The sequence below is a fragment of the Arthrobacter sp. P1_B3 genome (assembly GCF_056406615.1).
Genome location: NZ_JBFTZV010000029.1, coordinates 1 through 49,113, shown reverse-complemented (window position 1 = coordinate 49,113; position 49,113 = coordinate 1). Strand labels below are relative to the sequence as shown.

Genomic DNA, 49,113 nt, shown 5'->3' with positions numbered 1-49,113 from the left:
GCCCTCGACACCGAGCAGCGCGTCCGCGCGAGTGCACCAGCGGCCATCGGAACAAGACATAGAGTTATTCATGTCAGGGTCTCTTTTGGTATTGGTTTGCTTGGTCGCTACCAATTCAAAGAGGCCCTGACCTCTTTCCCCCTGCACCACGCCGCGCCGGAAACGCCCTACCCCGCGGCGTCAGTCTCAGACCGCCTAACCACGCTCATCTGCGAAGGGCCGGATAACCACGAGCATGTCGGTTACTGCAGCTAGTGGGGAATCTATGTTGGCAGTGAACGCGGCCACCTTTGCACCGGCCTTTGCCGCAGTTTCTGCCGCCTTCACCACGCTTGAGGTCGTTCCGGATCCAGAGGCCACCACCAGCAGATCCTCTGCGCGGATCGCAGGAGTGGTGGTGTCCCCTGCGATGTGGACCGTGAGGCCAAGATGCATCAGCCGCATGGCGGCCATCCTGAGAACCAGGCCGCTGCGGCCTGCCCCGGCGACAAACACCCGGTTAACGGTGGTGAGATGGGCGGCCAGGAGAGCAAGTTCCTGTTCATTGATGCGGTCTGCCGTCTCTCCAACCTCGCCCCGGATCAGAGAGATGCTGTGCCCGATGGCGTCGGCCGTTTCTTGACTGGCAGGTGTTGCTAGTGGCGTGGTTCCCAATGTCTCTCCTTTGAGGGGTGAGCCGTATTCAGCGATCCGTGGAGTCGTCTGATGTTCTATCCTCGATACTTCCCGGCGCCCATCGCCCATTACGGCGGCCTGAACCTGTCGGAAGCCGGTAGCGGTGCCACTTAGGGTGAGGTCGTCTGCCGTTCAAGGGCAAACCGGGCATATTCTTCCAACAGCACGGGATCATCCACCGACCCTAGATCCGCGACCGTTTCCAGGCGCGCCCCTTGCAGAAGCCGCTTGACCGGAACCTCCAGCTTCTTTCCGGTGCGGGTATGCGGAATTCCAGGCATGAAGACAATCTCGTCTGGCAGGTATCGGACCGACAGGTTCTCACGGATGGATCTGGTGATCGCCTCTTGGGCCACGCCCGGCTTGGTGCCTCCGGCCAGGTGGACGAACAGCGGCATGTAGTAGTCAGTGCCCAGCTCCGCGCCGACAACCAGTGCCTCGGCGACTTCCGGCAGCGATTCAACCACCGCGTAGATATCTGCCGAACCGAGCCGGAGCCCGTTGCGGTTGAGGGTCGAGTCGGAACGGCCGTGGATGAGGATGCCCCAGTGCGTGAACTCGATGTAGTCCCCGTGCCGCCACACCCCCGGATACATGCCGAAGTAGCTCTCGTGGTAACGGCTGCCGTCATCCCCCCAGAAGCTCAGCGGCATCGAGGGCATTGACTTGGTTACCACCAGTTCACCCTTGCCCGTCGTGGGATTGCCGGCTTCATCCCACGACTCCACGCGCACTCCGAGGGCCGGAGCCTGGATGTAGCCGACACGGACCGGCAGTGTCGGGGATCCTCCTACGAAGATAGAGGCGATGTCGGTTCCACCGCTCATCGAACTCAACCAGATGTCACCCACATTGCCGTAGACCCAGCGGTAGCCGTCGGCCGAGAGCGGCGATCCGGTGACCTGAAGGGATTTCAGGGCACCCAGGTCGTGGTCGCGCATCGGCACCAGGGAGGCCTTCGAGCAGGAATGGACAAATCCCGCACCCACACCGAGGACCGCGACCTGCTCGGCCGCGGCAATTTGCCACACCCGGTCGATCGACGGGAAGGTGGGGTTTCCGTCGACGAGCACCGCCGTCGCCCCCACGCCCAGTGCGGAGACGAGTGCGTTCCACAGCACCCAGCTCGTCGAGGCCACATTGAGGTAGCGGTCCCCGGGCCGCAGGTCGGAGTGGATGAGGAGCATTTTCATTTCCTCAAGCAGCGCCCCGCCGTGGCCATGCACGATGCCCTTGGGAATGCCTGTTGTCCCGGAGGAGAACAGGACCCACAGGGGGTGGCTGAACTCGACGTCTTCGAAGGCGAGCTCCGCCGGTTCGGCCACGGCCTGTGCCCAGTCCACGGCGGGAACCCGGGTTGGGATACTCGGGAYGGACGTGTGCCGCCCCACCCAGATGATGTGCTCGAGGGTGGGGAGTTGGGCGAAGATCTCCCCCAGCTCCGCCTGTCGGTCCCGGTCCTTCCCGCCGAGCCGGTAGCCGGGCGCGGCGATGACGACCTTTGGACCGAGCTGGGCGAACCTTGAAACGATCGCGCCGGGGCCGAACTCCGGGGCGCAGACGGACCAGATCGCGCCGATCGAGGCAGCGGCGAGCAGCCCGACGACGGCCTCAGCGACATTCGGAAGGATTCCGACGACCCGGTCCCCGTGGCTCACACCGCGGGCACGAAGGTGCGCGGCGAGGGAGGCCACCTCGCGCCTCAGCGCATCCCAGGTGACCTCCTCGCGTGTCCCGTCCTCGGCGATGCCGATAAGTGCGGTCCCCTCGTGGCCCTGCAGCACGTGCCGGGCGAAATTAAGGGTGCGTCCCGGAAACCACCGCGTGTGCGGCATGGGGTCAGTGGTGCAGACCGGCCCTGCCGCCCCGCCGAACTCGACTCCCGCAAACCGGGCAAAGAGTTCCCAGAACTGTTCGGGCTCATCAACCGACCAATGCCACAGCTCCTCATAGCCAGCACCGATCTCGATGCCCTGGCCGCCCAGGAAGGCGGCGAAACGGGCGACGCCGGTCTCGGCGCTGTGTTCGAGGTCAGGTTCCCAGATCACCTCCCCGTCTGCAGCCTGGGCGTCGGTGATCATGCCCTCTCCAGCGTCTGCGAGGCTTCCTTGCGCCGCTCGGCAATCTGGGCCGCTGTGAGGGGCTCGGTCCCGATCAGCACGAAAAGGACGCGGGCCGTTGTCTCCGTGCGGTTGGACCACGCGTGGCTGGTGGCACGTTGCACTGCCACGTCGCCGGCGCGCATGGTCGCCTCACCTTCATCGACCAGCAGGGTGATTTCACCTTCAAGGACGACGGCGTAGTCCAGGGAGTCGGTGCGGTGGAACCAGAAGTGCCTGGAGCCGCTGTGCTCGGCTCCCGCTTCGGCTTCGTCGTGTCCGTCGAGCTCGCTGAAGATCACCGAACCCGCCTCGTCCGGATACGCGGAGTCCGGCGGAAAGTCGGCGATGCGCATGATCGTCTGGCCCGGGGCCGGGAAGCTGGGGATTTCCGCATCGGCGCTTGCCGGATCCGAGTCACTAACGTGGTCGATTATCCCAGCTTGGGTCAGCCAGGGCACGGTGGCACCGAATCCAGGGATCATGTCCGAGGACCAGTGGTTGGGTGCGGCCCCGTCCGAGAGGATGATGGCGCGTCCCTGGTCGTCGTGTCCGGTGACGATGCGGCGAACTGGGGGCCGGGTCATCACGCCACCCATTCTTCGTGCGGGTAGGTGCGGGGCTCGGGCCACCAGGGGGCCTTGTGGCGTTCGGTCGAAATCGGCGTGCGCAAAGTGCCCACGCCTTCCAATTCCAACTCGATGACGTCGCCGGGGTTCAGAAACTTCCCGATTTCGACGCCGGCGCCGAAGCCCATTGTGCCGGAACCGATGATGTCCCCGGGCTGCAGGCGGTCGGAGATGGAGACGTAGGCCAGCAGTTCTGCGGGGGTGTAGACGAAGTCCTCGACCTTGGTGTCGGAGAGGACTTCCCCGTTGACACGGACTTGGCCGCGCAACCCCTCGATCGACGTGATTTCATCCATCGTGGTGACCCAGGGGCCGATGCCGTAGCCGAAGTCCTTGCACTTTTGCGGGCCCATGCCGATGGCCATTTCGGCGCCCTGGATATCGCGTGCGCTGAAGTCGTTGAAGATGGTGATGCCAAAGAGGTGGTCCAGCGCCGTGTCCGGGGTCAGGTCGCTGCCGGACTTGCCTACCACGTACCCGACCTCAAGTTCCCAGTCCAGGGCCTCGGTGAAGTCGGGATAGGGCAGCTCCTGGTTGTGTCCGTAGGACATGGCAGTGGTGCCCTTGAAATAGCCCGGACGATCGTAGATCGAGCGTGCCGGCTGGGCCTTGGCAACAATGCGGTGGAAGTTCTGGATGTGCTTCTCGAACGTCAGCCCGTCGCGTATGACCGGGGAGTCGACAGCCGCGCGCCATGAGACCTCGTCGATGCCGTACGAAGCGTCGTCGGCCGCGGCAAGCGCATCGTGTGCGGCGTCCAGGAATACGGCGCCTCCGCCGATTCCCGCTGCCAGGCTTCCGGGAAGAACCGCCAGGGCGAGTGCCCGGGCGCGTTCGGGCTCGGCAGCCTTGCGCTGCAGGGTCAAGGCATAGGCGCGGGCAAGGTCAATAACCCGGCTCTGCTCCGGCTGGGCCGCGACGAGTCGAATCTGTTCGCCGTCGGGCGTGGGCACTGCTATACGTCCCAGTTTCATGGTGCTCCTTTGAATGAATAATACGATACGTACAGTATCGTATTGCGTTAGTGGAGTTGCAATAGGCAACTACGTGGGGGTGAAGCTCAGCTACCGATAGTGGCGGACCTAGTGGCCCTCAGGAGAGGTCCCGCGTCGCAGAGTTCCTCCAGGCCGATGTCGGGCGGAAGCATGCCCAGGCTTCGACGAATCTCCGTCAGTAGCTCCAGGCCGTGGTGATCAACGGTGAGCGTGCAGGCGCGTGTGCCCCAGGCCGTCGCGGCCGCCGCTTGGTAACCGCGCCGTTCAAGGAACTCGATGCCCTGCGCCTCGGCCATCGACGCTCCGGCCTCCACCCCCCGCACCAGTGCTCGCAGGTAGTCTTCCAGCTCCGCGGAACCAAGAAGATCGGCGCGGGCCACCAAGCCCTGGCCCGGCAGTCCGGGCAGCAGGGCGTTGACATCTGCAAGGGCCCGGAACCCGGCCCGCTCAGCATGCTTGTCGAAGGGGGGCCCGAGCAGGGTCGCGTCCACGCGCCCCTCGACCAGCGCCTCCAGGCGTTCACGCACGCCACCCACCAGCACGTAGTCGACCTCGACGCCGGCGTCCCGCAACAGGCGTTTGGCGATCAGCGCGAAACCGTTGTCGGGCGCGTCCACCGCGAACCGGCAACCGGCCAGGTCCGCGATGGATTCCACGTCACCGCCTGCATGGATGCCCAGCGGCGTGGTCGCCTCGACTTGGGCCACCAGGCGCAGGTCGGCCCCAGCCCGGGTCCATTCGAACAGGTTGTCAATTGCTGTGACCACCATGTCCTGTTCCGCGGCGAGCAGGGCACGCAACTGCTCCGCGCTCGAGGTGGTTCGGCTTGGCACCACATCCACTGAGCGCAGGAATCCCAGCTCGTCCGCCAGCAGATAGGAAACCGGCGGCACGAAGTGGCTTTGGCGCAGGCTCATGAGGAGGCCCCGCCGGCCGCGGCGACGGCGACCGGGCGGTCAACATACCAGGGAGGCAACTGCCCGCTGGGCCCGCGGACCGTTGAACGCTGGGTACCGAGACCAGAGATTTCCGCCTCCATCACGTCGCCGTCCCTCAGGAAACGGCCCCAATGCGAACCGTTCCCCGCCGGCGAGCCGGTGATGAGGACATCCCCGGGCAGCAGTACGGCCATCGAGGACGCGTAGGCGATCAGGCTCGGGATGTCGAAAAGTAGGTCATCTGCCAGAGCATCCTGCATCAGCGTACCGTTGAGGCTCAAACGGATCCGGAGCTTCGCCGGATCCGGGATGAACCGCCTTGGCACCACGTAGGGGCCGGTGGGGAAGAACGTCGGCTGGTTCTTCGCCCGGAACCAGTCGGTGCCCATCATCGCGATGTCGTTGCGCGGGACGAGCGTGCGCGCGGTGACATCGTTGACAATCGTGTATCCGGCCACGTAGTCGAAGGCGTCGTCGGCCGAGACTCGGTGCGCCCTGCGGCCGATGACCACGCCGAGTTCCAGTTCCCAGTCGACGTTGCCGCCGACATCCGGCAACTGCACGTCGTCGTAGGCGCCGCAGACCGCCGAGGGGATCCCGGTCCAGACGTAGGGGTCGCCCGAGCGGCCGCGCTCATCGATTTCAGCGGCGGCGTCGGCGGCCAGTTGCGTCGCATCGGCGCCTTCTTTGCCGAGCTTGTGGGCCACGCTCATCTGCAGGACGTGCTCACGGTAGTTCGCCCCCGCGGMGATGATGGTGCCCACCGGCTGCACTGGAGGCAGCACTTTCAGCCCCTCGAGCGGGCGCGCGCCGGCCGCTGCCGGGTCGACGGACTCGAGCGTATCCAGGTGCGCGTCCCAGCCGGCGAACAGATCCCCAATCCGCGCGATTCCCGGCACCACTGTGCGCAGGTCAACGACAGTGTCCCCGAAGACCACACCGGGAAATTGCTCCCCGCCGTCCTCGAAGGTGCCCAGCATGAATCCGCGCACGCGTGCTTCTTCCATGAATCCTCCATTAGTCATTGTCTGCTGCCGCTATACCGGTGGCGGGACAAACAGGCCCTTGTCGCGGTCGTTGAACATTTCGCGGGCGATAAATTCGTCCATGTCGCCTCCGGTTCCCCATTGGTCGGAGGTCTCGGGGTCGCGCGTGTCAAAGATGCTTGGATGCCATGTATCCTCATCCACCGAATCCAGCTCGGTGGTGTACTCCATGGTGTTCCCGTTGGGATCGTGGAAGTAGGTGAAGGTGTTGTCCCCGGCCTTGTGGCGGCCAGGGCCCCAGATTTTCTTGAACCCGGACCGCAGCAGCTTGCCGCTGCCGCGCATGTACTCGTCGATGCCGCGCAGCTCGAAGGACGCGTGCTGCAGCGAGGCATGCGGGCCGCGGGAGATCGCTATGGAGTGGTGCTGCGCATTGCAGCGCATGAAGTAGAAGAGGTCGCCCATGTGCGGGTGGTTGAGGGTGTCGGAGAGACGGAAGCCCAGATGCTGTTCATACCAGGCGCGCATCTTTTCCGGTTCCGGGGAGTTGAGCACCACGTGGGAGAGCCGCACCGGGATCGCCTCGCGTTCCTCGATCTTGCGGTGCTTGCGCACCTCGACGTCTGACGAGACCTCGATGGTGCGTCCCTCCAGGTCGAAGAAGCGGAAGCCGTATCCCCCGCCGAGGGTCTTGACGTCATCGGGTTCGCCAATGAGCTTCACGCCCTTGGCAATGAGGTCCGAGGCGAGCTGGTCCACGGAGGCCTTGTCCGCAGCGCCGAACGCGACCATGTCAAGGCGCTTCTCCTCGGCCTCGCGCACGCGGACCGAATACTGCTCCGGGGAGCCCTCGGCGGCGAAGTAGGTGACGCCGCCGTCGTTCTCCATTTCGGTGAGTCCCCAGTGGTTCTTGTAGAACTCAACCTGCTTTTGATAGTCGGGCACCGCGATGTCGAAGTGCCTCAGGTGTGTGATCGGGCTGAATGCCATGATGGTCTCCTGTGTTCTGTCCGTTTGACGCGGATGTGGGTTTAGATGCGTGCCGGCACGTTGTGGCCGACCTGCGGAATGCTGCCGATGAGGCGCTCCAGGGCCTCGGGTGTGTCGCCGAGGCCCAGGATGTAGCGGTCCGGGCGCACGACGACAGCCTGGGCGCCGGCGGCTGCAAGGATCTGGCCGACCTTGGCCGGATCGAACAGGACCACGACGTCGGTATGTTCCTCGAGTTGTTCCCGCAGCGGGGCGGGGACCGCGGCATAGAGCTCGCGGGTTGTTGCCACCAGGAAACGGCTTCCCACCATGTCATCCAGGCGCACCCCGTCGGCGAGGATCGGCTGCATGCCGAGCCGGCCGGCGCGTTCGTCGGTGCTGCCTTCGTGCAGGCCTGGACCCAGCGCGGGGGCGACCGGTGCCGATGCCGCGGGGTTTGCACGGATGAAGGCATCACGCTGCTTGGCAATGTCGGCGTCCGTGGTTTGCATGAAGCCGGCGGCGCGGGTTGCCTGCTCGACCCAGAACCGTGCGTGCGGCATACGCTCGCTCTCGTAGGTGTCAAGCAGGCCGTCGTCGGCGGCACCGCGCTTGACGGCATCGAGCTTCCACACCAGGTTGGCCACATCGCGCATTCCGGCGCACAGGCCCTGCCCAAACAACGGCGGGGCCTGGTGCGCGGCATCCCCGGCCAGGAAGATGTTCCCGGCGCGCCACTGATGCGCGATGCGCCCCCGGAACGTATATATCGCCAGCCGGTCCGCAGCGAACTTGTCTGCCGGCAGCACGCCATGGCTGATCCGTTCCACGCCCGCGGGAGTCGCAATTTCCTCGGGATCGTCCCCCGGCATCAGCATGAACTCCATCCGCACCCGCGGGCCGGGGAGGCGGATCCACAGGGCGGGCCGCGTGTGGTGGCCCAGGAAGATCATGTCGGAAGACAGGCCTGGACCTTCTTCAAGGATCCCGTCCGCGACCAGCCACTGCGCATCCTCGCCCAGCTGCTCGCACTCGATGCCCAGTGCCTGGCGGCTCTGCGAGCGCGCCCCGTCCGCCGCGATGGCCCAGCGGGCGCGGATGAGGAAATCGTCGCCGTCCGCGTCACGCACGGCGACCTCGACGCCCTGCCCGACATTGCGCACCGAGACCACGGTCATGCCGCGGCGGAGCTCGACACCGGGAAGCTCATGGACGACCTCCTGAAGCAGGACTTCGATGTCCGGCTGGTGGAAGGTGAGGTCATCGTGCCAACCCTGGGTGCCGAGCTGACCGGTCGGCACCGACACCAGGACTTCGCGCTCCTCGTTCTCGATGTGGAACGAGGCCATCGGCAACGTGGCCTCGGCAAAGCGTTCGGCCACGCCCAGCGACTGGAGCGTGCGGAAGGTCTCGCCATCGAAGTGCACGGCACGCGCGGTGGGCCATGCCTGGACCTCACGTTCGACGCCTACGGCGCTCAGGCCGGCGCGGCCCAGCAACGCCAGGGCAGTGACCCCCACGGGTCCTCCCCCGACCACCACCACGTCAACATTGACGATGTTTGCCATCTCACTCCTTTGTGTTCAGTACGTATCGTTTCGTAAAAAAGGTAACACCCATCACTCGCCCACACAAGAGCTAACGGCTCCCGGCGTGCGTCGAGCCCTGCCGCTCAGGCCTTCCAAACAGTCTTGAGGTTGCAGAACTCCCGGATGCCGTCAGCGGCGAGCTCACGCCCGAACCCGGAGCGCTTGATCCCGCCGAACGGCAGCTCCTGGTACGAGACGGTCATGCCGTTGATGAACACCGCGCCCGCGTCGAGGTTGGCCGTGAACCATTCCTCCTCGTGGGCGTCGGCGGTCCACACCGCGCTGGAAAGCCCGAAGGTGGTCTGATTGGCGATCCGCAGGGCGTCCTCGCGGTCCTGGGCGCGGTAGAGCGAAGCGACGGGCCCAAAGGTCTCCTCTTGGATGATCCGCATCTCTTCGCTGAGTCCGGCGAGCACCGTGGGGGCATAGAAGAAGCCGGGGCCCTTGGGAACGACCCCGCCGGTCAGCACCTGGGCACCCAGGGCGCGGGCGTCCTCAACGAGCCCGGCCAGTTCGTCGCGTCCGGCGCGGGTGGCCAAGGGCCCTACCTGGGTCGCGGGATCCAGCGGGTCCCCGACGGCAAGCTCCGACATCAGCTTCACGAATTCGGCGGCGAACGTGTCATAGACCTCGGTGTGCACGATGAAGCGCTTGCCGGCGATGCACGACTGGCCGTTGTTGCTGATCCGTGCACGCACGGCGGTCGCCGCCGCGGCCGAGACGTCCGCCGAGGGCATGACAATGAAAGGGTCCGACCCGCCCAGTTCCAGCACGGCCTTCTTCACGTGGTCCCCGGCAATGGAGGCGACCGAGCGCCCCGCCGGCTCGGAACCCGTCAGGGTCACCGCCTTGACCCTCGCATCGGCCAGGACGCCGGCAACCTTGGAGCCGCCGATCAGCAGGGTGCGGAAGGAGCCGCGCGGGAACCCTGCCCGCTCAAAGAGTGTGTCGAGGAAGAGTGCGGCCTGGGGTACGTTCGAGGCATGCTTGAGCAGGCCGGAGTTGCCCGCCATAAGCGCCGGGGCCGCAAAGCGGATGACCTGCCAGAGCGGGTAGTTCCAGGGCATGACCGCCAGGATCGTCCCCAACGGCTCGTAGCGGGTCCAGGCGCGGCTCGCGCCGACCGACGACGGGTCCGCCAGCGGGGCGTCGGCCAGGAATTCCTCGGCATGCTCGGCGTAGAAACGCATGGCCTTGACGCACTTGTGCACCTCGGCAATCGATTGCGCAATCGGCTTGCCCATCTCGACGGTGATCAATTCGCCCAGGCCCTCCGCCTGACCCTCCAAGATGTCCGCCGCGGCGAGCATCCACTGCGCTCGCTGGGCAAAGGTTGTGCCGCGCAGCAGCCGCGCCGCTTCGGCGGCCTCCGCGATGCGGGCTTGGACTTCCTCGGCCGAGTGCGGCTCGATGATCATTTCGGTCGAACCGGTGGTCGGATTGACGGTTGCGATTGCCATGGGTGGGGTCCTTTTCCTGGAGACGTGTTCTCGATCACAACTATATAGGATACGATTCGTATCGGATACTATTTTAGTTTCCATGATGTATCCACCCACGCCCGCAGCCCGTGGAACGGCTGCCCGACATCCAAGGAGTGCCCACGTGAGCACCAATGGCGAGTTGCCGAACAATCTTCCGCTCTTTCTCACCGACGCTGATGTGGCCAGCCTTGCGGACTGGCCGGGGGCGATCGAGGCCATCCGCACCGCGTACAAGGCCCCCGACGACGAGGGCGGCACACCGGGAAGGATTTTCGCCCAGACATCTCGCGAATGGTTGCGGATCATGCCCTCGGTGCCGCCCAGCGGCAGTCTGTTCGGGGCAAAGTCAATCGCCGGGTCCTTCGCGGACGGCCTGCGCGTCAGCTATCTGATTTCACTCTTCGACAAGGACACCGCGGATCTGGTGGCTCTCGTGGACGGAAATCGCGTCACCGGCCTGCGCACCGCCGCGACCACCGCCGTGGGCACCTCCACGATCGTGCCGCAGCGGCCGCTGATCGTCGGTGTGATCGGCTCCGGCTTTGAGGCGCGTTCTCACCTGACGGCCTTTTCCCACCTGCTTGAGTTCGCCGACATCCGTGTGTTCAGTCCGACCCCTGCCAACCGCGAGGCCTTTGCGGCCGAGTTCGACGGCGCGTTCGGCGCGCCCGCACGTGCTGTCGGCTCGGCCCGCGAGGCCGCGGAAGGCGCGGATCTCATCCTGTGCGCTGCACGCTCCCGCGACGAGTCCCCGACGCTGCTGGCCGAATGGGTCGGCCCGAACGCCGCGGTGGTCTCGATCGGTTCCACGACCCCTGCCCAACGCGAGCTGCCTGCGGAGCTGATCGCCCGGGCCGCGGTGGTCGTGGTGGATAGCCGTGACGAGGTCGTGCACGGAAGCGGGGACATGATTGCGGCCCGGGCACACGGCGTCGATGTGGATTCGCTCATTGTCACACTCAATGCCGCCCTGACCGGCGAAACCGCCATCGACGCGGCGCACGGGATCCGTATCTACAAGTCGACCGGTTCCGGCCTGCAGGACATCGTTGTTGCCGAGATGCTCGTCAACCGCGCCCGCGCCGAGGGCATTGGCACCGTCCTTCCCGTGGGCATCGTCACCAGCCGCAAATAGACCCCACTGACAATAAAGGAGAACAACATGGTGGAATACACCAAATCCGAAGCCCGCTCCTGGGCCCGGGAGAACTTCGTCGGCACCGTCGCGGTGACGCACCCGTCCTTCACCCCGGACTTTTCTGCCATCAACGAAGACGCGATCCGCCACGACATCCTCTTGCTCAAGGAACGTGGCTACAAGGGTTCCCTGCTGATCGCCGAAGCGAATATCACCCCGGAGGAGAACGCCCGGATCACAGCCATCGCCCGCGAGGCGGCAGGACCGGACTTCGCACTCTTCTTCCACGCAATCTTCGGCACCCTGGAAGAAAACATCCATGCAGCAAACCTGGCTTCCAAGGCCGGCGCGGACCGCGCGCTGCTGGCCTACCCTTCATCGTTCTGGCCGACCTCGTACGACGAGGTGTTCGACTACACCAAGCGTTTCACCGATGAAACCGATCTGGCCACCATGCTGTTCCCGCTCCCCGCCTGGGGCTTCGAGCGCATCCACCCCGCAGGCATGAGCGTGGACTTCGTGCGCCGCGTCCTCGACGCGATGCCGAGCATCGTCGCCATCAAAGCCGAACAGGGCTACCCGGGCATCCCCGGCGTCATGGAGATGTACCACCACTTCCGCGATGAAGTAGTGATTTCCTGCCCCATCGAGGCCGAAATAATCCCCCTCATGTCGGTCTTGGACGTCCAGTTCTCCGGCACCGCGAACACGAACTGGATGGGAGACTACTACCCCAAGGCCTTCGAACTGGCGCGCAACGGCAAGTGGGAAGAAGCCATGAAGCGCTACTGGGAGGTCCAGCCGGCCCGGGCCGCCAATATGGCTGTATCGTCCACTTCCACCCCGGGCACCAGCTCCATTAACCGCACCCAGTGGAAGTACCAGGAGTGGCTCTCCGGCTTCAACGGCGGCGCCCTGCGCCCGCCGGCAGTCAGACTTCCCGACCGTTTCATGAAGCAGCTGCGCGCAAGCCTGGAAGCCTCGGGACTGCCCGTCACCGATTCCCCGGACTCCGAATTTTTGCGCGGACGCGTCAGCGCCTAAGCCATGCCCGGCCGCGTGCCGGCACTGCAAAGCCCCTTGGACCACTGAACCGGCTGGCTGGTTCGGTGGTCCAAGGGGCTTCTTTGCGTGTGAAAGACGGTGCCGGAGAAGATGCAGCACCTGACCCGCGGCCGGCAAAACGACGGCGGCTTGCCGGACTGGCAGCCCAAGCCTCTGGCAGGATTGCTGAATCCTGGCTTCCGTGCCGGCCGCCGCGTTCACCGTGCAGCCCAGCAGCAGGCGAGGGCCCCTTCCCGGGTGGATGTCGATTCGACATCCACCCGGTGGAAGAGGCCCCCCGTTCCGGTTCAAGACCGGTGATGAGTGTGCTCCCGCGTCGGCGTCAGGCTCCGGGATTTTCCGAAGAACGCATGGAATCGCTCACCGGCCCGGCGTTCGTCCCGGAACCCGGCCATCGGCAGGCCGTGTGGCGGATTCATCTCTCCTGCTCATGGCACGCGCCATCCCTATGCGCCGGGGTTTGAGAAGAATGCATTGAGCCGGTCGGTGGGAAGGTAGTCCTCAGGGGCGCCGGCCAGGTCGGTCAGGTCATTGCGGTCCCACGAGGGGTCCGCGACCTTGGCGAGGTTCTCCCGGGAGACGATCACCGAGGGCTCAACGATCTGGTTGATCTTCGGGCCCTCGCCCTTCAGGATGCGCAGGGCCACATCGACCACCGCCTCACCGGTGCGCACAGACGGGGTCGTGGTGCCGAAGTAGGGGTAGTCGGAGTTTGCCAGCGCCCAGGAGGAGAATCCGTGGCTGGACCCGTCGTCCGCGATCGGCGGCACCTCCAGGCCCGATTCCACAAAGGCGTTGCGGATGCCTACGCCCATCGTTCCGGCCTGCAAGACGGCGTCAACCCCGGCAGGGTGGGTCGCAAGGAACTTCTGGACCTCCGCCTGGGCCGTGGCCGGCTGGAAGAAGCCCGTGACCGACCCGGCGACCTTGACCTCCGGGCAGTTTTTCAGGATGGCGTCGATGCCCATGCCCGCGAAGGTCGAGACCGGGATGCCCGGGATGCCGTCGACGCGCAGGACGTTGCCCTTGCCCCCGATTGCCGCCACCGTGCCGGCGGTGACCTGGGCGATCGCGAGGGGGGTATTCCTCGTGACGCTCACGGCGTATTCGGAATCGATAGGCACCTGGGCGGCGACCAGCGGGATGCCGGCGTCATGGGCGGCCTTGGCCAGCTTCACGGAAGGCTCCGGTGCGATGGCGGTGTAGATGATCACGTCCGGCTTGAGCGAGAGCGCTTCGTTGAACTGCTGGATCTGCAGGGGCACGTTCGACGGGTCATCCGGGGCGAAGTCGCCGACAATCTTGACTCCATTGGCCTTCAGGCTCGTGCGGATGGCCGCCGACATGGAGGCAATGAAGGGACTGGCAGGTGGCATGCCCACGATCGCGGCCGTGAAACCGTCAGTCTTCTTCGACTTGTAGTCGGCCCATGCCGACTTCCGGATCTCGTACGGGTAGAGGTTGTAGCCCGCGGCGATCTCCTTGGGTAAACCGGACAGCAGGACGTTCGGATCGTTCGCTGCATCCGTTGGCAGCGACCCGCAGGTCCCGGCTGCCGCGGGCGACACCTTGGCGGGGGTTGCCCCTCCGGAGGAGCCCGGGGCCGCCGGCGCCGATGCCGAACAGCCCGTCAGGACGAGGGCGCCGGCCCCCAGGATCGCGGCGCCGACCGTCGGGAAGCTGGGGAAAAAGGTCGTCTTCTTCATGGATTATCTCCTGCCGTATAAAACGATTCGTATCGTATGGCATCAGGGTAGGCGTATGCGGTACGATTCGTCTAGTTTCGAATATGACCTGCGACACATTTATCGGCCATTCAAAGGAGATTCGCCGTGAACAACCAACCATCCGGCCTGATGCTCGCCGGGGTGAGCAAGCGGTTCGGTGCCACGCGCGCTGTTATCGACGGTGACCTCCATCTCCGGCCGGGCGAGATCCACACGCTCTTGGGCGAAAACGGCTCAGGGAAGAGCACGCTGGTAAAGATCCTGGGTGGGGTTCACCGTCCTGACACCGGCTCCATCACATTGGACGGCGTCCCCGTCAACAGCCGATCGCCCCGCGAGGCCATGGATCTGGGGATTGCGGCGGTGTTCCAAGAGGTCCTCACCGCGGGGAACCAGTCGGTCCTCGAGAATGTCTGGCTCGGGTCCCACGGGACGTTCCGTCGCCGGCTGGGCCGCGCCGAGCAGCAATCGATCGCGCAGGATGTCCTCTCGCGTATCGCCGGCGAGGTGCCCCTCGATCTTCCCGCCGGCCAATTCTCACTCTCCGAGCGACAGTCCATCTGCATTGCGCGGGCGCTCGTGCGAAAGCCCAAGGTGCTCATCCTTGATGAGTCAACGGCTTCCCTGGACGTCAGGTCCCGTGATCGGCTCTTCGTCGAGCTGCGCCGGCTCGCGGCCGGGGGAACCGCCATCCTGTTTATCTCGCACCGGATGGACGAGGTCGCGGAGATCTCGGCCCGGGTCACCGTTCTGCGGTCCGGCCGGAGCGTGTCCACCGTCGAACGTTCGGACCTGTCCGTCGACCGGTTGATCGCGGACATGACCGGAAACTCCGGCCACAACGAGACCCGGCGGCAACCGCACGACCCCGGGGACGTCAGCCTTCGGGGATCCGCCGTCCGCCTGGCGTCGGCCTCGGCACCCATCGACTTCGAGCTGCGCGCCGGCGAAGTCGTGGGCCTTGCCGGGCTAGAAGGCCACGGACAGGACCACTTCATCAAACGCCTGGCCGGCGTGGCTGCCGGGCCCGGCAGTGTTGTTCGCATCCGTCCCGAGGGCGCCGCAGAGCTTACCGAGCGCAACGGGGATGCCCTGGGGGTCGCCTACCTGCCGCGCGAACGTCGTGGCGAGTCGCTGTTCGAGTCCATGTCGATCCGCGAAAACTTCGCGCTCCCGACCCTGGCCAAGGACCGCCGCGGCGGGTTGCTGGACACCCGCAGCATTGCCCGCCGTTTCGATGCGTTCGCTCGGACCTTGTCCCTGCGCTTCGGTGCAGCGCAGGATGCAATTTCAACATTGTCCGGCGGTAACCAACAGAAGGTGCTGCTGGCCCGCTGGCTTGCCACGGACCCCAAGGTCCTGCTGCTTAACGACCCCACACGAGGGGTCGACATCGGGACCAAGCGGGAGATCTACGCAATCCTGCACCGACTCAGTGCCGAAGGCATGAGCGTCGTGGTCCTCTCCAGCGAGGTCGACGAACTCGTTGACCTCGCAGACCGCGTCTTGGTCTTCCGCGACCAATCAGTGTTTGCCGAGATCCCCCATTCCGAGCTTTCCACCGAGTCCATCGTCGCCGCATACTTCGGCCAGAAATCAGAGGTGCATACATGAACCGCGTCCTCCCCCTGTTCCAGCGCTGGCCTTTCGCCTTTGCCTTCCTGCTCGCACTGGTGCTGCTGGTGTTGAACCTGATCGTCTCACCGTCCTTCCTCTCCCCCGCGCGTCTCCCCGGCACCCTGGCCACGCTGGCGCCGTTCGTGCTGGTGGGATTCGCCTCCACGCCCTCGATCCTCGCCGGTGGCATTGACATTTCGGTCGGTCCCCTGGCCACCTTCATCAACTGCCTGTTCGTCGCCATCCTCATTCCCGCAGGGCTGGGCAACTGGGATCTCGCGGCACCCATCATCTTGGCGGTGGCTGCCGGAATCGGAGCCCTGAACGGAATCCTGGTCGCCGTCTTGCGCCTGCATCCGGTGGTCGCAACCACCGGGATGCTGTTCCTGCTCGTTGGCCTGTCGCTGACCATCGCCCAGAATCCGGTGGCCGCCCCGAATAATTGGACGGAGGTCTTCGCCGGGGGCATCGGCGTCGTCCCGGGCGCTCTCTTGACCATCGGCGTCGCCGGGCTGATCTGGTTCGCCCTGCGCCGAACGGCCTTCGTCAGCAATCTCCTCGCGACCGGCGAGAGTGATGTTTCAGCCTACGGTTCCGGCGTGAACATCAAGGCAATCCGGATCCTGGCCTATACCCTCGGCGGCCTGTTCGCCGGAATCGCGGGAATCGCCCTGACGGCTATCGTGCAGTCATCGCAGTCTTCGCTCGCCTCCACCTATGCCCTGCTGGGGCTCGCCGCGGCCGTGCTGGGCGGGACGAGCCTGGCCGGCGGCCGCGGCGGGCTGTTGGGTGCCCTCTTCGGGGCGGTCTCCATCTATCTGCTGCAGCAGTTGCTCACGGCCTCGGGCGTGGCCCCCAGCCTCATCCAATTTGCCTACGGCGCCGTCCTCGTCGTTGGCGTCGTGCTGGGCGCGACGCTGCTGGCCCCCCGTTTGAAGAGGAACGCATCATGACTGGTGACACCCTGTCCCCCGCACCAAGAACCCAGGCACCGACGGTCCGGCCCAGGCCCTGGACCACGTTCAGGGCCTGGGCCTTCGAGGTACCGGCACTCCAGGTACTCGTCGTGGCGGCCTTGGCAGCCTGGCTGGTGATCACCATACCGGCCGTCGCGAACCCCAGGTCAATCACGTCGATACTGGTCATCACGTCCCTGCTGGCCCTGGCAGCCATGGGCCAGACGCTTGTGGTGATCCTGGGCGGACTTGACCTGGCGGCACCGGGCTACATCCTTTTCGGTGCCTTCATGGCGGCGAACGTCGCGGGCAAGCTCGGGGTCCCTCCGGTCGTAGCCCTGCTGATCACAGTTCTGGCCTGCGGCGGCATCGGCGCCCTGATCGGCTGGATCTGCCACCGCTTCGCGGTCCAGCCACTAGTCGTCACGCTGGGCACCGGCGCGGCCATCACGGGCGCGACCCTGTTCCTCGCCGACGGCGACTATTCCTCCGCCCCGCCGGAGGCGCTGCGTTCCCTGGCCAGCCTAAGGGGGACCACCCTCGGCCTGCCGTTCCCCCCGATCATCCTGATCGTGCTTCTCTGCGGGGCGGGAATGTGGCTTTTCCTCAATCGCACCGCGGCGGGACGTCGCTTCTACGCGACGGGAATCAATTTCCGGGCCGCGCGATTGGCCAGGGTCCGGACCGCTGCCGTGTGGACCATGGTCTTTGCGGCCTCCGGAGCCCTGGCCGGGGTTGCCGGCATCTTCATCGCATCCTTCGGCGCGGGATGGTCGCAAACCATCGGGGAACCCTACCTGTTCTCCGGCCTGGCCGCGGTCCTCGTCGGCGGCTCGATCTTCGGCTCGATTCGCGGCAGCTACACCCGCACGCTGTTGGGCGCACTCACTCTCACCCTCTTGTCAACGATCATCGTCAGCAATGGGCTGACGGAAGCCCAGAGCCGCATCGTCTTCGGCGTCATCATCCTTGCCGTGGTCTCGCTCTACGGTCGGGAACGCCACGTCCGAGACAGGTTCTGAGGCCTGGTCCGGGTCCCCTACTTCCGGCGGTCCACTGCGACGCGCGGTCACGATACGAGCCGAGTCGGATGCCAATTTTGGATGAGTCATTTCATCCTGGTCCAACTGAAAACCAAGGAGAATAAATGTCCCCCGAGACAGCAACTGTCGCCGAAGTGCTTTCCAGCCCCTGGAAAATCGACGGCCTGACGATCAAGAACCGCTATGTGCTTAGCCCCATGGCCGTCCTCCAGCCGACAAAGGACGGCCATCCCAGCGATCAGACAATCGCGTTCCTCACCACGCGGGCACGCGGCGGCGCTGGGCTGCTGATCATCGGTGGCGGCGTGGCCACCGAGCGCGGGAACCAGGAGGCGCCGTTCCAGCCCTTGATGCGCTTCGACCGGGACGAGTTCATTCCGGGGCTGCGGCGCATGGTCGATGCCGTGCACGAGCAGGATGTACCCATCTTCGCCCAGATCTTCCCGAGCTTCGGCGCCATGGGCGTGCCGGGCGACGGCCGGCCCACAAGGGCCGCGAGCCCGAAGCCCGTCCGCATGGCCGCACCCCGCCTGCCTCACGGTTTCTACATTCCCGGCGGTCGAACGAACCCGACGCCGGAGGAGATCACCAAGGAGGAAATCCTCGAGGTCCAGGAGCAGTCCGTCGCCGCCGTACGGCGTGCAAAGGCGGCCGGCTTCGACGGCATCGAGCTGGGCGCGCACATGCGCTACCTCTATTCCTCCTTCCTCTCACCGCGCACCAACTGGAGGACGGACGAATACGGCGGGAGTGCCGAAAACCGCGCCCGCATCCTCACGGACACGATTCGGGCGATCCGGGCCGAAGTCGGAACCGACTATCCGGTGGGCCTCAGAATGAGCACCAACGATCACCTTCCCGATGGTCAGGGACCTGAGGGGTTCGCCGAAGTTGCGTCGATCATTGAAAAGGAAGGGGTTGGATATATCGCCCTGAGCGATGCGAACTACGAGTCGATGGACAATAACGTCACCTCCTTTTCGGGCGCCATCCTGGAGCACGGAGAGCCGCAAGCATTCCGCGCCGCCATGCCCGAGGTCCCGTTGCTCCTCAGCAGCACTTTCGACCCGCAACAGTGTGCAGACGCCATCACCGCCGGGTTCGCGGACGGAATCATGCTGGCCCGGCAAATGCTGGCCGATCCGGAATTCCCCAACAAGGTCCTCGAGGGACGACAGGATGAGATCGTGTGGTGCGACCACGGCAATTCATGCCTGCGCCGCCTGATATTCAATGTGCCGGTCCGGTGCCACAAGAACCCGGCCATGGGACGCGAAGCGGTCCTTGCGGGGGCCAAGGAACCTGTATCGGTAATGCTTAAGCGTCCAGTCCAGGGCCTACTGATTGCCGCGACGGGGTCACCGGTCCTCATGGGCATCGCCGACAAACTGGCGACCGCCGGCTCGAAGGCATCCAAGAGCTGACACCTGCGCCGCGCCGGCCCCACCCGTGGCGGGAGCCGGCGCGGCAACCTTGTTACAAATACTTGTGTGCCCGGACTCCGACTTGGAGCCCGGGCACACACGCATGTCTTGCCGCCCCATATCGGCAGCTGTTCAAGAAGCCTCAGTCCGCCGGGCGCAGCGCCCTGCCCGTTCCGCGGTAGATGGCGACAGTCCGCTCCCCCGCCCGCACCACCACATCCACTATCATCCGGCGGCCCTCGTGAAAGGTCACTTCAGCGGAGGCGACTAGCTCCTCCGAGATGCAGGCCGGGGAAATGTAGGAGATGGAAGCCTCGGCGGTCGCGATTCCGGCGCCGAATGTGTTTGCGGCCATAGCGAACGCGGTGTCTGCCAGCGCGAAGACCAATCCACCGTGGGCAATCCCGTGCCCGTTAGCCATTTCGGGCGTGACCCGGAGGACGGCCGTGGCACGGCCCTCGCTGGCGCGCAACACCTGGATGCCGAGCCCTTCCAGGCTCCGGTCGGCGGCCAGCATCGAGCGGGCCGGGTCGGCAATGATCGCTGGCTGGTTCACGACAACCTCTCCACTACCATCGCCATGCCCTGGCCGCCGCCCACGCAGAGCGTCGCCAGGCCGAGCGATCCGTCCTTGGTTTGCAGTCCGTTGATGAGCGTTCCGACCAGCCGCACGCCGGTCGCACCGAATGGGTGGCCCAAGGCGATCGCCCCGCCAAACGGGTTGACCCGCTCGGGATCTACCCCCAGCTTCCGCACCACGGGAACCACTTGGGCGGCAAAGGCCTCGTTCAGCTCGACGATGTCGATGTCACCGATCGACAGGCCCAAACGATCCAGCAGGCGGCGGGATGCGTCCACCGGACCCAGCCCCATGATTTCCGGCGAGAGGCCGCTTGCGGCACTGCCCAGAATGCGGGCCAGCGGCTTCAGCCCGAGTTCGCCCGCGCGCCGGGCGCTCATCACCACCAAGGCCGACGCGCCGTCGTTGAGCGGGCTGGCGTTGCCCGCGGTGACGGTACCGGACTCGTGGAACACGGGATTGAGGCCCGAGAGGGCCTCCAGCGTGGTGCCAGGACGCGGGCCGTCATCGGCCCGCACCACCGTGCCGGCAGCCGTGGCCACCGGCACGATCTCGCGCGCGAAGTAGCCGGACTCCATCGCCCGTTCCGCCCGGAGCTGGGACTCCAGAGCCCATTCGTCCTGGTCGCGGCGCGTGGTGCCGGTTTGACGGGCCACGAACTCGGCGGTCTTGCCCATAGAGAGGTACACATCGGGCAGCTCCCCGTGATCCCGGGGGTCGGACCAAGGCTGGCCGGATTCGAAGATGCCATCGGCACGCCGTGCTGCGTCCGCGAAGGCGGGGTGGAATGATTCAACTACGGGCGGTGTCGAGGTGGTCGATTCGACGCCCGCAACCAGGAACGCGTCCCCGTCGCCCGCCCGCACGGCCTGGGCCGCCATCGCGGTGGCCTGCAACGAGGACGCGCAGAAGCGGTTCACAGTAACCGCGGGGACGCTGTCCATCCCTGCAAGAACCATGATGCGGCGGCCAATGTTGTCGCCCTGCGCGCCCTGCGGTACCGCGCACCCCACGTAGGCGTCCGCAAACTCGGCGGAGTCAACCTGCGGAACCGCAGCGAGCGCTCCCCGGATGGCTGCCAGCGCGAGGTCTTCGGGGCGCTCACCGGCCAGAGACCCCTTGCGGGCCCGGCCGATCGGTGTCCTGCGATAGGCGACGACGACCGCATCATTCGGCGCGATGGCGGTTTTCACGATGATGTTTCCTCTCAGTGTGGACGGCTTCCCTAACGGGCTGGCTCCACGGGCAGGGACAGATCAGGGTCAGTTTCCTACATCTAACGTCACATCCAATATATACGAACCGTATCGTATTGCACAGACTCGAGGCCTCCCACGCCCACACCGGACACGTGGAAGGGAAATCGGGAGGCAAAGGGCGCCACGGGCATGTCGCAAAGAAGTCACGGTGGGAGCAGGCGATGACAGGGCGTCGCCGCCTACCGGACCGCCGCCGAAAACTTCTTGCGCACCCTCAAATGGGTGCACGCCACTCAACGCGGGCGCCGGGCTGCGCCCCGGCTAAAGCCAGCACCGGCATGCTATTCGCCCAACATGCCGCGGCAACCCAAGGTTATAGGGTCCATTCTTCAGTCACGGAGCCGATCGGGCCCATGGGCCCGGACGGAACACAAGTAATACTTGGGGCCGCTACCCTGCAGCAAGCCCTTCAAGTGCCGTCTGCATGATGGCATCGGTGGCTTTGGCGTCGAGGGGGCCCGATTGGAACAACAGGCGGAAGTACACGGGGGCATAGAGCAGCTCCGTGACGAGCTGGGCGTCGAGATTTTTGCGCATCGACCCCTCGTTGATGGCCCGTTCAACCAGGGACGTAACGACCAGCGCGCGCGGGGTCCAGAAATGTTTCTTGAATTCAGCCATCGCTGCCTCGTCGCCCTGGCACTCACCGATGAGTTGCGCCACGAGCCGGCCCTCATTGCCCGCGTAGACCTCCGCAAGTGAGGCCATGTGCTCACGAAGCGCGTCGATCGCAGGGACATCCTGGCGCACCGGAGTACGCGCGACATGGTTGTCCAGGAATGTATCGATAACCACGGCAACCTTGCTCGACCACCACCTGTAGATAGTGGTCTTGCTGACTCCGGCCTCACGGGCAATGCGCTCGATCGAGAGCTTTTGCACCGTAAATCCGTCAGGCCCCGAATCTTCGAGCAACTTCATGGTTGCTTCCAAAATGGCCCGACGACTTTCTTCGCTTCTGATTGCCATGGGTCAACCATACGTGCTTAGCCATCCAATACGAAACGTACACGATCACACTTTGATGCTTCAATCTTCCGGGTATCGCGAGGTACTGGCGATGGGGCCCGGCAAAAAGCGTCAGCCTGTGTATATAGGAACAACAACGCCCCAAGTGGCCTGGCAACAAAGGGTCTTCTGGGGCCACGAAATGGATTGCCACGGATTCCCACTCAGGCCCGCGACCTTCGGGCATTCTTCAGTAACCCGCCGACGAGGTGACGTGGCATCTTTGCATGGAATTGTGACTCACCTTACACTCAGTACGAAACGGATCGAATCTTTAAGGGAGGTGCCGTGACTGAGTCTTCTGCCACGGAGGTCATGGAAGCCGGAGGTTCAGCCCAGGCGAGGGACTTGACGGTGAGCTCGGTTGTCGTGGGCTGTCGGACTCACAAATCGCCGGCAGCATCGGCGACGCCCGGAATCGACCCGGCGCCCACGAAGCCGATCCAGCCCCGGGCCCACGGCAACGCCCGCCCTCCCCTACTCGGCATGTGCTTAGCTGCACCGCAGATCTACGACGGATCCTCATCTGAGGTGGACCAATGACTTCCGTCCTGGATACTCGGTCGGTTCCTCCGGCCGAGCGCCGGGACTACTGGTCGGCGGGGATCGCCGAACGCTTCTTCCCGATGCACGTCGAATCGGTCGGAGCGCCCACCTTCGACGCCCGCTTGGCCGGTGGCCAGGTCGGGCCGGTCGGGGTCCGGTCCATCCAGGGGCTTGCCCACCGGGTGGCACGCACGCAGCGGATGATCGCGACCGCCGATCCGGAGTGCATCTTGCTGTATCTGATGACCAGGGGCACGATCCATATCGAACAGGACGATCGCAGCTGCCTTCTTCGCCCCGGTGACATTGCGTGCCACGATACGTCGCGGCCTTCCACCTTTGAGGGCCGCAAGGGTTTCGAGGTGCTCGTATTCAGCATTCCCAAATGGTTCATCGGGGCGCAGGCCGAGGGCATCGCCCGGCGTTCCGCGACACGGGTGGATTCGGGCCAGGGACGGCTCGCTGGGCCGGGAACCCCGTTCCTCGTACAGCTAGCCCGAACCACAACGAGCGGCGGCGGGCTCTCAAGCCCTGACGGGGAAGGCGCTGCAGAGATGCTGCTGCCCTTGCTTCGCAGCATGTACGGCGCGCAGGAGATTTCCGATCCGCGTTCCCGGCCCGAGGTACTGCTTGCGCGGATGCAGCGGTTCGTGATGGACCACCTGCACGACCCGGAACTCGGGCCAGAGCGGATCGCTCGGGCCCACTACGTGTCCACGCGCTACGTCCACAAGCTCTTTTCGGCCTCCGGCACCGGAGTGTCGGCCTGGATCCGCGAACGCCGGTTCGAGGGTGCCGTGGGCGAGCTGCGGCGGTCCCCGGAATCGACGATCGCGACGGTCGCGACGAGGTGGGGATACCGCCATCCGGCAAGCTTCAGCAGAGCCTTCCGCGAGGTCCACGGCTGCGCCCCACGGGAAGCCAGGCATCTGCCGGAGCCTGTGGGGAAGACCCCTCCCGTTTGTTAGGGCGGGATCTTCCCCAGCACCCGCCCGTTGGGCGGGGCGGGGGGCTCCCCAAAGATGCGCGATCAGGCCTGGGGGAAGCCGGCCTCCCGCAGTCGGGTGCCCCAGATCCCTGACTTGCCCGGAGCGATGATTCCGTTCGGGTCGAGCGTGTCCTTGATCGTCTCGTTGAAGCGCCGCAGCGCGTGGTCGTTGAAGCCGAACTGGTCGGCCGCGAGATCCATGAAGGACAGGTGCGCCCGGTATTCGCCGTAGCCGCGCTTGCCGGCCTCGGCGACCATGCGCTTGGCCACGGCGTACGCCTTGGCGACCTGCTCCGGGTTTTTCGTGTCGAAGGGGATGACGTTGATAAACGTGGTTGCGCGCGCGTTGATGGGGAGCATGCCACCAAGGAAATCAAGGCCCGCTTCGGCGCACATCTCGGCCATCAGCTTCTGCGCGGCCATCGCGTGCTGGGACGTGAGCGGGATTACCGGCGAGAAATCGACGTGGCCTCCCTCCTCGCCGCCAGACCATCCTGCCATCTTGTAGAGATCCTGGCTCGGCACGCCGATCTGCACGCGCTCGTGCGGATTGGGCAGCGTCTCCCACGCATCGGCCCCGTGCTTCTCGCCCATGAGCTCTACGCTCGGGATCTGCAAGAAGCGCGTCTTGAGCTTCTCGAAGTTGTGATCGACCACCGCTTCGTCTCCGTAGAGCGCGAACCGCATCATCCAGCGTCCCAGTCCCAACTCCTTGGCGATTTTGTCGATGATTTCCTCGGGCATCGGCCCCTCGCCGTCGAACCACTCGGCGCGCGTGGTGAGCATCGATGCCATGCACAGCGTGTTCGACAGCTGCGGGCGCATGTCGATGGCGCCGGCGAGCATGAGTTCGCGCAGCGCATCGACCACGGCGGGCATCTGCGCGTCATCCCAGACGCGCAGCCAGAGCGGCATGTACACCTCGGGCTTCGGCATGAGCCAGTAGCCCATCTTCGTGACGATTCCGTAGTTCGACTGCATGAACATCTCGGTCGAGGTCGGCCCCAGGCCTCGCTTGTACAGCGGCCAGGTCGGGTTGTTGTCCATCGCGCCCGAGCCGGTTCGCATGAGGTCTCCGTTCGGGAGCACGACCTCGAACCCGCAGTGCGAGGCCTGGTCGATCGAGTACGGCATGTAGGTGAGCCCATGCTCGAGCGTGTTCGAGACGACGCCTCCCCAACCTATGTCGACGATGGACGCGACAAGGTTGTGCCCGCCGGCCTTGATCGCTTCGTGCAGGTCGTACCAGCTCACGCCGGGCTCAACAATCGCGTAGCCGAGCTCTTCGTTAATCTCCAGAACGCGGTTCATGCTCCGGAACGACACCATTACTGAGCCACGCACCTGAGGTGCGGCACCGCCGTAGCCGTTGTTCTTGCCGCGGCTAATGGGCCACAACGGGATGCGGTGCTCGTTGGCGATCCGAACGATCGCCTGGACGTCCTCGGTGCTCGTCGGGCTGACGACGGCGGAGGGGAGATTCGTGGCGGAGCCGGGAACCTGAAAGGGATCCTGGAAGTCCTGCAGGGACTCGGCATCGCTTGCGACATTGTCTTCGCCGATCGCGACGGCGAACGCGGCCAGTGCCTCTTCGAGGTCGGATTCGGTAACGCCGGGCGGGAGCGGGCGAGTCGACGTCATGGGGGTGTTGCTCATCTGGATCTCCTTTGATGCAGTGTGTCGTGTCTAACACGTGCCGTTCATCCTGTGCCATCTGGCACCGGAGTGGGGAGATTCCGGCCCCATGGTGCAGTTCGTGCACAGAAGTGTGCACAAACTGCACCATCACACCGCTCCGGCCTCTGGCCCCCTCCTCGMCGTGGTTGCATGGGGCCCAATACATATGACGAGTTGAACGGAGAAGGAACCATGGCCGGTGGTCGTCTGGAAGGAAAAGTCGTCCTGTTGACAGGAATCGGGGGCGGAATGGGCCGGGTGACCGCCCGGCTGTTCACACGTGAGGGTGCCACGGTCGTCGGTTGCGACCTCGATGCCGACGGAGCTGCAGAGACGGTCCGCCTGGTGGAGGCCGACGGAGGCGCGATCGAATCAAGCGCCCCCTTGGACCTGGGCAACCGGGAAAACATCGATCGCTGGGTCGCCGGCGCGATCGAACGCCACGGCCGCATCGACGTGCTCTACAACAACGCCAGCATGCCGAAATTCGCGCCGTTCGCCCAGATGAGCGGCGAGGAATACCGGTTCACCATCCAGAACGAGCTGGACCTGGTGTGGCATGCCTGCCAAAGCGCCTGGCCGCATCTGGCCGCCGTCGGCGGTGCAATCGTCAACATCGGTTCGGGCGCCGGAATCCAGGGTGCCCGAGCCCTGCCGCAGGCCGCCCATGCCGCCGCGAAAGGGGCCGTTATCGCCCTGACTCGGCAGCTCGCCGCCRAAGGTGTCGCCGTCGGGATTCGCGTCAATTGCGTGAGTCCTGGTGTCATGGCGACTCCGCCGGTACTCGCGATGTTCGAGGAATTTGGCGAGAACGCACCGGTCGCCCCGATCGTCGAGCGCACGATTGACGGCAAACCCGGGGACCCGATCGCCGTCGCGYATGCCGGCCTCTACCTGGCCTCCGAAGAAGCGAAATGGGTCACGGGATCCCACCTGGTTGTAGACGGCGGAGCCAGCGCGATGATGTAGGTCCGAGCGAGACCGGGCCTCAATCGGTGAAACCTGTATGGACCACCGAACAGGACCTCAGCGAGACGGGCAGTCGATCCCTTCATGTCAGTTCTGGGACGGTTTTCCGCTGGCTGATCCCTGCAGTCGCTGTAGGTTTTGTTCGTCGGCGTCTGCGACCCGCAAGCCACTGGCCGAAGCCGGGCCCAAAGCTGGCGGCAAAGCGGGGCCCTGCCGTTGCATCCGCCCACCGCTTCTGGTGAGCACCGCCGTCGCCACTCCTCCCAGCAGGAGCAGTCCGCCAGCCACTTCCGTGGCCGAGGGCACCTCCTGCAGGGCCAGCCACGCGGCGCTCATCCCCACGACCGGCACTAGCAGCGTGAACGGGACCACGGCCGACGGCGAGTATTTCGCGAGCAGCCGGTTCCAGATCCCGTAGCCCACCATCGAAGCGAAAACCGCGGTGTAGAGCGCGCTCAGGACAGTGGCGGGCTGGAAGTCTCCGATCGTTGCGGTGATGGCATCGGGACCATCGATGATCAGTGAAAGTCCGGCGAGCGGGAGCGGGACCACCGCACCCGACCAGACCACCAGCCCCAGCCCCGAGGCCGCCTTGGCTTTGCGTGCAACCACGTTGCCCACAGCCCAGGAAAGCGCCGCGGCCAGCACAATGAGGAACGGAAGTAGCGGGGCAACGGCACTGCGGCCCACCGCCACTACCGTCAGGCCGGCGACGCCAAGTACGACGCCGGCCAACTGACGCCCGCTGGGCCGCTCGCCAAGGAACACGGCGGCCAACAGAACCGTAAGCAGAACCTGCGCCTGGAGTACCAGTGAGGCCAGACCAGCCGGCATGCCCAGCGCCATGGCCAGGTACAGCAGCCCGAACTGGCCGGCGCTCATAAAGAGTCCGACGCCGATTATTGCTGCCCAGCTGACCTCAGGTTTGCGCACGAAGAAAATCCAGGGGAAGACCACCAGGACAAACCGCATGGCCACGAACAGCAACGGCGGAACGTCGCGTCCGTTGGTGTGGAGGCCCAAGTCGATGGCCACGAAGTTTAGGCCCCACAAGACAGCGACGAGGGTGGCAAGCAAGGAATGGCGAAGGTTCACGCTCCTCACCTTGACAGAGAGGAGAATGAAGCACCAGCATTGATTCATACCGAATAACATGTACGTTTGCTTCATGATAGACATCGGAGCGCTCCGTGCGCTGGCAGCGATTGAGCACCATGGTTCCGTCATTGCAGCATCAGGGGTGATGGGCTTCAACCCGTCGGCGGTATCGCAGCAGATCAAGAAGCTGGAAAAGCAGACTGGTTTCTCGGTCCTGGAGCGGCATGGCCGAGGGGTGCTGCTGACTGAACGCGGACTTGCCTTGGCCGCTTATGGGCGCCGCATTCTCGCCGAACTGGAAGAACTCCAGTCCACGCTCCTGGCCGATCCCGCCAAACCGTATGGCCGCTTGAAGGTGGTGTCCTTCTCCACCGCGTGCCGGGGGCTGGTGGGGCCGATGCTGGGCATGCTCGCTTCCTCCGAAACTGATCTGGACGTCACCGTGCTGGCCGAGGACCCACGTGAAGCCGTGGCACGTGTAGCCGGCGGGGAAGCCGACCTCGGCATCGTCCACGACTGGAACTCCGTCCCGCTTGTGATTCCAGAGCACGTGAAGCTCGAGTGGCTTTGCGATGACATCGCGGATCTCCTGGTTCACCGCAACCATCCCCTGGCAGGAAGGGCGGAGGTGGAAGCTGCCGATATGCTTGATGAGCGCTGGATCAGCACCCCGCACGGCGCCATCTGCAACGAGGCCCTATTGCGGATTTTTGCCGATCTGGGCCGCGTCCCGGATATCCAGGTCTACGATCCGGACTTCGCAACCCACATCGCGCTGGTGGAGCAAGGGGCCGTGGTGGCCCTCGTGCCTCGTCTCGGCAGGCCCGCGCTGCCCGCGGATGTGGTCGCTGTACCGGTGGTCCGTCCCGTGCCGGCCCGTCGTGTGGGGATGGTGCACCGCAGGACCATGACCGAAAGCCCGGGCATTCAGCACCTTGCCGGCCTCCTGCGCAAGATTGCAGGCCCAGCTGCGAGCTAGTGGCGCCCTCGGCGCGAAGTACCAAGCGCCCTCTCCGCAGCACCACCGGAGACTCTGACGGCCGAGTATCAGAAAGCCCAGAAGCCCGGCTCCGGGCGTGCCCTGACGGCTTGTGCAGCCGACTACGGATCAAGATGCAGACCGTACAGGCAACTTTGAACACTCAGATGTTCTAAATCGCCTGCACAGCCCCGTACTTCCGCATGAAGTGGTGCAGACGACTTCGAAAAATGACACTTCCGAGTAGTCTCCCAAAGGGTCGTCCCAGTCATGCACGGCTTGGTCCTGATTGGCGGCATGAGGTGCGACGTCGAAGCTCAAGAGGGTCTTTTGGCCACTCGTTGACGGCGGCCGAACGACGGGCAGTAGTCGAGTGCACTAAAAGTGCAGTATGATGCACTTATGGATGAGAGTACAACGAGCCTGGCGCTGGCAATCGGCGCCCGGGTTAAGCAGGAGAGGCAGTCGCGGGGCTGGACGCTTGATCAGCTGGCGGAGTCTGCGGGGGTAAGCCGCAGGATGGTCGTCAACGTGGAGCAGGGTGCCGCGAATCCCAGCGTGGGAACTCTGCTGAGGATCAGCGACGCGCTGGGTGTGGGGCTGCCGGCGTTGGTCGAGCCACCTCGCCCGAAGCCGGTGAAGGTCACGCGCAGTGGTGAGGGCGCTGCGTTGTGGAGCGGTGAGTCCGGCGGCCGCGGGGTGTTGGTGACCGGCACCGAACCGCCGGACGTGGTTGAACTGTGGGATTGGACGCTGGGTCCTGGCGACCGTCATGTGAGCGAGGCCCACACGTCGGGCACCAAGGAGCTTTTGCAGGTCCAGCAGGGCACGGTCATGGTGGAGGTCGCAGGTCAATCGGTCACCCTCGATGAGGGCGATGCGGTGACGTTCCCGGGCGACGTGGCACACTCTTACGCCAATCCGGGCACGGAGCCGGCGAGGTTCTCCCTGGCCGTCTTCGAGCCTGGCGTGGGGACAGGACACCGGCCGGAGGTCTCCGATGCTTGAGTCGGGCATGCTTCAGGAATTTCTCGACGGCGGCCGGGTTGACGCCGCCGTGTTCGCGCTGCGGCCCGACTACCGGGCGTTGCTGCTGGCCGTTGACGGACTCGTCCCTGGCCCGAGTGACCAGGCCGGTGAGGAGCTGCTCCTGGCGGCGGAGACCGCAGCCCGGAAGCTGCTCGGTGGCCGGCCGGTTGAGCAGCTCCCGCACGTGGCTGCGTGGCGCGAGGCTTACCAGGGCTTCGGCGCCAAACCGAACCGCACGCGCAACAGCCTGGAGGCGCTCCTGCGCCGGGCGGTGTCCGGGTTGCCCCGTGTGAACCGTCTCACTGACCTCTATAACGCGGTTTCGGTGCTCCACCAGGTCCCGCTGGGTGGGGAGGATCTGACCCGCTACAGCGGTGCGCCGCGGCTGGTTCGCGCCACCGGCACGGAAGCCTTTGATACCGCCGCCGGCGGCGCCGCGGTGATCGAGCACCCGGAGCCTGGCGAGGTGGTGTGGTGCGACGACGGCGGAGTGACCTGCCGGCGCTGGAACTGGCGCCAGGCCCGCCGCACCCAGCTCGGCGAGGAGACCACCTCCGCGCTGTTCATCCTCGACGCGCTCGAACCCATGACCGACGAGGCGCTCCACGCCGCAGCCGAGGACCTGATCGCCCGGCTGACCCTACTCGGTCCCGACGTCAGGGCCGCCCGCCGCCTGATTGCCGCCGGCACGATATTCAATGAAGGAAACTGACATGCTCGTCCACCCCCGGATACGCGCGATCGGTGACCGGCAGGCCCGAAGGGGCCGGCCGTGAGCCAGCGCGTCCCCAAGAATATCCCCGTTCCGCCGTGGGGGCTGGCCGTGGCGGCCATGCTCTCGGTCCAGCTGAGTTCGGCCCTGTCAGTGGATCTGATCGCGGCGGTGGGGCCGGCCGGAACTGCCTGGCTCAGACTCAGTGTGGGGGCGCTCGTCTTCCTGGCCGTTGCCCGACCCCCATTGCGCGCGCTCCGCCGCCCCGACGTCCCCGTGCTTCTGGGGCTGGGTGTCGCCACCGGACTGATGACCATCTCGTTTCTCGCCTCCATCGAACGTATCCCGCTCGGCACCGCCGTCGCGATCGAGTTCCTCGGTCCGCTGACCGTCGCCGCGGTGCGCAGCCACAGCGCACGGGCGCTTATCTGGCCAGCCCTGGCGCTGCTGGGCGTCGTCCTGCTGACCGAACCCTGGGCTGGTGAGATCAACCTCGCCGGTATCGGGTTGGCAGGGCTCGCGGCCGTCGGGTGGGCCGTCTACATTGTGCTCACCCAACGGATCGGCGACCGCTTCACGGGCATCGGCGCGCTTTCACTCACCGTTCCCGTCGCCGCTGCCACGGCAGCGGTCGTCGGCATCCCGCAGTCCGCCGGACATCTCAACCTCGGTGTCCTCTCCGTCGCTTTCGGACTGGCCGTCCTGATGCCGGTGCTGCCAATGGCGCTCGAGATGCTCGCCCTGCGCCGGATGACGCCCACCGCGTTCGGTACCCTGATGGCCCTCGAACCCGCCTTCGGGGTGCTCCTCGGGCTGCTCGTGCTGCACCAGCAGCCCTCGCTCACCCAATTCGGTGGCATCACGCTCGTCGTCCTTGCCGGCGCCGCCGCGCAACGCGGTGGCCGACKGCAACCGCGCTCCCGCGAACACGCCGCCGCCCGCACCGACCCCGGCCTCATCAGCCAAGGACCGAAGTAGACGACAGTCCTCCAAATAGGCGCGTCCGCCAGAACTGTCGCTGCGGGAGAATTCCCCTGCTTACAGGGCCCCGCAGCTCAGCCCGCCTAGGCACCGGCAGCTGCCTCAGATTTTTGCTTCCCTGTGATTCAAACAAAGGAGTTATACCCATGTTCACCGGCTTGAGCGCCTTCCCCCTGACCCCTCTGGCCAACGATGCTGTCGACGAGCACGCCTTCGTCCGCCTGATCGAACGGCTCGCCGAGGCGAAGGTCGACTCCATTACCGCACTCGGATCCACCGGCTCCTACGCCTACCTGAGCAGCGAGGAACGAAACCGCGTCGCCCGTCTCGCCGTCGAACACGCCGGCAAAACACCCGTGTTCATTGGTATCGGGGCCTTGCGGACCTCACACGTCCTGGCCAACGCTGAAAAGGCAGAACAGGCGGGGGCTTCCGGTCTCCTGCTGGCCCCCATGACCTATCAACCCCTCACCGACGATGACGTGTTCGAACTCTTCCGAACCGTCACCGCGAACTCGTCGCTGCCCGTCATCGTCTATGACAACCCAGGCACCACCCACTTCACGTTCACCACCGAACTCTACGGACGCATCGCGGAACTGCCCGGTATCGCCTCCATCAAAATCCCGGGCGTGCCAGTCGATCCGGAGCAGGCACAGGCGCGGGTTCAGGAAATCCGGGCGTCCGTCCCGGCGCACGTGACCATCGGAGTTTCCGGTGACGCAAAAGCCTCCGCCGGACTGGCCGCCGGGTGCGATGCCTGGTACTCCGTCATCGGCGGCACCTTGCCCGCCCTGGCGATGCGGATCACCCGGGCCGTCCTGGAAGGGCGGGCCTCAGACGCGACCGCTGAATCCGAACGGCTTGCACCGTTGTGGGAGTCGTTTGCTGAGTTTGGCGGGAGTATCCGGGTCGTTGCGGCAATAGCGGAACAGCTGGGACTGGCATCAACATCGTGCCTGCCTCTTCCCCTCCAGGGATTGACCGCGAAGCAGCGCGCCCATGTTGGCAGGATTGTCGATGAGCTCGGGCTTAACTCGTAGCGCCGGCCTCGGCGTTCCACGCAGGAAGGACCGCCGGGTCGGGGCGCTGGCCCGATACGTCTTCGCCGCGACCCTGGTTCGCAGCGCCGACGGCGGCGCAGTAGTCGCCATCGTGCTGCTAGCCCACGCCTGCGGGATGCCTGGCTGGCTGGCCGGGCTCCTGGGAGCATCAATCACCGCACCCCACCTGCTCGGCCCGTTCATCGCACGACGCCTCGATACAGCCCGCGACGGACGCAAAGTGATCGCATCCGCTGCCGTCCTCCACGGCGTGCTGCTCGGTGCTGCTGCACTGCTCCTGCCCGTCGCCTGGGCGATCTGGCCAGCCATGCTGCTCTTTGCCTCGGGCATCTTCGGGCCGATGCTCACCGGCGGGATCAGCAGCCGCCTGCCCTGCATCGCCGGCCCCGGGCAGCGCAGCCAACGCAGAGCACAAAGCTGGGACGTCGCAAGCTACGGACTCAGCGGCACCCTCGGCCCCGCAGCGGTCGCGTGGATCGCGGCAGCATCTGACGCACTCACCGCGACACTGGTTCTGGCCGGAGCCGCCGTCGTTGGTGCGGGAGCCGTCCTCGCACTCCCCAGGCAAGAGCCACCCAACAAGGCCGTTGACGTGCCGTCCCCCGGTCGAACACTGAGCCTCATCTGGGCACGTGGTCCGCTTCGCCGCACCCTCGGACTCACCGTGACCGTCGCATTCTCTGTCGCCGCGCTACCGATCTACGCCGTTGCGACAGCTCCCGCGTACGGCGGGGCCTCAGCCGCCGGAACACTGGTCGCAGCCTACGGGATAGGAAATCTCCTCGGATCAGCAGGGCTCATGCTCCGACCGCTTCGCCGCGACGCAGACCCTCTCATGAGCTCCCTCGCCGCACTCGTCGCGGCAACGCTGATACTGGTGATGCTCACTCCGACACTCCCCACCTCCCTCATTGCCTTCGGCCTGGCAGGGATCGCCAACGCGATGTTCTTCGCCTCAACACTCGCCGCGCGCAGCGAATACGCCCCCATCGAAGCTCGCGGCCAAGTCTTCATCTGGGTAGGCGCACTCAAGATCGCTGCAGGATCAGCCGGAACAGCCGTCGCGGGTGCAACCATCACACAAACGGTCTGGGCACCGCTTCTGCTGGCGACCGCCCTCACAGCAGCAACTGCCACGTCCAGCATCATCGAGCGCTCCCGTCCACGCTTGTCCAAGCACTAGCCCGCCTGCAGTCAACAGCACCCTCGCCCGGGCCGGCAGCACGCCGCGGCGAGTGCACCAGAGGCACGCCAAAACAACGCCAAATAGCTCTGCGATTCACACGGTTATTTTGTGGATCGCAGCGCTATTTGGCAGTAAATTCGCAGGCCTTAGTTGCCGATGGGTAGGGCTTCTCTGGCTGTGTCGACGATCTCGGGAGTGAGCGAATCGAGGTGCTCGTGCGTTTGGATCACCCCACTCGGCGCATCGCCTGCAGTTCGATCTCGACGCGCGCCCTGAGCGGGAGCCCGGCGACGGCGACCGTCGTGCGCGCGGGGTACTGGCCGTCGAAGTACCTCGCGTACACGGCGTTCATCGCTGCGAAGTCGTCCATGTCGACGAGGAAGACGCTGACTTTGACGACATCGCGCCAGCTGCTGCCGGCCGCCTCGAGGACGAGGCCAAGGTTGTCGAAGACGCGTGCGGTCTGCTCCTCGATGCCACCGCCGACCAGCTGCCCGGTCGCCGGGTCGGTGGGCGTCTGCCCCGAAAGGAACAGCAGACCATTCGGTATACCGCACGCTTGGGAGTAGGGGCCCACGGGCGCCGGGGCGCTCTCGGCCATCACATAGGTCAGCTCCATCGCTGAGGTCCTCTCCGTCGGACGACGCGCGCTGCCGGAGCGTACCGGCCGGCGACCGGGTACCACGGCAGTCCGCTCGCTGATGTTCAGTCTACTGCCGGCACGGCTGCGGTGAGCTCTCAGCCGTCCGGCACCTGCTCGGGACTTCTTGCGGCAGGTCCCGTTCCACAGTTACTCCGTAGGGAACATCAGCGCTGAGGTTCACTGTGTAATTGTCAGGTCCGTGGCGGGTGACGAGAATGCCCTGCCATCCTTCACTCACCGAGTGGTCACGGGCCATCTCGACAGCCGTGTTGATACTGTCTTCGATTTCCGTCGGGGATAGGCCTGTGATGTGGAAGTAGCGGTCGGCCTCGATCGTGATAATCATTGGACTCCTGCTTTGCTCTTAATATCGCCTTTGATTTGATGCTCATGATGTGGGCACGCACGTAGCGAATCGGCTCTTTGGGACGAAGAAATGGCTTTCAGCGATGGCAGACTCGCCCGATCGGATTTCTCTTGACCGGAGGTTTGCCCCCGAACTTGCACTGCATCCCGGGTTGCGGTTCCGCAGCCCGGGATGCAGTGGGTTGTCACTCGGAACGGTACGGACTTTGGAGAGCGCCCATCGTGATACGGGAACGGTGGCAAATGAAACTGACAAGGTCCCGCTTCTTGAGATCGCGTACGCCACACACAGGGACGGGCCTGGAGGCTGGCGCCTGGCCCGTCCTTATGGCTCCTCGGGGTTTTAGATTTCGGTGGGCTGCGCTTGGGTGGCAGTCTGCTTGGTTGACTGTGTGTCGTCAGTGTTTGGTTGCTGAACCTCCTTGGTGGGTTCGCCCGGCTGGCTCTCACGGTCGTGGAGGTCCATCTCTGGTGGTTCCTTGCGGAATCCTTTGGTGAGGAAGACGAGGTAGAGAACGCCCAGACCGATCCAGCAGCAGCCGATGGTGATGGCGATGGGACTGAGCTGGGTTAGAAGGTAGATGTCGACGGCGGCGCCCAGTATTGGTAGGACGATGAAGCCAATGATCGAAAGCTTTTTGCCTTGCCGGCGGTTTCGGATGAAGTAGGCGATGACGCAGAGGTTGACGGCTGTGAATGCCAGGAAGGCCCCGAAGTTGATGAAGGAGGTTGCGGTTTCCAAGGAGATGTTCAGTGCCAGCATGGCCACGGCACCGACGAGGACCAGGTTGAAGATGGGCGTTTTGGTTCGGGGGTGGAGGCGGCCGAAGAGCCGGCGGGGTAGGACTCCGTCGCGGCCCATGACGTAGAGGAGGCGGCTGGTGCTGGCCTGGATGGCGAGCCCGGACGCAAACCCACCGATGATGAAGAGCATGTTGGTGATGTTGGCGTAGAACTGCCCGCCGACGAGGACCTGCATGGAGTATGCTGCTGTCGCTGCTTCCTCGAAGTCTCCGCCGGGGTGAACGAGCTGCATGATGTAGGAGACCACGACGAAGATTATTCCGCCGACGAGGACGGTCAGGAGGATCGCGCGGGGAATGTTGCGCTGGGCGTTTTTGGTTTCTTCGCTGAGTGTGCTGACGGCGTCGAATCCCAGGAAGGCGTAGGCAGCGATAGCGGCTGCGGCAGCGACGCCGCCGACCGTCGTGGCATTGTTCCAGAAGGGGTCTGTGAACGACGCGGGCGGGTTTCCCCCGAGGTAGGCCAGGCAGTAGGCGATGAAGATCCCGATGAGGGTAACAACCAGAAGGGTCAGCGTTTTATTGACACGGTCAGTGAGCACGATTCCCGTGACGTTGATGATCGTTGTTAGTCCAGCGTTCAGAGCGAGCCAGGCCCAGACGGGGATGCCGGGAAACTGAGCTGCAAGGTAGAACGATTGGAACAGCCAGGCCACGGTGGGAAGGAAGAGGTAGTCGAGGAGGATCGCCCACCCGACGAGGAAACCGACACGGGAATCGAGGAGCCGTCGTGCATACACGTAGGCCGATCCCGAGTTCGGAAAGATCTTTGCCATTTTCGCGTAGCTGAGGGCAGTCAGCAGCATCGCGGCCGTGGCGAGGGCGAATGCTGTCGGGGCTGTTCCGTCGCTGGTGGAGGAGATGATACCGAAGATCGTCATTACGATTCCCGGAGCCATATAGGCCAAGCCGAACACGACCACCGACAGCAGGGATAGCTTGGGGGTAAGTTTAATGTTCTCAGCGGACATGGGGAGTTCCTTAGGCTGGGGCAGTGCTGAGGTTGGTCAGGGGTGACGGGGCGTTGGTCTGCCGCCACAGGCGGGGATCAAGCTGGCCCGCGTAGAGCGGCAATGGAATGCTGTCGTCGTTTTCAGCGAACTGGTCCCAGGGGCGGGTGACGCCCGCTGTGCCATATTGGCGTACGTTCCCTACTTGGTCCAGGTCGATGACATCAACCAATGTCGCGTCTTCGGGTCCGGTTGCCGAAATTCGCACGCGGCCTTCAGGATCAACCAGGAAACTCCGTCCAACCCCGTGTGGGCCCGCCGCGTTCACACTCGCAACGAAGTTCTGGTTCACGATTGCGTTGGCCTGGCCGATAACAACTTCCTGCACACGATCGTTGGTCGGGGTCTGGACAACATTGAGGACGAGCTCTGCCCCCATCCAGGCCAGGTGCCTGCTGTGTTCGGGGAACCATGCGTCGTAGCAAATCGACAAACCGACGCGGCCGTAGCCGGTCATGTCGAAGACCACGAAGTCCTTACCGGAACAAACAGTCTCATAGGGCTTCCAGGGAAAGATCTTTCGGTACGCGGCTACTGCTTTTCCTTGTGGAGAGTAGACGACGGCGGTGTTGTAGATATGCCCGTCCGTACCACGTTCAAGCACGCTGCCAGGCAAAAGCCAGATCCCAAGGTCTCCAGCAAGCTCGGCAAGGGTACGGCCGCGCGGGCCATCAAGAGGTTCGGCCGAGGCTTCCATGTAGGCCTGCCGGTCCACAAACCCGGCAGAATCTACCGTGTTCAAGTGAAGCTCCGGGTAAACGAAAAGGTCGGCGACGGCATGCGCTTTGACCCTTCGCTCGAGACCGGCAGCAAAATCAGTCAAGGAGTCAGCGGGTGATTGCACAAGAGCCAGAGGGAGAAGTCGAGTCATGACGGTAGCATTCCTAGCGTGGGAGATTTCATTAACTAAAGATTAATTAAAGAATAATTAACGGACCTGGGTGTGTCAAGGGTCACTTCGAGGCCCGTGTGAAAGCATGGTGAGCATGGCAAGACCACGGAATCAGACAGCCCGCCGGGATCAACTCGTAGCAGCAGCAGGACGAGTCCTGCTGGACAGAGGGTCATCAGCGGCCCGCCTTTCCGACATTGCCAACGAAGCGGGCGTCACCCCGGCTGCGGTGCTGTACTACTACCGGGACGTCGACGAGCTCTTCAGCGAGGTCTTCCATCAAGGAGTTACGGAGTACTGTGACCGCCGGGAGGCCCGCATCCAAGCCGAAAGCGACCCTGAAGCGCAACTGAGGGCCTGCATCCACTCGGGCGTACCTTGGCCCGGGGAAAGCGAAACCGCTTCCCGGATCCTCGTGGAACTCATCCCAGTTTATCTGCGCAACAAAGCAGCCGCTCGGCAGCAAATGGCGTTCGTGGAGCGTCAAACGAACCTTTACAAAGGGATCCTGGAACGAGGCGCGCAGGAGGATGCCTTCACCCTCTCAGCGCCAGCCGGATTCTTGGCCCGGAGCTTCGTAGCCCTCGAGGACGGCCTCGTTATGGATGTACTCCTCGGCGACCTGACGCCGGAAGACGAGTACGAATTCCTGATCAGCTACGCGACGAACATGGTAAAAGCCAAGACCGGCAACAACTTGCATCTCAGCTGACTCCCCGAGCAACAGCGGACACAGGCAAGTTGACGGGCGCCACTCATCGGGCGCCCGCCCCGGTGCGTCGGCATGCTCCGGCGATGCAGTCCTCAGGGTCGTTGACCCCAAAGGATGCCGCGGCATCCGGACCGACGTGGGCCCAGATCCGCGAATCGCCGGGGATCACAAAAAAAGCGCCCACGACTTCTACCGCCGGAAGATCGAAGAACAGGAGAAGTACCTGCCGAGCTTCACGACGCGGCAGCCGCGCGTGCGGTCCTGAAAGAAGTCAAGGAAGACTCGCCAGGCTCTCGCACCCAGCCTCCTGCGCGCGAAGAGTGCCTGGTTCGACCACTCCCCCAGGTTCACGAAAGGTCCAGTATCGGCGTTATATAGGCAGTGGAAGTAGCTTCGAGAGCTCCTGTCGATGGCCACTGCCCCCGGAGCCGCGCCCCGCGAATCTCGTGAGCTATCCCTCAGAGTTCGAGAGGCCCCTCAACCACAGGGCCGGGAGTTGAGGATTGCATCCCTTTTTATATTCGAGCGGCGGGGTACAGCTGCGAGGTGAAACGTGAAAGGTTCTGCAGGCACTCCCTTATCGCAGGCGCGGCGAAATGCAGCGGATTCCAGACGCCGAAGAGAGTGAACACGAGGTCCTTTCCCCGATGAGTGATGGGCATGGCGTGCACCCCGAAATTCGGATCATCCGAGAGCACGCAGATGCCTTTGCCGGCGGCTGCCAAGGCTTGGCCGACCACGGCCGAGCGTACTTCAAATCCGGTCGTGTAGGTGAGGCGCTCAGTGCTAACAGCATCATCGAACATTGTGCGGACACCAAAATCAGCGGTCATGGTTATGAGAGGCCATTGGACGAGTTCCTGGAGGCTGATTTTCTCCCTCCCGGCAAGAGGGTGTTCGGCGTTGCACTGGGCCCAAAGGAACGCCCTGCCAACTACAACCGATTCGAGCTCGGATGGTGGGGGCTTTGTTCCCAGAGCAAAGTCAGCCTTACCGTCCTGCAACGCCGAGTAGACAAACTCAGGGGTCGCCTCGACAACATTGGTCAGGACTCCATCGGGCCCCTGCGAAACAATGAAAGGGGCGATGATGTCGGCAACGGTGGCAGAGGCTGCCGCTATCGTAAGCCGTTGCACCGAACCTCCGGCCATCGCCCGCGCGGATGATTTGGCCTGGGCGGCGCGGGTGACCAGGTCCTTGGCGATGGGCAGAAACGCAGTGCCCGCCGCGGTCAGCGACAATTTTGCTCCTGACCTATCGAAGAGGGTGAGTCCCAGGTCCTGCTCCAAGGAGCGAAGCTGCCGGGATAACGATGGTTGGGCCACCCGCAAAGAGCGTGAAGCAGCATTGATTGATCCTTCATCAACGATGCTCAGGAAATACGTCAAGTGCCTCAAGTCCACTATGCCTCCAAGGTATGAGTTTTACTCATCATAGGCATTTCCCAGGCATAGGTACACCTAGTTAGACTCGTCACACATCCCACCCTTCTTCAAGGAGTCTCTGTTGGCACTCTCATTTCCACACCCGGCTCGGACCGTGCTTGTCACGGCCACAGCCGCCGTTGCCCTTAGCGCGGCGGGATGCAGTCCTGCCGCACCCAAAGCTTCTTCCGGCCCCGACGTTTTCTCTGTGGCCGCATCTGCAGCCATCACTACGTGGGATCCGGTTCGTTCGTTTTCCACCGAAGCCCTCTACATGGGCAACATATACGAACCCCTGCTTTGGAAGAACCCTGCAGGTTCCGCAGACGCGTATTCCCCGGCAATAGCCGAGTCCTGGAGCGCCAGTGCCGACGGAAAATCCTGGACATTCAAGATCCGCTCCGGAGCCACCTTCCACGACGGCGAGCCGATCAATGCCGCGGCGGTCAAAGCCAGCATCGACGCTGCCAGGGACCATGCAGCCGCATCCTTCATCTGGGCACCGGTGGAGAGCGTTACCGCCCCGGACGACTCCACTGTCACGCTGCAGCTGAAGTACGCTGCGCCGATGGACCTCGTCGCCTCCTCGACCTACGGCGCCTGGATCGTTGCCCCGAAGGCCCTGGCCGCATCCGCCAAGAATGACAAGTACTTCGAGGCCGGAATCGACGCGGGCTCCGGCCCCTACACCATCGACTCCTACAAGCCCGGCTCTAAGGTCGTGCTGAAGAAGTACGACGGCTACTGGAACAAAAAGGCTACATCGCACTTCGACTTTGTCGACATCTCTATCACCCCGGATGCAGTCACGGCCCAGCAGATGCTGACCGCAGGTGAGGTGGACTACGCGACCAACATTCCCTTGGAAAACGTCAAGACCCTGGCCATCGATCCGAAGTTCACGGTGAAAGACTTCAACTCACCGTTCAACTTCCTGGCCATGTTTAACACCAGCCGCGCACCACTCAACGACCCGGAGGTCCGCCGCGCGCTCAGCTACGCGATTCCGTACAAAGAGATCATTGACATCGGAGGGCAGGGCTACGGCACGCAGTCCCACGGCCCTGCTCCCAGCGGCATCTTCCCCTACAGCCAGGACGTCCCGCAGTACTCCCAGGACTTGGAAAAGGCCAAGCAACTATTGGCCTCAGCTGGTCATGCCGACGGCATGAACCTCAAACTCACCTACGCCTCCGAGAATCCCGCGGAAGCACGGTTTGTACCACTGATCAAGGACGCCTTCGCCAAAATCGGTGTGAAGCTGGACGTGAAAGCCGAACTTTTCAACCAGCAATGGGACAGCGCAAAGGCTGATCCTCAGAGCGCCCAGGACATCTTTGTACTTAACTACTGGCCGACTTACAGCGACGCCGGCAGCGACAATCTCACGACGCTGTTCCATTCCAGCGAAAAGCCATCCTTCAACCTGAGCTATTGGAATTCCCCGGAGTACGACAAATTGGTTGACAAGGCGGCAACCTTGACGGGAACGGACAGGGACGCAGCCCAGGGCCTTTATAAGGAAGCCATGGACCTCCTCTATAGGGAAGCACCTGCCGCATTCCTCTACGATGCCCGCACAGTCTCAGTCGTTCCGGCCGGGTTGGAAGTTCCCCCCTTCAACGAAAATTACCCGTTCACGGCCTTCTTCGCCCCCATCAAACGCGCCGCCTAAACGATACGACGCAGTCAGGGCCCGGGCTGCACCAACAAAGCCCGGGCCCTTGCCCTGCCCGCCCATCCCGCCACACCAATCAAGAAAAGGAGAACCATGTTGCGTTTCGTCGCCCGGCGGCTCATCACCTCGGTGCTGGTTCTCGCCGTGCTCACAGCGATCGTCTTCATCCTTGCCCGCATCGTTCCCAGCGACCCGGCCGTCATCTACGCCGGCCCGAAGGCGCCCCCAGCCGAGCTGGACAGGGTCCGGGAGCACCTCGGCTTTAACCGTCCGATCCTCGAGCAGTACTTCGACTACGTCGCAAAGCTGATCACCGGGGACTGGGGCCAGTCCCTTGCCACAAAACGCCCCGTGTTGGACGAGCTGTTCACCCGCCTCCCAGCCACATTGGAACTCATCGGGTTTGCCATGGTTCTCGCTGTTTCGGCAGGGGTCATCTTGGGCGTGGTTGCCTCCCACCGGCCCGGCGGATTCATCGACGGAGCAATCCGTTTCCTCTCCATCGGAGGGATTTCCGTGCCCGCCTTCTGGCTCGGACTACTCCTTCAACTGTTGTTCGTTGGGGGGCTGGGCATACTTCCGGCCACTGGGCAATTCAGCAACTCCATCAAATACTCCAACCCCATCTCTCACGTGACCGGGCTTCCCCTGTTAGACAGCATGATCACCGGCAACGGCGTGGCCTTCACCGATGGGTTGCAGCACGTGATACTGCCGGCCCTCACCTTGGCCGCATACCCTCTCGGACTCGTTGCACGAATGACCAGGGCCGCCATGCTCGATGTCATGAACCAGGATTACATCTTCACCGCCAAGGCCTACGGTCTGAGGGAGACCGCCATCCGTTGGCGCCTGGCCCTGAAAAATGCTCTACCACCAGTCCTGTCTATCGCCGGAATGGCTGCCGCCTACGCCCTGACCGGAACATTCTTCGTCGAAGCTGTCTTCAACTGGCCAGGAATTGGGCAGTTCGCTACATCTTCGATGCTTGCAGTGGACTACCCAGCCATCATAGCAATTACGCTCATGGGCGCCACAGCATACCTGCTGGCCAACCTCCTCGTGGACATCCTGCAATCCCGAATCGACCCCAGAGTGAGCATGTCATGAGCCCCACGACCCAAATCCCCGCCCCGACCCGTTCCGGGCCGGCCGGAGAACAGGCCACCCTCAAACCGATCAAACTACTTAAACAGACCCTGGGCCGTGACCGTTTGGCCGCTGTTGGCGCGATGATCATAGTCCTTGTCGTAATCCTTGCTGTTTTTGGGCAATGGCTGGCACCTTTCCCTGATCAGGGCATGGGGGCGACCAATGCCTCGGCCCGAAACCTCGCTCCCAACGCCTGGAACTGGCTCGGCACCGATCAACTCGGTCGTGACGTTCTCAGCCGCATCATCATGGGCGCGAACCCGGCGCTGACCATCTCTGCCGTCGTTGTCGCGGCCGCGGCCCTCATCGGCATTCCCCTCGGCGCTGTCGCCGGATACTGCGGCGGCTGGCTCGACGAAGCCTTGATGCGTGTGACCGAGATCTTCCAAGCCTTCCCGCCTCTGCTCCTGGCCATGGTGACCGTTGCGATCCTGGGGCCCAGCCTGACCAACGCCGGCATCGCCTTGGCCATCAGCTGGTGGCCCTGGTATGCGCGCCTTGTACGAGCGGAAGCAAAATCCCTTCGGGAACGCTCCTATGTCGAAGCAGCCCGCGCCATGGGCATTCCGCAACTGCTCATCATCAGCCGCCATGTACTTCGCAACTGCATGACACCCATCCTCGTCCAAGCCACCGTCGACATCGGCACTGTGATCCTGGCCGCCGGGTCCCTGGCATTCATCGGCCTTGGAACGCAGCCGCCCCTGCCCGACTGGGGTCTCATGGTCGCTGAAGGGCGCGGGCTCATATTCAGTTCCTGGTGGATAGCCACCTTTCCGGGCCTGGCCATCTTTCTGGCCGTCCTGGGATTCAACCTCCTCGGAGATTCGCTGCGCGACCTCCTTGACCCCAGGCAGGTAAAGCGATGACCCACGTACTTAGCATCCGCGACCTCAACGTCGAATTCACCGACCGGGGAACGCTCACCAACCGCCCCGTCCGCGGGATCGACCTCGATGTTTCCGCCGGTGAAATCCTCGGCCTGGTGGGGGAAACCGGGTGCGGCAAGTCCCTGACAGGACTCGCAGCCTTGGGGATCCTTCCACGCGGCGCACGGCGCACGGGGCAAGTGACCATCGGCAACGATCCCTCACAGGCCTCGTCAGAAGCAGGCGGCTCGGTGGCCATCGTATTCCAAAACCCCGGAACTGCCTTCAACCCTGTCTTCACGCTCGGCCGCCAACTCAGCGATGTCCTGAGCCGGCACCGGCAAATCTCGAGGTCCGAAGGCAAAGCTGAAATCATTCGTCACCTAAGCCTGGTCGGCCTTCCCGACCCTGAACGGGTCTACCGCAGCTACCCGCACCAATTGTCCGGCGGAATGCTGCAGCGGGCCATGATTGCCATGGCTCTGCTACGCAAGCCCCGGCTTTTGATCCTCGATGAGCCCACAACGGCTCTTGACGTCACTGTTGCCCGGCAAATTTTGGTCCTCATAGACGAACTCCGACACAAGTTCGGGTTCGGTGTGCTGCTCATCAGCCATAACCTTGGCATCATCCGCGATGTCTGCGACCGCGTGGCAGTCCTCTACGCAGGCAGGGTGATCGAAACCGGAACCGTCGACGCGGTCATGAACAACCCCCGCCACCCATACACCCGCGGCCTCCTCGGCGCCCTCCCAGCAGGCCGAACCCACGGCCAGCGACTGACCGCCATCCCTGGAACAGTCCCGGGGAACCTCCTATCCCTCACCGGGTGCGCCTTCAGAAACCGTTGCTCACATGCAGTCACCGACTGCTCCCTCACCGACCCGCTGCTCACCGAGACCGGGCCACACCAGGCAGTCGCCTGCCTCCAGGAAGGCGAACTATGACCAACGTTCTCACCCTCGAAAACATCGTCAAAACGTTCCCGCACCAAAGAAGAGTCTTCACCGCAGTCGACAACGTCTCCCTCAGCATCAAGGAAGGTACGGTCTACGGCCTTGTCGGAGAGTCCGGCTCCGGCAAAAGTACCCTCGCCCGCTGCGCCATGCAGCTGATGCGCCCAACATCCGGGCGGGCTGTCTTTGAAGGACATGACCTCGGCAAGCTCGAACCCAAGGCACTGCGCACCATTCGTTCCCGGATGGGAATGGTACTTCAGAATCCAGTGGCGTCTTTGAATCCACGCATGACTATCGGCGCTTCAGTGGCAGAGCCCCTCCGGACCCACACTGCCCTGAAAGGGCAGGCCCTCCAAGCAAGAATAAACAATCTGCTTGATGAGGTCGGACTGGGAGCCGAACACACCCACCGGCTCCCGCATCAGCTATCCGGAGGACAGTGCCAACGCGTCGGCATCGCACGCGCCCTGGCCACATCGCCCCGTCTCCTCATCCTGGACGAACCCACCAGCGCCCTTGATGTTTCCGTCCAAGCCCAGATTCTGAACCTGCTCCAGGACCTGCAGCAACAAAAAGGGCTCACATATCTGCTCATCTCCCACGACCTGGACGTCGTCCGCTATCTCAGCGATGACGTTGCGGTTATGAAGACCGGAAAGATCGTAGAAAGCGGAACAGCCGAACGGATCTTCACAGACCCACGGCACGACTACACCCGCAGACTCCTCGAGGCAGCCCCAGGGCACGGCCGACCCGAAATGGCCGACTCCCACACTCTCCCCACCCTCACCACGCAAGGCAACGACTAAACATGCTAAAGGCAACAGCTAACAGTTCTCTCCTGACCAGCCCCGGCAAGATTGACCGCTATGCCGGCCAGGACTTCAACGAGCACGTCACCCTGGACAACTGGCAAGAAAGCCCATTCAATCGCTGGGGCTTCGCTCACATCAGCGAACTCATTACCACAGCAACGATCCGTCGAGGCAGCACATCCCTGCCCTCTACTGGAAACGATTCAGTCACCACGGAACACGCGGAGAGGTGGCACAGTGTTGAGGAGTTCCTGGAATCCACGCACACAGATGCCATCGTCGTACTTCAACACGGGAAACTGGTCCTGGAACGCTATTTTGGCTCTTTCCAGCCGCACGACCGGCACGTCCTGATGTCTGTTTCTAAATCCGTCTGCGCGCTTACCATGGGTATTTTGGTGGGCCGGGGACTCATAGACACGCAACAGCCTGTCCACCACTACGTCCCGCCGCTGAAGGGAAGCGCCTACGGGAACGCGACGGTCCGCCAAGTACTCGACATGACCGCCGCAGTCCGCTACAGCGAGAACTACCTGGATGCGGCCGCTGAAGTCCAGCAGCAGGATAGGATCGCCGGCTGGCGCCCCAAGCTCGAAACAGACCCAGAGGACACTTACGAATTCCTCACGCTCCTCAAAGCTGCCGGAGAACACGGCCGATCATTTCAGTACTGCTCAGCCGGTACAGACGTGCTGGCATGGATCATCGAGAACGTCACCGGCAAGCGATACGCCAAAGTCGTCTCCGACGAACTGTGGTCCCAGCTCGGGGCACTCGATGATGCACTCATCACCACTGATTCCGGTGGTTTCGCATTTGCGAACGGAGGAATCGCCTGTACCGCACGAGACTTGGCCAAGATCGGACAGCTCATGCTGGACGACGGGAAAGCCAACGGGCAAACGGTCGTCCCATCATGGTGGATCAACGACACGATGCGCGGCGGAGACCCGCAACTGGCCAGAGGAACCGGCTACCAGAAAGTCCACCCCAATGGCTCCTACCGAAACCAGTGGTGGGTCCCCGGAGATAGCCGAGGCACGGTCTACGCCGCAGGCATCCACGGCCAATTCATTTGGATTGACCCCGTCAGCGACACTGTCATAGCGAAGTTCTCCTCTTGCCCACAGCCGGTTGCACTCGAACTCAGCCGGGCACACGCTGAAGGCTTCAAGCAAATGGTCAGCATCCTGGAATACACCAGCTGATTGAGGCGACCCCTCGGAGCGCAGGTCCTCAGGAATCCCCACTAAATAAAGGTCAAAGGATAAAAATCGCCTCCACAGGTAATCCGAAGCAGACCGCCGCCCGGTGGCTGTGCACCCAATTGCCGGCCTTCCGCTGCCCATCACAGAGCCAAACCGACTGCTGCAAATCCCGGTTTCCCACTCTGCTCGTTGCCTGCCCCTGTACTTCAGGGTTCGATTCCTGCTCCTGACAACGAACCACAAAGGCTCGGACGCAACCTGACACTCCTGGCGGTCCTCCCCCCTTTCCCCGACATATGGGCCCTTATCGGCACCGTGTAAGGGCGCAGGAAGTCGCCGTATCTGGACAAAAGCTCCCCAGTTTCAATCCCGGTCAATGACGAGAGGAGGAAGACGTGGAGGTGCTGCGCGTATTCAACAACAACGTCCTCGCCCGCGCCGCCAACAAAGGAGTGGTCATTCTCACCGGACGCGGCCTCGGGTTCCAGCGAAACCTGGGCAGCAGGTAGACGAAACCAAAGTGGTACGCGTCTTTGTCCCCGAGGACGGGCGCAACGCAGACAACTTCGGCGCCCTGGTGGCGGCCATTCCTCCCGAACACCTGACACTGGCCGACCAGGTACTGGAAATTGCCCACAGCGGTACAAACACGGCCTCTTCCTGACGGTGAGCAGGGACCAGCCTGCCCACTCCAAACACAGTCGACAGTGCTGGCGTACTAGCAGTCACCTGCGGCCATCGCATCTAAGGAATCAACACCTGTACCCCGGTAGAGCACCAAACGATAGGGAATGCTTGGAAAGCGGAGGCGAAGACATCTGGCACGCACGAAATGTGGCTACGAGAGGATTCAAAGTGCTATCGCAATCAACTTCCAACGCCCGTCTAGCGGGCAAAGTCGCGTTGGTCACAGGCGCTACTTCCGGTATCGGGGAAACAATCGCCCGCAGACTGGTAGCCGAAGGTGCCCAGGTGCTGGCAACCGGGCGGTCAATCGAGCGAGGGCAACGACTTGAAGCGGCACTCGGTTCCCAGCTGCACTTCTATTCCACGGACATCAAAGACGAAGAATCAGGCAATTCCCTCACGTCCGCAGCAGTTTCACGCTTTGGTCGACTCGACGTGCTGGTCAACAACGCCGCGGTCGATCACACGGGAGACCTTCTGTTAGTTCCCGACAAGGAGATCCGAGAAGTCTTCGAAGTCAACACTTTCGCTGCCATCCGCCTTCTGCAAGCGGCCGCCCGAACCATGCAGGAAGCTGGCGGATCGATCATCAACATCACTTCACGTTTGGCCTCAATCGGAGTGCCCACCATGGGGATTTACAGCGCCAGCAAGGGAGCAATGCTGGCGCTGACGAAGGCTGCAGCCGTGGACCTGGCCCCCTACAACATCCGAGTAAACGCCGTTGCCCCAGGCATGACAAAGACACCGCTGTACGACGAGTGGCTGGAAACGCATGCAGATCCAGCAGCGGCCGAAGCAAGGGTTGTTGACCAAATCCCCCTTAAACGGCTTGCACTTCCAAGCGACGTGGCCGGAGCCGTGGCATATCTGGCCTCGGATGAAGCCTCTTACATCACCGGCACCTCGTTGCCCATAGACGGCGGATACACAGCTCAATAGCCGCCGGTGACTCGATGGAGGGCGCCGGCATCAGCGACGGCGATGAACTGATCGTGAACCGGGCCCTCGAGCCGCGGGACGGGTCCGTGGTCATCGCCGTGCTGGACGGGGAGCTGACCATCAAGCGGCTGCGGATCACGGGAGCCGGCGTCGTACTGCAGGCGGAGAACCCGGCGTATCCGGACATCCGGGTCCCTTCGGTCGCGGATCTGGTCATCTGGGGCGTCGCGACCCGGTGCCTGCATCATGTCTGAGGCGCGCAATGTCTAAGCCTGCCCTAATGCGGCGGATGCCGCAGATCGCGCATGTGGATGTGAACTGCTTCTACGCTTCGGCCGAGCGGGCCTTCGACCCGTCCCTGGAAGGCTGGCCCGTAGTGGTCCTGTCCAACAACGACGGCTGCGCCGTCACCCGCTCCCCGGAAGCCAAAGCCCTGGGCATCGCCTTGGGCGCGCCGTGGTTCAAACTCGCCCCGCGGGCCAAGGAATGGGGACTCGTTGCCCTCTCCAGCAACTACGAGCTCTACGGCGACATCAGCGCCCGGGTCATGGAACTGCTCGGCCGCTACTCCGCATGGCTGGAGGTCTACAGCATCGACGAGGCCTTCCTCGGCATCAAAGGCACCCCGGACGAGCTGCTGGCCCTGGGCCGAACCATGAAGGCCGCCGTGCGCCGCAACGTCGGAGTCCCGGTCTGCGTGGGCATCGCCGGGACCAAGACCCTGGCGAAACTGGCCAACAAATGGGCCAAGAACAACCCGGCCTTCGACGGCGTCTGCCGCTGGGACTCCGTGCCCGCCGCCGACAGGCAAACCCTGATGAGCCGCTTGTCCGTGATCGAGATCTGGGGCGTCGCCACCCGGCTGACCAAACGCCTCAACGCCCTCGGCATCCACTCCATCCTGGACCTGTCCCGCGCCGATCCCGTCATGATCCGGGACCGCAGGAGACAGCTCGGGTCTGGCCCGGACGAGGTGCAGTGGGTGGCGGAAGGACCTGCCTGACCAGGCCGTATCGGCGGAGACTTCCACTGCGACAGGTTCGACCAGTGTCAGCGTTACCGGTTCCTTGTCGCGGTTGAACCGGTCCCGGGTGGTGCCTTGCACGGTCGTGGGCCAGGGGTGGGCGCCGCGGGGAGGTTGCAGCCACCGCTCCAGTTCCCGCGCGGCTGCCGTCTTCAAAGGTGTGGACCTGCCCACGATCCGCAGCTCCCCGTCCAGGACCAGCCCGGCCACGACCTCCCGGGGTTCGGTGATCGGCCCGATGACTGGGCCGCCACGGAGTTCTCGGACAGTGGCCCCCTTAAAATCGGGGGACTACTGAAATGAGGAATGTGCAGAATGCCTGCATCACGTCGCCGGTTCAGCCAGGAGTTCAAGGACCAGCTGTGCGAGGAAGTCGTCTCGACTTCGAAAACGATCAAGTCCGTCGCCGACTCGTACGGGGTCGGTGCCGAGACGCTGCGTAACTGGCTGAAGAAGTACCGGCAGGAACACGACACGACGGGCACCGAGGCAGGAACACGACACGACGGGCACCGAGGT

General features: G+C 63.9%; 45 protein-coding genes and 2 pseudogenes. 27 read left to right on the top strand and 20 right to left on the bottom strand.

Features of this window, described 5'->3' with window-relative positions; all coding sequences use genetic code 11:
• Positions 1-195: 195 nt before the first annotated feature.
• From AC1D2F_RS21015 to AC1D2F_RS20975, 9 genes are all read right to left on the bottom strand, one after another.
• A complete protein-coding gene (locus AC1D2F_RS21015; protein WP_476967633.1) occupies positions 196-744 on the bottom strand; it encodes an SIS domain-containing protein in 549 nt (182 codons plus the stop codon).
• Between the two features lie 41 nt (positions 745-785).
• On the bottom strand, positions 786-2,756 hold the full coding sequence (locus tag AC1D2F_RS21010) for an acetoacetate--CoA ligase (RefSeq protein WP_476967632.1): 1,971 nt from the start codon (positions 2,754-2,756) through the stop codon (positions 786-788).
• Positions 2,753-3,361: a cupin domain-containing protein gene (locus tag AC1D2F_RS21005; protein WP_229994192.1), complete on the bottom strand. Its 609-nt coding sequence runs from the start codon at positions 3,359-3,361 to the stop codon at positions 2,753-2,755. The genes AC1D2F_RS21010 and AC1D2F_RS21005 overlap by 4 nt, the downstream gene beginning before the upstream one ends.
• On the bottom strand, positions 3,361-4,377 hold the full coding sequence (locus tag AC1D2F_RS21000) for a fumarylacetoacetate hydrolase family protein (protein ID WP_476967631.1): 1,017 nt from the start codon (positions 4,375-4,377) through the stop codon (positions 3,361-3,363). Before AC1D2F_RS21000 ends, AC1D2F_RS21005 begins: the two co-directional genes overlap by 1 nt.
• Positions 4,378-4,463: 86 nt before the next feature.
• Complete coding sequence (locus tag AC1D2F_RS20995) at positions 4,464-5,315, bottom strand: ABC transporter substrate-binding protein (RefSeq protein WP_310060594.1); 852 nt, start codon at positions 5,313-5,315, stop codon at positions 4,464-4,466.
• Positions 5,312-6,343: a fumarylacetoacetate hydrolase family protein gene (locus tag AC1D2F_RS20990; protein ID WP_476967630.1), complete on the bottom strand. Its 1,032-nt coding sequence runs from the start codon at positions 6,341-6,343 to the stop codon at positions 5,312-5,314. The genes AC1D2F_RS20995 and AC1D2F_RS20990 overlap by 4 nt, the downstream gene beginning before the upstream one ends.
• 30 nt (positions 6,344-6,373) lie before the next feature.
• Complete coding sequence (locus tag AC1D2F_RS20985; protein ID WP_229994196.1) at positions 6,374-7,312, bottom strand: VOC family protein; 939 nt, start codon at positions 7,310-7,312, stop codon at positions 6,374-6,376.
• A gap of 41 nt (positions 7,313-7,353) precedes the next feature.
• Positions 7,354-8,859, bottom strand: a complete 1,506-nt coding sequence (locus tag AC1D2F_RS20980) for a bifunctional 3-(3-hydroxy-phenyl)propionate/3-hydroxycinnamic acid hydroxylase (protein WP_229994197.1) — start codon at positions 8,857-8,859, stop codon at positions 7,354-7,356.
• A 104-nt stretch (positions 8,860-8,963) separates the two neighbouring features.
• Positions 8,964-10,340, bottom strand: a complete 1,377-nt coding sequence (locus AC1D2F_RS20975; protein WP_476967629.1) for an aldehyde dehydrogenase family protein — start codon at positions 10,338-10,340, stop codon at positions 8,964-8,966.
• A gap of 145 nt (positions 10,341-10,485) precedes the next feature.
• Here AC1D2F_RS20975 and AC1D2F_RS20970 point away from each other — a divergent pair, with 145 nt between their 5' ends.
• On the top strand, positions 10,486-11,499 hold the full coding sequence (locus tag AC1D2F_RS20970) for an ornithine cyclodeaminase family protein (RefSeq protein ID WP_476967628.1): 1,014 nt from the start codon (positions 10,486-10,488) through the stop codon (positions 11,497-11,499).
• 27 nt (positions 11,500-11,526) lie between these two features.
• On the top strand, positions 11,527-12,546 hold the full coding sequence (locus AC1D2F_RS20965; RefSeq protein WP_476967627.1) for a dihydrodipicolinate synthase family protein: 1,020 nt from the start codon (positions 11,527-11,529) through the stop codon (positions 12,544-12,546).
• A 467-nt stretch (positions 12,547-13,013) separates the two neighbouring features.
• Here AC1D2F_RS20965 and AC1D2F_RS20960 read toward each other — a convergent pair whose 3' ends face one another.
• Complete coding sequence (locus AC1D2F_RS20960) at positions 13,014-14,273, bottom strand: substrate-binding domain-containing protein (RefSeq protein WP_476967626.1); 1,260 nt, start codon at positions 14,271-14,273, stop codon at positions 13,014-13,016.
• A 126-nt stretch (positions 14,274-14,399) separates the two neighbouring features.
• On the opposite strand from AC1D2F_RS20960, the gene AC1D2F_RS20955 reads away from it, so the two are divergent.
• From AC1D2F_RS20955 to AC1D2F_RS20940, 4 genes are all read left to right on the top strand, one after another.
• Positions 14,400-15,908: a sugar ABC transporter ATP-binding protein gene (locus tag AC1D2F_RS20955; protein ID WP_476967625.1), complete on the top strand. Its 1,509-nt coding sequence runs from the start codon at positions 14,400-14,402 to the stop codon at positions 15,906-15,908.
• Positions 15,905-16,864, top strand: a complete 960-nt coding sequence (locus tag AC1D2F_RS20950) for an ABC transporter permease (RefSeq protein WP_229994205.1) — start codon at positions 15,905-15,907, stop codon at positions 16,862-16,864. The genes AC1D2F_RS20955 and AC1D2F_RS20950 overlap by 4 nt, the downstream gene beginning before the upstream one ends.
• Positions 16,861-17,889 carry an ABC transporter permease gene (locus tag AC1D2F_RS20945; protein WP_229994206.1) on the top strand — a complete coding sequence of 343 codons (1,029 nt, stop codon included), beginning with the start codon at positions 16,861-16,863 and terminating at the stop codon, positions 17,887-17,889. Before AC1D2F_RS20950 ends, AC1D2F_RS20945 begins: the two co-directional genes overlap by 4 nt.
• A gap of 125 nt (positions 17,890-18,014) precedes the next feature.
• The gene (locus tag AC1D2F_RS20940; protein ID WP_229994207.1) at positions 18,015-19,334 is read left to right on the top strand and encodes an NADH:flavin oxidoreductase; all 1,320 of its coding nucleotides are present in this window, start codon (positions 18,015-18,017) and stop codon (positions 19,332-19,334) included.
• A gap of 142 nt (positions 19,335-19,476) precedes the next feature.
• On the opposite strand, the gene AC1D2F_RS20935 is transcribed toward AC1D2F_RS20940, so the two are convergent.
• The 3 genes from AC1D2F_RS20935 to AC1D2F_RS20925 all read right to left on the bottom strand — a co-directional run bounded on the left by AC1D2F_RS20935 (position 19,477) and on the right by AC1D2F_RS20925 (position 22,142).
• Entirely contained in the window at positions 19,477-19,890 is a 414-nt protein-coding gene (locus AC1D2F_RS20935) for a PaaI family thioesterase (RefSeq protein WP_229994208.1), read from the bottom strand.
• Positions 19,887-21,107, bottom strand: coding sequence for an acetyl-CoA C-acyltransferase (locus tag AC1D2F_RS20930; protein WP_476967624.1), 1,221 nt, complete (start codon positions 21,105-21,107; stop codon positions 19,887-19,889). The genes AC1D2F_RS20935 and AC1D2F_RS20930 overlap by 4 nt, the downstream gene beginning before the upstream one ends.
• A gap of 456 nt (positions 21,108-21,563) precedes the next feature.
• Positions 21,564-22,142: a TetR/AcrR family transcriptional regulator gene (locus AC1D2F_RS20925; RefSeq protein ID WP_229994210.1), complete on the bottom strand. Its 579-nt coding sequence runs from the start codon at positions 22,140-22,142 to the stop codon at positions 21,564-21,566.
• A gap of 578 nt (positions 22,143-22,720) precedes the next feature.
• Here AC1D2F_RS20925 and AC1D2F_RS20920 point away from each other — a divergent pair.
• Positions 22,721-23,695, top strand: coding sequence for a helix-turn-helix domain-containing protein (locus AC1D2F_RS20920; RefSeq protein ID WP_229995494.1), 975 nt, complete (start codon positions 22,721-22,723; stop codon positions 23,693-23,695).
• A 62-nt stretch (positions 23,696-23,757) separates the two neighbouring features.
• Here the strand turns inward: AC1D2F_RS20920 and AC1D2F_RS20915 are convergent, their stop codons facing one another.
• Positions 23,758-25,371 (bottom strand): FAD-binding oxidoreductase, encoded by a 1,614-nt coding sequence (locus AC1D2F_RS20915; protein ID WP_229995495.1) that lies wholly within the window; start codon positions 25,369-25,371, stop codon positions 23,758-23,760.
• A gap of 213 nt (positions 25,372-25,584) precedes the next feature.
• Between AC1D2F_RS20915 and AC1D2F_RS20910 the strand changes: the two genes are divergently transcribed.
• The gene (locus AC1D2F_RS20910; protein WP_476967623.1) at positions 25,585-26,361 is read left to right on the top strand and encodes an SDR family NAD(P)-dependent oxidoreductase; all 777 of its coding nucleotides are present in this window, start codon (positions 25,585-25,587) and stop codon (positions 26,359-26,361) included.
• An 87-nt stretch (positions 26,362-26,448) separates the two neighbouring features.
• Here the strand turns inward: AC1D2F_RS20910 and AC1D2F_RS20905 are convergent, their stop codons facing one another.
• Entirely contained in the window at positions 26,449-27,456 is a 1,008-nt protein-coding gene (locus AC1D2F_RS20905) for an EamA family transporter (RefSeq protein WP_476967622.1), read from the bottom strand.
• Between the two features lie 73 nt (positions 27,457-27,529).
• Between AC1D2F_RS20905 and AC1D2F_RS20900 the strand changes: the two genes are divergently transcribed.
• The 6 genes from AC1D2F_RS20900 (at position 27,530) to AC1D2F_RS20875 (ending at position 33,407) form a co-directional block, all read left to right on the top strand.
• The gene (locus tag AC1D2F_RS20900; protein ID WP_476967621.1) at positions 27,530-28,438 is read left to right on the top strand and encodes a LysR family transcriptional regulator; all 909 of its coding nucleotides are present in this window, start codon (positions 27,530-27,532) and stop codon (positions 28,436-28,438) included.
• Between the two features lie 402 nt (positions 28,439-28,840).
• Positions 28,841-29,446 (top strand): helix-turn-helix domain-containing protein, encoded by a 606-nt coding sequence (locus AC1D2F_RS20895; RefSeq protein ID WP_476967620.1) that lies wholly within the window; start codon positions 28,841-28,843, stop codon positions 29,444-29,446.
• Positions 29,447-29,453: 7 nt separating this feature from the next.
• A complete protein-coding gene (locus AC1D2F_RS20890) occupies positions 29,454-30,179 on the top strand; it encodes a B3/B4 domain-containing protein (RefSeq protein ID WP_476967619.1) in 726 nt (241 codons plus the stop codon).
• 60 nt (positions 30,180-30,239) lie between these two features.
• Positions 30,240-31,157, top strand: coding sequence for an EamA family transporter (locus AC1D2F_RS20885; RefSeq protein ID WP_476967618.1), 918 nt, complete (start codon positions 30,240-30,242; stop codon positions 31,155-31,157).
• Positions 31,158-31,306: 149 nt separating this feature from the next.
• Positions 31,307-32,203, top strand: a complete 897-nt coding sequence (locus tag AC1D2F_RS20880; RefSeq protein WP_229995501.1) for a dihydrodipicolinate synthase family protein — start codon at positions 31,307-31,309, stop codon at positions 32,201-32,203.
• Positions 32,181-33,407 carry an MFS transporter gene (locus AC1D2F_RS20875; RefSeq protein ID WP_476967617.1) on the top strand — a complete coding sequence of 409 codons (1,227 nt, stop codon included), beginning with the start codon at positions 32,181-32,183 and terminating at the stop codon, positions 33,405-33,407. The genes AC1D2F_RS20880 and AC1D2F_RS20875 overlap by 23 nt, the downstream gene beginning before the upstream one ends.
• Before the next feature lie 229 nt (positions 33,408-33,636).
• On the opposite strand, the gene AC1D2F_RS20870 is transcribed toward AC1D2F_RS20875, so the two are convergent.
• From AC1D2F_RS20870 to AC1D2F_RS20855, 4 genes are all read right to left on the bottom strand, one after another.
• Positions 33,637-34,029, bottom strand: coding sequence for a RidA family protein (locus tag AC1D2F_RS20870; protein ID WP_476967616.1), 393 nt, complete (start codon positions 34,027-34,029; stop codon positions 33,637-33,639).
• Positions 34,030-34,120: 91 nt separating this feature from the next.
• Positions 34,121-34,399, bottom strand: a complete 279-nt coding sequence (locus AC1D2F_RS20865; RefSeq protein WP_229995504.1) for a hypothetical protein — start codon at positions 34,397-34,399, stop codon at positions 34,121-34,123.
• Positions 34,400-34,762: 363 nt separating this feature from the next.
• On the bottom strand, positions 34,763-36,193 hold the full coding sequence (locus tag AC1D2F_RS20860; protein ID WP_229995505.1) for an APC family permease: 1,431 nt from the start codon (positions 36,191-36,193) through the stop codon (positions 34,763-34,765).
• Positions 36,194-36,203: 10 nt separating this feature from the next.
• Positions 36,204-37,103 (bottom strand): carbon-nitrogen hydrolase family protein, encoded by a 900-nt coding sequence (locus AC1D2F_RS20855; protein WP_476967615.1) that lies wholly within the window; start codon positions 37,101-37,103, stop codon positions 36,204-36,206.
• 115 nt (positions 37,104-37,218) lie between these two features.
• Here AC1D2F_RS20855 and AC1D2F_RS20850 point away from each other — a divergent pair, with 115 nt between their 5' ends.
• Positions 37,219-37,836: a TetR/AcrR family transcriptional regulator gene (locus AC1D2F_RS20850; protein WP_229995507.1), complete on the top strand. Its 618-nt coding sequence runs from the start codon at positions 37,219-37,221 to the stop codon at positions 37,834-37,836.
• Between the two features lie 515 nt (positions 37,837-38,351).
• Here AC1D2F_RS20850 and AC1D2F_RS20845 read toward each other — a convergent pair.
• Positions 38,352-39,224 carry a LysR family transcriptional regulator gene (locus AC1D2F_RS20845; protein ID WP_229995508.1) on the bottom strand — a complete coding sequence of 291 codons (873 nt, stop codon included), beginning with the start codon at positions 39,222-39,224 and terminating at the stop codon, positions 38,352-38,354.
• Between the two features lie 244 nt (positions 39,225-39,468).
• Here AC1D2F_RS20845 and AC1D2F_RS20840 point away from each other — a divergent pair, with 244 nt between their 5' ends.
• The 12 genes and pseudogenes from AC1D2F_RS20840 to AC1D2F_RS20785 form a co-directional block, all read left to right on the top strand.
• The gene (locus AC1D2F_RS20840; RefSeq protein ID WP_476967614.1) at positions 39,469-40,935 is read left to right on the top strand and encodes an ABC transporter substrate-binding protein; all 1,467 of its coding nucleotides are present in this window, start codon (positions 39,469-39,471) and stop codon (positions 40,933-40,935) included.
• A gap of 96 nt (positions 40,936-41,031) precedes the next feature.
• The gene (locus tag AC1D2F_RS20835; protein ID WP_476967613.1) at positions 41,032-42,048 is read left to right on the top strand and encodes an ABC transporter permease; all 1,017 of its coding nucleotides are present in this window, start codon (positions 41,032-41,034) and stop codon (positions 42,046-42,048) included.
• Positions 42,045-42,959 (top strand): ABC transporter permease, encoded by a 915-nt coding sequence (locus AC1D2F_RS20830; protein WP_229995477.1) that lies wholly within the window; start codon positions 42,045-42,047, stop codon positions 42,957-42,959. Before AC1D2F_RS20835 ends, AC1D2F_RS20830 begins: the two co-directional genes overlap by 4 nt.
• Positions 42,956-43,906 carry an ABC transporter ATP-binding protein gene (locus tag AC1D2F_RS20825; RefSeq protein WP_229995476.1) on the top strand — a complete coding sequence of 317 codons (951 nt, stop codon included), beginning with the start codon at positions 42,956-42,958 and terminating at the stop codon, positions 43,904-43,906. Before AC1D2F_RS20830 ends, AC1D2F_RS20825 begins: the two co-directional genes overlap by 4 nt.
• A complete protein-coding gene (locus tag AC1D2F_RS20820; RefSeq protein WP_229995475.1) occupies positions 43,903-44,727 on the top strand; it encodes an ABC transporter ATP-binding protein in 825 nt (274 codons plus the stop codon). Before AC1D2F_RS20825 ends, AC1D2F_RS20820 begins: the two co-directional genes overlap by 4 nt.
• 2 nt (positions 44,728-44,729) lie before the next feature.
• Positions 44,730-45,941 (top strand): serine hydrolase domain-containing protein, encoded by a 1,212-nt coding sequence (locus tag AC1D2F_RS20815; RefSeq protein WP_476967612.1) that lies wholly within the window; start codon positions 44,730-44,732, stop codon positions 45,939-45,941.
• Between the two features lie 395 nt (positions 45,942-46,336).
• Positions 46,337-46,450, top strand: a complete 114-nt coding sequence (locus tag AC1D2F_RS20810; protein ID WP_229995473.1) for a CAT RNA binding domain-containing protein — start codon at positions 46,337-46,339, stop codon at positions 46,448-46,450.
• A gap of 11 nt (positions 46,451-46,461) precedes the next feature.
• Entirely contained in the window at positions 46,462-46,605 is a 144-nt protein-coding gene (locus AC1D2F_RS20805; RefSeq protein WP_229995472.1) for a hypothetical protein, read from the top strand.
• 191 nt (positions 46,606-46,796) lie between these two features.
• Positions 46,797-47,570: an SDR family NAD(P)-dependent oxidoreductase gene (locus tag AC1D2F_RS20800; RefSeq protein ID WP_229995471.1), complete on the top strand. Its 774-nt coding sequence runs from the start codon at positions 46,797-46,799 to the stop codon at positions 47,568-47,570.
• Between the two features lie 5 nt (positions 47,571-47,575).
• Positions 47,576-47,824 (top strand): annotated as a pseudogene (locus AC1D2F_RS20795) (LexA family protein); the annotation flags it as partial.
• An 8-nt stretch (positions 47,825-47,832) separates the two neighbouring features.
• Positions 47,833-48,513, top strand: a pseudogene (locus AC1D2F_RS20790) (Y-family DNA polymerase); the annotation flags it as partial.
• A gap of 396 nt (positions 48,514-48,909) precedes the next feature.
• Positions 48,910-49,113: transposase (locus tag AC1D2F_RS20785; protein WP_476967611.1), on the top strand; the 204-nt coding region annotated here is incomplete at its 3' end.

What these genes read in the sequence shown, in the direction of transcription:
- AC1D2F_RS21015 (WP_476967633.1), bottom strand. Translation starts at nt 744, where the DNA reads ATGGGCGATGGGCGCCGGGAAGTATCGAGGATAGAACATCAGACGACT.
- AC1D2F_RS21005 (WP_229994192.1), bottom strand. Translation starts at nt 3,361, where the DNA reads ATGACCCGGCCCCCAGTTCGCCGCATCGTCACCGGACACGACGACCAG.
- AC1D2F_RS21000 (WP_476967631.1), bottom strand. Translation starts at nt 4,377, where the DNA reads ATGAAACTGGGACGTATAGCAGTGCCCACGCCCGACGGCGAACAGATT.
- AC1D2F_RS20995 (WP_310060594.1), bottom strand. Translation starts at nt 5,315, where the DNA reads ATGAGCCTGCGCCAAAGCCACTTCGTGCCGCCGGTTTCCTATCTGCTG.
- AC1D2F_RS20985 (WP_229994196.1), bottom strand. Translation starts at nt 7,312, where the DNA reads ATGGCATTCAGCCCGATCACACACCTGAGGCACTTCGACATCGCGGTG.
- AC1D2F_RS20980 (WP_229994197.1), bottom strand. Translation starts at nt 8,859, where the DNA reads ATGGCAAACATCGTCAATGTTGACGTGGTGGTGGTCGGGGGAGGACCC.
- AC1D2F_RS20975 (WP_476967629.1), bottom strand. Translation starts at nt 10,340, where the DNA reads ATGGCAATCGCAACCGTCAATCCGACCACCGGTTCGACCGAAATGATC.
- AC1D2F_RS20965 (WP_476967627.1), top strand. Translation starts at nt 11,527, where the DNA reads ATGGTGGAATACACCAAATCCGAAGCCCGCTCCTGGGCCCGGGAGAAC.
- AC1D2F_RS20960 (WP_476967626.1), bottom strand. Translation starts at nt 14,273, where the DNA reads ATGAAGAAGACGACCTTTTTCCCCAGCTTCCCGACGGTCGGCGCCGCG.
- AC1D2F_RS20950 (WP_229994205.1), top strand. Translation starts at nt 15,905, where the DNA reads ATGAACCGCGTCCTCCCCCTGTTCCAGCGCTGGCCTTTCGCCTTTGCC.
- AC1D2F_RS20945 (WP_229994206.1), top strand. Translation starts at nt 16,861, where the DNA reads ATGACTGGTGACACCCTGTCCCCCGCACCAAGAACCCAGGCACCGACG.
- AC1D2F_RS20940 (WP_229994207.1), top strand. Translation starts at nt 18,015, where the DNA reads ATGTCCCCCGAGACAGCAACTGTCGCCGAAGTGCTTTCCAGCCCCTGG.
- AC1D2F_RS20925 (WP_229994210.1), bottom strand. Translation starts at nt 22,142, where the DNA reads ATGGCAATCAGAAGCGAAGAAAGTCGTCGGGCCATTTTGGAAGCAACC.
- AC1D2F_RS20920 (WP_229995494.1), top strand. Translation starts at nt 22,721, where the DNA reads ATGACTTCCGTCCTGGATACTCGGTCGGTTCCTCCGGCCGAGCGCCGG.
- AC1D2F_RS20915 (WP_229995495.1), bottom strand. Translation starts at nt 25,371, where the DNA reads ATGAGCAACACCCCCATGACGTCGACTCGCCCGCTCCCGCCCGGCGTT.
- AC1D2F_RS20900 (WP_476967621.1), top strand. Translation starts at nt 27,530, where the DNA reads ATGATAGACATCGGAGCGCTCCGTGCGCTGGCAGCGATTGAGCACCAT.
- AC1D2F_RS20895 (WP_476967620.1), top strand. Translation starts at nt 28,841, where the DNA reads ATGGATGAGAGTACAACGAGCCTGGCGCTGGCAATCGGCGCCCGGGTT.
- AC1D2F_RS20890 (WP_476967619.1), top strand. Translation starts at nt 29,454, where the DNA reads ATGCTTCAGGAATTTCTCGACGGCGGCCGGGTTGACGCCGCCGTGTTC.
- AC1D2F_RS20880 (WP_229995501.1), top strand. Translation starts at nt 31,307, where the DNA reads ATGTTCACCGGCTTGAGCGCCTTCCCCCTGACCCCTCTGGCCAACGAT.
- AC1D2F_RS20875 (WP_476967617.1), top strand. Translation starts at nt 32,181, where the DNA reads ATGAGCTCGGGCTTAACTCGTAGCGCCGGCCTCGGCGTTCCACGCAGG.
- AC1D2F_RS20870 (WP_476967616.1), bottom strand. Translation starts at nt 34,029, where the DNA reads ATGGAGCTGACCTATGTGATGGCCGAGAGCGCCCCGGCGCCCGTGGGC.
- AC1D2F_RS20865 (WP_229995504.1), bottom strand. Translation starts at nt 34,399, where the DNA reads ATGATTATCACGATCGAGGCCGACCGCTACTTCCACATCACAGGCCTA.
- AC1D2F_RS20860 (WP_229995505.1), bottom strand. Translation starts at nt 36,193, where the DNA reads ATGTCCGCTGAGAACATTAAACTTACCCCCAAGCTATCCCTGCTGTCG.
- AC1D2F_RS20855 (WP_476967615.1), bottom strand. Translation starts at nt 37,103, where the DNA reads ATGACTCGACTTCTCCCTCTGGCTCTTGTGCAATCACCCGCTGACTCC.
- AC1D2F_RS20850 (WP_229995507.1), top strand. Translation starts at nt 37,219, where the DNA reads ATGGCAAGACCACGGAATCAGACAGCCCGCCGGGATCAACTCGTAGCA.
- AC1D2F_RS20835 (WP_476967613.1), top strand. Translation starts at nt 41,032, where the DNA reads ATGTTGCGTTTCGTCGCCCGGCGGCTCATCACCTCGGTGCTGGTTCTC.
- AC1D2F_RS20830 (WP_229995477.1), top strand. Translation starts at nt 42,045, where the DNA reads ATGAGCCCCACGACCCAAATCCCCGCCCCGACCCGTTCCGGGCCGGCC.
- AC1D2F_RS20825 (WP_229995476.1), top strand. Translation starts at nt 42,956, where the DNA reads ATGACCCACGTACTTAGCATCCGCGACCTCAACGTCGAATTCACCGAC.
- AC1D2F_RS20820 (WP_229995475.1), top strand. Translation starts at nt 43,903, where the DNA reads ATGACCAACGTTCTCACCCTCGAAAACATCGTCAAAACGTTCCCGCAC.
- AC1D2F_RS20815 (WP_476967612.1), top strand. Translation starts at nt 44,730, where the DNA reads ATGCTAAAGGCAACAGCTAACAGTTCTCTCCTGACCAGCCCCGGCAAG.